The 44,481-nt window shown below is 71.3% G+C and carries 41 protein-coding genes; 12 read left to right on the top strand and 29 right to left on the bottom strand.

Going from position 1 to position 44,481, the window contains the following annotated elements; genetic code table 11:
- A partial coding sequence (locus WD341_RS14610) for a FecR domain-containing protein (RefSeq protein WP_368426206.1) occupies positions 1-1,180 on the bottom strand: 1,180 nt, incomplete at its 3' end.
- Between the two features lie 282 nt (positions 1,181-1,462).
- Here WD341_RS14610 and WD341_RS14605 point away from each other — a divergent pair.
- Positions 1,463-3,136, top strand: coding sequence for a ShlB/FhaC/HecB family hemolysin secretion/activation protein (locus tag WD341_RS14605; RefSeq protein ID WP_368426205.1), 1,674 nt, complete (start codon positions 1,463-1,465; stop codon positions 3,134-3,136).
- 207 nt (positions 3,137-3,343) lie between these two features.
- On the opposite strand, the gene WD341_RS14600 is transcribed toward WD341_RS14605, so the two are convergent.
- Positions 3,344-3,808, bottom strand: coding sequence for a helix-turn-helix domain-containing protein (locus WD341_RS14600; protein WP_368426204.1), 465 nt, complete (start codon positions 3,806-3,808; stop codon positions 3,344-3,346).
- A gap of 203 nt (positions 3,809-4,011) precedes the next feature.
- Between WD341_RS14600 and WD341_RS14595 the strand changes: the two genes are divergently transcribed.
- Together WD341_RS14595 and WD341_RS14590 are read left to right on the top strand one after the other, a co-directional pair.
- Complete coding sequence (locus WD341_RS14595; protein ID WP_368426203.1) at positions 4,012-4,290, top strand: hypothetical protein; 279 nt, start codon at positions 4,012-4,014, stop codon at positions 4,288-4,290.
- Between the two features lie 160 nt (positions 4,291-4,450).
- The gene (locus tag WD341_RS14590; RefSeq protein ID WP_368426202.1) at positions 4,451-5,179 is read left to right on the top strand and encodes a hypothetical protein; all 729 of its coding nucleotides are present in this window, start codon (positions 4,451-4,453) and stop codon (positions 5,177-5,179) included.
- Here the strand turns inward: WD341_RS14590 and WD341_RS14585 are convergent.
- The 4 genes from WD341_RS14585 to WD341_RS14570 form a co-directional block, all read right to left on the bottom strand.
- A complete protein-coding gene (locus WD341_RS14585; RefSeq protein WP_368426201.1) occupies positions 5,151-5,825 on the bottom strand; it encodes a hypothetical protein in 675 nt (224 codons plus the stop codon). The genes WD341_RS14590 and WD341_RS14585 overlap by 29 nt on opposite strands.
- 22 nt (positions 5,826-5,847) lie before the next feature.
- Positions 5,848-6,225 (bottom strand): helix-turn-helix domain-containing protein, encoded by a 378-nt coding sequence (locus WD341_RS14580; RefSeq protein WP_368426200.1) that lies wholly within the window; start codon positions 6,223-6,225, stop codon positions 5,848-5,850.
- A 134-nt stretch (positions 6,226-6,359) separates the two neighbouring features.
- Positions 6,360-10,910 carry a translocation/assembly module TamB domain-containing protein gene (locus tag WD341_RS14575; protein ID WP_368426199.1) on the bottom strand — a complete coding sequence of 1,517 codons (4,551 nt, stop codon included), beginning with the start codon at positions 10,908-10,910 and terminating at the stop codon, positions 6,360-6,362.
- Complete coding sequence (locus tag WD341_RS14570) at positions 10,910-12,766, bottom strand: autotransporter assembly complex family protein (protein ID WP_368426198.1); 1,857 nt, start codon at positions 12,764-12,766, stop codon at positions 10,910-10,912. Before WD341_RS14570 ends, WD341_RS14575 begins: the two co-directional genes overlap by 1 nt.
- Positions 12,767-13,049: 283 nt before the next feature.
- Here WD341_RS14570 and cysS point away from each other — a divergent pair, with 283 nt between their 5' ends.
- Complete coding sequence (cysS, locus tag WD341_RS14565; RefSeq protein ID WP_368426197.1) at positions 13,050-14,591, top strand: cysteine--tRNA ligase; 1,542 nt, start codon at positions 13,050-13,052, stop codon at positions 14,589-14,591.
- Between the two features lie 14 nt (positions 14,592-14,605).
- Here the strand turns inward: cysS and WD341_RS14560 are convergent, their stop codons facing one another.
- The 3 genes from WD341_RS14560 to WD341_RS14550 are packed head-to-tail and all read right to left on the bottom strand — an operon-like array spanning position 14,606 to position 17,701.
- Positions 14,606-15,850 (bottom strand): threonine synthase, encoded by a 1,245-nt coding sequence (locus WD341_RS14560; RefSeq protein WP_368426196.1) that lies wholly within the window; start codon positions 15,848-15,850, stop codon positions 14,606-14,608.
- A 58-nt stretch (positions 15,851-15,908) separates the two neighbouring features.
- A complete protein-coding gene (locus WD341_RS14555; RefSeq protein WP_368426195.1) occupies positions 15,909-16,547 on the bottom strand; it encodes a DUF1045 domain-containing protein in 639 nt (212 codons plus the stop codon).
- Positions 16,544-17,701 carry an alpha-D-ribose 1-methylphosphonate 5-triphosphate diphosphatase gene (locus WD341_RS14550; protein ID WP_368426252.1) on the bottom strand — a complete coding sequence of 386 codons (1,158 nt, stop codon included), beginning with the start codon at positions 17,699-17,701 and terminating at the stop codon, positions 16,544-16,546. Before WD341_RS14550 ends, WD341_RS14555 begins: the two co-directional genes overlap by 4 nt.
- 143 nt (positions 17,702-17,844) lie before the next feature.
- Here WD341_RS14550 and phnF point away from each other — a divergent pair, with 143 nt between their 5' ends.
- Positions 17,845-18,582: a phosphonate metabolism transcriptional regulator PhnF gene (phnF, locus tag WD341_RS14545; RefSeq protein WP_368426194.1), complete on the top strand. Its 738-nt coding sequence runs from the start codon at positions 17,845-17,847 to the stop codon at positions 18,580-18,582.
- A 209-nt stretch (positions 18,583-18,791) separates the two neighbouring features.
- On the opposite strand, the gene WD341_RS14540 is transcribed toward phnF, so the two are convergent.
- Together WD341_RS14540 and WD341_RS14535 are read right to left on the bottom strand one after the other, a co-directional pair.
- Positions 18,792-18,953: a hypothetical protein gene (locus WD341_RS14540; RefSeq protein WP_368426193.1), complete on the bottom strand. Its 162-nt coding sequence runs from the start codon at positions 18,951-18,953 to the stop codon at positions 18,792-18,794.
- Positions 18,954-19,185: 232 nt separating this feature from the next.
- A complete protein-coding gene (locus tag WD341_RS14535) occupies positions 19,186-20,292 on the bottom strand; it encodes a trimethyllysine dioxygenase (RefSeq protein ID WP_368426192.1) in 1,107 nt (368 codons plus the stop codon).
- Positions 20,293-20,428: 136 nt separating this feature from the next.
- On the opposite strand from WD341_RS14535, the gene WD341_RS14530 reads away from it, so the two are divergent.
- Positions 20,429-21,160, top strand: a complete 732-nt coding sequence (locus tag WD341_RS14530; protein ID WP_368426191.1) for a DUF6134 family protein — start codon at positions 20,429-20,431, stop codon at positions 21,158-21,160.
- Between the two features lie 41 nt (positions 21,161-21,201).
- Here WD341_RS14530 and ligD read toward each other — a convergent pair whose 3' ends face one another.
- The 10 genes from ligD to WD341_RS14480 form a co-directional block, all read right to left on the bottom strand.
- Positions 21,202-23,847, bottom strand: a complete 2,646-nt coding sequence (ligD, locus tag WD341_RS14525) for a DNA ligase D (RefSeq protein ID WP_368426190.1) — start codon at positions 23,845-23,847, stop codon at positions 21,202-21,204.
- A 3-nt stretch (positions 23,848-23,850) separates the two neighbouring features.
- Positions 23,851-24,693: a Ku protein gene (locus WD341_RS14520; protein WP_368426189.1), complete on the bottom strand. Its 843-nt coding sequence runs from the start codon at positions 24,691-24,693 to the stop codon at positions 23,851-23,853.
- A 75-nt stretch (positions 24,694-24,768) separates the two neighbouring features.
- Positions 24,769-25,572 carry a DUF1194 domain-containing protein gene (locus WD341_RS14515; protein WP_368426188.1) on the bottom strand — a complete coding sequence of 268 codons (804 nt, stop codon included), beginning with the start codon at positions 25,570-25,572 and terminating at the stop codon, positions 24,769-24,771.
- Between the two features lie 113 nt (positions 25,573-25,685).
- The gene (locus WD341_RS14510; RefSeq protein WP_368426251.1) at positions 25,686-27,404 is read right to left on the bottom strand and encodes a POTRA domain-containing protein; all 1,719 of its coding nucleotides are present in this window, start codon (positions 27,402-27,404) and stop codon (positions 25,686-25,688) included.
- A gap of 154 nt (positions 27,405-27,558) precedes the next feature.
- Entirely contained in the window at positions 27,559-28,695 is a 1,137-nt protein-coding gene (gene pqqE, locus WD341_RS14505; protein WP_368426187.1) for a pyrroloquinoline quinone biosynthesis protein PqqE, read from the bottom strand.
- Positions 28,692-28,946: a pyrroloquinoline quinone biosynthesis peptide chaperone PqqD gene (gene pqqD, locus WD341_RS14500; protein ID WP_368426186.1), complete on the bottom strand. Its 255-nt coding sequence runs from the start codon at positions 28,944-28,946 to the stop codon at positions 28,692-28,694. Before pqqD ends, pqqE begins: the two co-directional genes overlap by 4 nt.
- A gap of 76 nt (positions 28,947-29,022) precedes the next feature.
- Positions 29,023-29,814 carry a pyrroloquinoline-quinone synthase PqqC gene (gene pqqC / locus WD341_RS14495; protein ID WP_368426185.1) on the bottom strand — a complete coding sequence of 264 codons (792 nt, stop codon included), beginning with the start codon at positions 29,812-29,814 and terminating at the stop codon, positions 29,023-29,025.
- Entirely contained in the window at positions 29,811-30,749 is a 939-nt protein-coding gene (pqqB, locus tag WD341_RS14490; RefSeq protein WP_368426184.1) for a pyrroloquinoline quinone biosynthesis protein PqqB, read from the bottom strand. The genes pqqC and pqqB overlap by 4 nt, the downstream gene beginning before the upstream one ends.
- 200 nt (positions 30,750-30,949) lie before the next feature.
- The gene (gene pqqA, locus WD341_RS14485) at positions 30,950-31,027 is read right to left on the bottom strand and encodes a pyrroloquinoline quinone precursor peptide PqqA (protein WP_368426250.1); all 78 of its coding nucleotides are present in this window, start codon (positions 31,025-31,027) and stop codon (positions 30,950-30,952) included.
- A 75-nt stretch (positions 31,028-31,102) separates the two neighbouring features.
- Positions 31,103-31,594: a hypothetical protein gene (locus tag WD341_RS14480; protein WP_368426183.1), complete on the bottom strand. Its 492-nt coding sequence runs from the start codon at positions 31,592-31,594 to the stop codon at positions 31,103-31,105.
- Between the two features lie 122 nt (positions 31,595-31,716).
- Here WD341_RS14480 and WD341_RS14475 point away from each other — a divergent pair, with 122 nt between their 5' ends.
- Positions 31,717-32,097: a hypothetical protein gene (locus tag WD341_RS14475; RefSeq protein ID WP_368426182.1), complete on the top strand. Its 381-nt coding sequence runs from the start codon at positions 31,717-31,719 to the stop codon at positions 32,095-32,097.
- A 6-nt stretch (positions 32,098-32,103) separates the two neighbouring features.
- Here WD341_RS14475 and WD341_RS14470 read toward each other — a convergent pair whose 3' ends face one another.
- Complete coding sequence (locus WD341_RS14470) at positions 32,104-32,913, bottom strand: quinoprotein dehydrogenase-associated SoxYZ-like carrier (protein WP_368426181.1); 810 nt, start codon at positions 32,911-32,913, stop codon at positions 32,104-32,106.
- A 120-nt stretch (positions 32,914-33,033) separates the two neighbouring features.
- Entirely contained in the window at positions 33,034-33,942 is a 909-nt protein-coding gene (locus WD341_RS14465) for a quinoprotein relay system zinc metallohydrolase 2 (protein ID WP_368426180.1), read from the bottom strand.
- Positions 33,943-34,426: 484 nt separating this feature from the next.
- Here WD341_RS14465 and xoxF5 point away from each other — a divergent pair, with 484 nt between their 5' ends.
- The 4 genes from xoxF5 (at position 34,427) to WD341_RS14445 (ending at position 38,412) form a co-directional block, all read left to right on the top strand.
- Complete coding sequence (gene xoxF5, locus WD341_RS14460) at positions 34,427-36,217, top strand: lanthanide-dependent methanol dehydrogenase XoxF5 (protein WP_368426179.1); 1,791 nt, start codon at positions 34,427-34,429, stop codon at positions 36,215-36,217.
- Positions 36,218-36,486: 269 nt separating this feature from the next.
- Entirely contained in the window at positions 36,487-36,972 is a 486-nt protein-coding gene (locus tag WD341_RS14455; RefSeq protein ID WP_368426178.1) for a c-type cytochrome, methanol metabolism-related, read from the top strand.
- On the top strand, positions 36,950-37,834 hold the full coding sequence (locus WD341_RS14450; protein WP_368426177.1) for a substrate-binding domain-containing protein: 885 nt from the start codon (positions 36,950-36,952) through the stop codon (positions 37,832-37,834). The genes WD341_RS14455 and WD341_RS14450 overlap by 23 nt, the downstream gene beginning before the upstream one ends.
- Before the next feature lie 50 nt (positions 37,835-37,884).
- A complete protein-coding gene (locus WD341_RS14445; protein ID WP_368426176.1) occupies positions 37,885-38,412 on the top strand; it encodes a PQQ-dependent catabolism-associated CXXCW motif protein in 528 nt (175 codons plus the stop codon).
- 37 nt (positions 38,413-38,449) lie between these two features.
- On the opposite strand, the gene WD341_RS14440 is transcribed toward WD341_RS14445, so the two are convergent.
- The 6 genes from WD341_RS14440 to WD341_RS14415 form a co-directional block, all read right to left on the bottom strand.
- Positions 38,450-39,070 (bottom strand): hypothetical protein, encoded by a 621-nt coding sequence (locus WD341_RS14440; RefSeq protein WP_368426175.1) that lies wholly within the window; start codon positions 39,068-39,070, stop codon positions 38,450-38,452.
- A gap of 16 nt (positions 39,071-39,086) precedes the next feature.
- Entirely contained in the window at positions 39,087-39,923 is an 837-nt protein-coding gene (locus WD341_RS14435; protein ID WP_368426174.1) for an ABC transporter permease, read from the bottom strand.
- A complete protein-coding gene (locus tag WD341_RS14430) occupies positions 39,920-40,690 on the bottom strand; it encodes an ABC transporter ATP-binding protein (protein WP_368426173.1) in 771 nt (256 codons plus the stop codon). The genes WD341_RS14435 and WD341_RS14430 overlap by 4 nt, the downstream gene beginning before the upstream one ends.
- A 49-nt stretch (positions 40,691-40,739) precedes the next feature.
- Positions 40,740-41,723, bottom strand: a complete 984-nt coding sequence (locus tag WD341_RS14425; protein ID WP_368426172.1) for a YVTN family beta-propeller repeat protein — start codon at positions 41,721-41,723, stop codon at positions 40,740-40,742.
- A 72-nt stretch (positions 41,724-41,795) separates the two neighbouring features.
- The gene (locus WD341_RS14420) at positions 41,796-43,064 is read right to left on the bottom strand and encodes an ABC transporter substrate-binding protein (RefSeq protein WP_368426171.1); all 1,269 of its coding nucleotides are present in this window, start codon (positions 43,062-43,064) and stop codon (positions 41,796-41,798) included.
- Between the two features lie 100 nt (positions 43,065-43,164).
- Positions 43,165-43,569 carry a four-helix bundle copper-binding protein gene (locus WD341_RS14415; RefSeq protein ID WP_368426170.1) on the bottom strand — a complete coding sequence of 135 codons (405 nt, stop codon included), beginning with the start codon at positions 43,567-43,569 and terminating at the stop codon, positions 43,165-43,167.
- Between the two features lie 190 nt (positions 43,570-43,759).
- Here WD341_RS14415 and WD341_RS14410 point away from each other — a divergent pair.
- A partial coding sequence (locus tag WD341_RS14410; RefSeq protein WP_368426169.1) for an SDR family NAD(P)-dependent oxidoreductase occupies positions 43,760-44,481 on the top strand: 722 nt, incomplete at its 3' end.

Below are 44,481 nucleotides of genomic sequence, written 5' to 3'. Positions count from 1 at the left end.
TGCCGGCGTTGCCGTTGTTGCCGGCGTTGCCGTTGTTGCCGGCGTTGCCGTTGTTGCCGGCGTTGCCGTTGTTCCCGGCGTTGCCGTTGTTCCCGGCGTTGCCGTTGTTCCCGGCGTTGCCGTTGTTCCCCTTGAACGAGGCCGGAGCCAGGCCCGCGGCGGCGGCGCTTTTCTGTGCCGGAGACGCGAAGCTCGGCGCGCCCGCACCGCCGGAACGGCCCGCAGTGCCGGACTGGCCGGGAGCCTCGCCGGACTGGCCGGCGCCGGCGCCGCGGCCGATCGCGCCGAAGGCGTTCGCGTTGCCGCCGTTGGCGGCCGCGTTGCCGAGGCCAGGCGACGTTTCCAGCCGCACCAGGCCGTTGCTCGCGACGGAGATCTCGATCTGGGAGACCACCGGCGTGTCGATCGCCGGGGTGCTTCCCAGGGGATCGCCGGCCGGCGTCGCGGGACCTGCAGCCGGCGAGGATGCGGTTCCTGCGGGTGCGGGGCCGGACCCCTCGGGATCGGACTCGGGGGTGCCCGCTTCCTGCTGTTCGGTTTCGCTCGCCGGTGCGGAGCCGGTGCCGTCGTCGACCGACAGAGTACCGGCGCCGTCGCCGCTGACCCGCGCGGTCTGGCCCGGACGGACCAGCGTCGAGCGGTTGCTGCCGACGGCGTCGACCTGGACCGCGCCCTCGACGACGTGGACGCTCGCGCCGAGCGCGTCGACGCGGACCGTGAAGGTCGTGCCCTTGACCACGGCCGCCAGGAAGGGGGTCTCGACCTCGAAGTAGGGAAGCTCGCGCTTCTCGACCTTGAACAGTAGCGTCCCGAGCTGCTGCAGGATGCGTATGCCCAGGCCGTCGCCACCATCGCTCGGCAGGCTCATTTGGCTGTTCGGCGCCACGATCACCGTCTGGCTGCCGCGCACCAGGACGACGCGCCCGCTCGGCCCGGTGATCAGGCTGTCACCGCCCGAGACCCTGTCGATGGTGGTCAGGGCGACCGGCTGGGCGCCGGGCCTGACGATCTCGACGGCCCCGGCCTGCGTGGCGATCGACCAGCCTTCCTCGGCGCGTGCCGCGCCGCTGTCGAAGGCCAGCGTCAGGCAGAAGAGGATGGCGAGCCATGACAGGAAGACCCGAGCCTTCAGGGGGGCGGCATCGAGGTTCTTAATGGAGCGAGTGAAAAGCATTTTCATTCCTTCGGCTTCCTTAGCTGGTCTGCCGGGGCATTTACTTAACGCCGACTTGCGAACTGGCGGTAGTCTAGGCCACTATTAGGTATCAGAAAAGATCAATGTAATGTTAACGGTTTGATTATCCTTAAATTGTAGATACCTCGGAGGGGCGCAGAATCCTCGGCGCCTCCACTGAGAAACCACTGTTCCAGCGGGTAAATGACTTAGATGCGTCCCTCGATCAACGCAACAATGGAGGTACTCGCGCAAACATTGCGCGCCGCACGCGTATGCGGAATCATCGTGTCTGCCCTGCTGCTCGGCGCCCAAGGCGCTGGGGCGCAGCTCGACCAGTCCGAAACTTCGACGATCCGCAAGCGTCAACCCCGGGAGGAGGCGCCGGCAGGGGTGCCGGGCGGGAGCGGGGAGGTGCCGCCGACCGGCCTGCCTGCCGCCACGCCGCCCGACGAGGCGGACGAAGGAACGGGCGAAGGGGCGGCAGCGATCGTCCTTTCGGCCGTCGCGATCCAGGGGGCGACGGCCTTCGCCCCGGAGCGGCTGAACGAGCTCTATGCCGACGATTTGGCGCGTCCCCTGGCGCTGTCGGACCTCCAGTCCCTCGCCGACCGCATCACCGCCTTCTACCGGGAGCAGGGCTACCTGCTGACTCGCGTGCTGGTCCTGCCCCAGGCGCTCGACGCCGGCGTCCTGCGCCTGCGCGTGATCGAGGGCGCGATCGCCCGGGTCGCCTTCGAGGGCGCGGGAAGCGAACGCCTCGACCTGTCGCCCTACGCCGCGCGCATCACGGCGGAACGCCCGCTGACCTTGGCGACGCTGGAGCGCCAGCTGCTGCTGATCCAGGATCTCGACGGCCTGTCGGTCGCCGACAGCCGGGTGCGCCCGCTCGAGAAGGCGACCGGCGACTACGAGCTGATCGTCACGGTCGAACTCGACCGCTTCGACCTGCTGAGCTACTTCGGAAACCGCGGCACCCGATCGATCGGCCCCCTGGAGCTCTGGACCGCGGTCGGCGCCAACAGCCCCGTCGGGACGGGCGAGCGACTGCAGGTCGGCAGCTTCGTCGTGCCGAACCAGCCTCGCGAGCTGCGCTACTACGAGGTGCTCTACCGGCAGCCCATCGGCAGCCAGGGCACCAGGCTGTCCCTCCTCGCCTCGACGAGCAACGCGCGACCCGGGGGCGAATTCGACAGCGACGAGGAGATCGACAGCACGGGCCTGTCGATCGAACTCGAGCATCCGGTGCTGCGCAGCCGGGCCGAGACGCTGCGGGTGGGCCTCAGCCTCGACTATCAGGATTCGCGCCAGGACAGCCTCGGCGTCACCACCATCGAGGATCGTCTGCGGGTGCTGCGGCTGCGGGCCGACTATGTCGCCGACGGCTTCCTCGACGCGACTCACTACGCGGGGCTCGAGCTCAGCCAGGGCCTCGGCATCCTCGGCGCCAGCGAGGCCGGCGCGCCCACGCTGTCGCGCAGCGACGGGCGAAGCGACTTCACCAAGCTGGAGGGCTACGTGAGCCGCAGCCAGGCGATCGGCGACTACATCGGCGCGCAGGTCTCCTTCGCCGGCCAGATCGCCCAGGATCCGCTGCTGTCGAGCGAGGAGTTCGCGCTGGGGGGCGGGCAGTACGGCCGCGCCTACAACTACTACGAGGTGTCCGGGGAGCACGGCTTCGCGGCCGCAGGGGAGCTGCGCTACGGCCAGCTCCTGGAGGATCCCTGGTGGTTCGATTCCTTCCAGCTCTACGGCTTCTACGACTGGGGCATGGTCTGGAACGACAACGTCGGCGGCGAATTCGCCAGCCAGTCTCTCTCCTCGACCGGGGTCGGTCTGCGCCTCGGCCTGCTGGGGCACCTTTCGCTCGACCTGCAGGTGGCGCAGCCCCTGACCCGCGACCCCTTCGAGACCGGCAACAACGCGACCCGCTACTTCTTTTCGCTGACCGGCCGGTTCTGACCGGCGCAGCCGCCCAGAGGGGCTGCCGACGCCAGCGAAGCCGGTGTGCGGGGAGGGGCACCTGGAACCCGCAAGCCGGACCCGGGAGAACGGCCGGGAATCGACAGGGCGCCGCCCGTGCCCGGCGGCGCCCTGCCTGCGAAGCGGTCACTGTCCAAAAAGCCCGTGCAGCGCCCCCCGTAAATCGCGGGAAATCGGGCTGCGGACTCAGGCCGCTTCGGCGTCGTCGCTCTCGTCCAGCGTCGCGTTGGACAGCAGCTCGGCGAACTGCTTGACCAGGGCGCGCTTGCGGGAGGGCAGGCCATGGTAGAGGCGCGCCATGCGGCGCGTGCCGCGGTCCAGGGCCATTGGATCCTGGCCTTCGCCGCTGGCCGTCGGCTGCGGCGCGTCCGGCATCAGGCGGTCCAGGGTGATGCCCAGGGCGCCGGCCATCTGCAGGGCGCGGGACAGGCTGAGGCCGTTGGTCCCGACCTCGTACTTCTGAACCTGCTGGTAGGACAGGCCGAGGCGCTGGGCGAGCTCGGTCTGGCTGAGACCCAGGGACAGGCGCGCCGCGCGCAGCCGCTCGCCGACCGACTCGTTGAAGTTCTTGTCGAGGTCGCGCAGTTCGCGCGATCCGCCGCGTCCGTGGCGGCGTTCCTTGACGGCCATCTTGGCAACCGAGGTGCTCATCTCCTACCCGTCTCCCGCTCAATGTGTTCAACCGACTTCCCGTACTTAAAACCAGTTTTCCGGTTTCCGCAACCGGAAATTTCGTTTTCCCGGTCGGCCGGCGGCAAAATGCGGCCTCCGGTGACGCACGCGATGCGCTAGATGGTTGCGCGAGACGGGCAAAGCCGCTACGGTCACTCATACCCTTGGGAGTAGAGACCCAGATGCTCTTCGTCTGTCGCCGCACCCTCCGTGCCTTTTCGTCCGCTTCCGACGCCGCAGCGTCGGGCAGCGACCCGAATCAGCTGCTCGCAGCGGAGCCGGCAGGGGAGGTCGTCGAGAACGGCCTGCTCTACTTGGCGACCGACGAGAGCGGCGCGGTCCGCGTCACGGCGGACGCCCATACCGTCGTCTCCTGGACGCTCTGCGCCCCCCTGCAGATCGAGATCTGCACGGTCGAGGCCACCCGCGAGGCGCGCGGCCGAATCTTCCGGGTCGCCTGAAGCCGGTACCCGCCCCGACTGTGGGCGGGATCGGACGCTTCGAATCGGCAATTCAACCAAAAATTCTGTCTGCCAGTGTTAATGGTGCGTTAACCCTCTAGGAGTCCAACCACTCCGGGCGTCATGATGCTTCCTCCAGTTATCCCTTGGAGGCTACGTCATGAGTGCGATGAACCTGTTTTCCGCTGCCCGCGACCTTTCGACCGGCCACCGGGTCTTCAGCGAGCTGGTCGATTATTCCGAAGAGTGGGCTGCCCGCAACGGCCTTTCCCTGATCCTGCACGGCGAGCTGTCGGGCCTGCCCGAGGTCAACGCCAGCTACCGCCACCTCGGGTGGTTCGGTCTGATGCCGATGTTCAATCCGGCGCGCTTCGCTGGCGGCGAAGCCTTCTGGATCGAAGGACGCGACAAGGACGGCCGCTGCCTCACCGTGCAGGCGGCTCGCCACTACCACCTGAGCGGCTCGCTCACCGAGACCATCGAGAACCTCGACCTCTTCTACAGCCCCCACGAGCGGGCCGGCGCCGGCGAGAGCTGCGTGTGCACGGTTCCCGAGGCGGAGCAGATCACCGGCTCGCTGGTCTACTCGGGAAGCACCTTCGCCCATCCGGATCTGCGAGGCCGCGGCGTCGCGAAGGTCATGCCGCGCCTCTCGCGCGCGCTGGGCTGGCTGCTTTGGCGCCAGCGCACGACCATCTCGATGGTCGATCCCGTGCTGATCGACAAGGGTGTCGTGCAGGCCTACGGCTACCAGAAGGTTGGGCACAAGGTGGTGTGGCGTGGCTCCCCCGACCAGGGCGACATCGACTTGGCCCTTGTCTGGATGGACGAGGAAGAGGCCGTGCGCGACGCGGCCCGCATCATCGAATCGGCAAAAGCCCCGGCCTGACCTCGCTCACCACGAGGAGCGCGGGCTTGCCGTCCGCCAGGGCAGTAGGAAGGAGCAGCCGATCGTAGTTGACGCGCACGCCGGGAGCGCCTGGCTCCAGGGACTCGATGACCGCGTCGACGAAATGTCGACGCGGTTCGTCCCCGCCGATGGCGCCGGCGTAGTGTCTGGCGCACCAAGCACTGTAGGCCTCGTCGTGCTGGCCGTGCGCGTCGTGGCGCTGGCCCAGCGAGCGGCGGACCCAGGCCCGTCCGAAGCGCCGGCAGTGGCCGTCGCCGATGAAGGCGTAATAGAGCCCCTGATCGGCGCCCTGGCGCAGCACGATCGCCCGGTCGAGAAGGCCGATGGTGTCGAGCGCGGCGGCGAAGTCGCCATTGAACTTGTGATCCATGCGCTCCCAGGCCGCGACGACGTCGGGAGCGCGGCCGCCTTCCCGCCGATCCGGCTCAGCCGGGACGGCCGTATAGGCGGAGAGGGGCAGCACGTTCGAGGGGCGGTTACGGTAGTCGGCCAACTCCTGAAGGCGCCGCCGCGCGGAATCCGGATTGCTGTGTAGCTCGTCGAGCTGCCACTTCGGCGCCTTGACGATCAGGCGCAGAGGCTCCTGCCCCAACTCGGGCTCGAGCGTCGGGTCGAAGGAGTCCAAGTCGAGCTGGAGAGTCCGCACGTCAGCGCTCTTCCGTCGGTTCGGCGAGGATCATCGCTATCCGACGGAATTGGTCGATGGTGACGACCTGTTCAATACGTAGCAGCATCTGGCCGGCGCCGACCGAGCGGATCTGGAAGCTCTCCGGCGGCCGGTCGTGAATCGCCTGCCGCTCGCTGGCGACGTCGCGCGGGCCGGTGCCGTAGGCGAGGTAGTCGACGGAGGTGCCCAGCGCCTGCGCGAGCTCCGGCAGGCGGCGCGGGCGCTGCGAGTCGCCCTGCTCGATCGTGTGGACCGTCTGCTGCGACATGCCGACGAGCTTGCCGAGCGCGGCCTGGGTCAGCCCGCGGGTTTGCCGTAGACCGCGAACCCGCTCCGCGAGCGTGTCGCTCTCGGGCACTCCGGACCCCTTCCTCTCGGCGGCGCTCATGGTCGTAAATAAGCTCGTTCACTGTGAATATCGCTATTCCTGTCAGCGTACTACTTTTTTGGTAGGAATAAAACCAGGACGCGCGGCCGGGCGGAAATCGCCTGTCAGTAGTCCCACTTCCACTTGACGCTGGCGTTGCTGCGGCTGTCCGCGCCGACCTCGCTCTCGACCGTGATGTTGGGCGTCAGCTCCCACTCGACGATTGCGGTCGAGCTGCCGGCGCCGGTGCCCTGCTCGGCGCCGATGAAGACGTCCTCCGAGACGTACTTGCCGATTCTCAGGCTGCCGACCTCGTCGCCGGCGTCGCCGGGGGCAAAGCTCAGGACGTCCACGCCCAACGTCCGTCGCGCGATTCCGATCAGGCCCTCGCCGCCGCCGCCCTGGAGAGTCTCCGCCGCCTGCGCGAGCTGCACCGCCTCGCCGGCGCTCAGCTGGCCGCTGGTCTTGCCGAACAGCACCCGGGCGAGGATCTCGTCCTCGGGCAGGGGCGGGCTCGAGGTCAGCTGGAGCTGCGGATCGCTGACCGCGCCGTAGACCACGATGCTGGCGAGCAGGTCGCTGCTCCGGTAGGTCGCGGTCAGGTCGAGCTCGGGGTCGATGGTAGGCCCGCCGAGAAACTGGATCGTCGAATCGGGATTGAGCTCGAACACCCGCCCGGCGAAATCGAAGCTGCCGCGCACCGGGGAGAGGCGGCCCAGGATACGCGGACGCTCCGCGGTGCCGCTGATCTCCAGTGCGCCGCGCCACTCCGAATCGAGGCCGCGCCCGCGGACGAAGACCTGGCCGGGGATGTCGACCTCGACACCGAGCGCCAGCCATTCCAGGCCCTGCACGCTCGGCACCGGCTCTTCGCCCGCCTCCGCCGCCTCCTCCTCCTCGGGCCGCGGCGTCTCGTCGTTGACCTCGACGACCTCCAGCTCGGTGACCGAGGGCGGCAGGGCGTCGATCAGACGGATCTCCGTGGCCCGGGTGCGCAGGCGGCCGGAGAGCCGCGCGCCCTCGGTGGTGCCTTCCAGAGCGAGCTCGGCATCGAGGGCGCCGCTGACGTCGTCGCGCCGCGCGATATGGGCGTTGTCGGCGGTGAAGGTGAGCTCGAACCTCGGCACGCCGCCCGACAGGTCGATGAATCCGCGCCCGGTCATGCTGCCGCCACCGTCGTCGCGCGCCTCGAAGCGCTCCAGCTCGAGCCGCCGTCCGCGCCCGGAGAGCTGCAGCGAGACTGGGTCGAGCTGCATGCCGAGGGTGTAGTTCTGATAGAAGCCCTGCTCGACGGTCACGCTGCCTGTCGCCGTCGGATCGGCGAGGCTGCCGCTGATCCCGAGGTCGATGCGCCCGGCGCCGCCGAACCGCACCGCGTCGATCGGCATCACGCCCATCAGTTGCTCGAGCCGCCCCTCCCAGTTCGCCTGGACCCGGAGCGGCTCGTTCTCCGGCAGGTGCGCCGAGAAGGGCGTCGTCGTGACCAGCAGGGGCACCGTCGCCTCCAGCGTCAGCGGCGTCTGCGCGAAGCCGGAGAGCCGGCCGTCGGCAGTGAGGCGCCCGTCCGCGAGCCGGCCGTCTAGGCGCAGCTCCAGCGGCGGCACCGCGCCCACGGTGTCGGCGCCGAGCCGCAGCGCGCTTGCGACCAGCGTCAGCGAGCCCTCCGGCCGGGGTGGGGCTCCCGAGAGGCGGGCGGTCAGGTCGAGGGTGCCCTGCGGGTCCAGCTCCGGCGCCGCGAGCCGGGCCAGGCGGACCGGCAGGCCGCTCGCCTCCAGCGTCGCCTCGACGGCGCCGGGCCGCAGGTCGACCTCGAGGGCGAGGCGGCCCTCGGCGACGGCCAGCACCAGATCCTGGACCCGCGTCCGGTTGCCCCCGAGCAGAATCTCGGCCGGGCCGGCGAGCGCCAGGGTTTCCTCGCCGAAGCGAACGTCGAGCGCGTCGAGGCGGATCCGGGTCTCCTCCTCGAGCCCGATCTCCGCCGCCGCCGAGGCGGTCAGCGCATGGCGAAGGGCCTCGCCCTCCAGGGAGGCCTCGACCGCCAGGCGCTGCAGGCCGCCCTCGAGGTCGGCCGAGAGCCGGGTCAGCCGGAGGTCCGGCCCCTCAAGTCCCTCGCCGGCAAGGGTCGCCCGCAGGCTCGGGGTGCCGAGTAGGTCGCTGCCCTCGGCCTCAAGGGTCAGGCCGGCCAGGGTGAGCCCCTCCATCGCCAGGGTGCGGGCCCGGGCACTCAGGGCGGCGCCCTGCCGGCCGTCCGCGGCCGAGAGAGTCGCCGAGACCTCGGCCGATCCGGCGATCTCCTGGCCGAGCAGGGCGCGATAGGCCGAGAGATCGGCGACGGCGATCCTCAGTTCGCCCTCGGCCGTGCCCTCGGCGAGCTGCGCTGCCAGGCTGCCGGTGAGGCGGTCGCTGCCGCGCGTCAGCGACAGGTCGTCGAAGATCGCCTGCTCGCCCTCCAGGGCGTAGTCGAAGCCGCCCTGCAGCGCCGCCCCCTCGAGGGTCGCTGCCAGCTCGACCCGTCCGCTCGGCCGGTCGGCTAGGTCGATGGTCGAGCCGTCGATCCGGACGTCTTCGGCGACCCCGCCCTGGTAGGCCAGCCGGTCGGCGCGCAGGGCCCAGACCGCCTGGGGCGCGGCGAGCGGCCCGAACAGCGTGAGGTCGAGGGTCGCCGAGCCGGACAGCGGCAGATCCGCCGTCTGCAGTACGGCCAGGTGGGGCAGCGCCAGCGAGGCAGTGGCATCGAGTGTCCCATCCCCCGGCGCCCCGACCTCGGGCGAGAGCGTCCCCTGCAGGCTGAGACGCAGCGGCTCGACCTCGCCCTCGGCGGTCGCCACGGCGGTGCCGGTGAGGGTCGCGCCCTCGACCGTGATCAGGCCCTCGGCACTGCGCTGCGCCTCGACGACCAGGCTCGGCTGCTCGCCGAGCAGGGCGTCGGCGGCCGGGAGGCCGAGGCGGAGACCGGAAGGCGTGGCGGTGAGCCGGGCGCGGCCGGCGCCGTCGGGCTCCAGGCGACCGTCGAGTGCAAGCGCGAGGCTGCCGCCGAGATCGAGGCCGGCCAGGCCGGAGAAGCGCGCCAGGTCGTCCTGCCGCAGCGTCGCCTCGATCTCCCCGCTGCCGGCGGCCTCGCCCGCCATCTGATAGCGGCCGCTGCCGGCGAGCTCGAGCGGGCCGCTGGCCAACTCCAGGCGCTCGATCCGCAGTGCCTGTCCCGCCGGTGCGAGCAGCAGGCTCAGGGTCGTCGTCGGGTCGAGCGCCAGGAGGAGAGCCGGATCGCCGAAGGGATCCTGCGCGGTGACGTCCAGCCTGGCCGGGTCGCCGCCGGCCAGGGGGTCTTCCAGGTCGAGCTCGCCGCTGTCGAGCTCGAGCGCGACCCGCTCGAAGCCCGCGCCGCCCGCCTCCAGCGCGTCGGCGAGGAACGGCCGCTCGAGGTCGCCCTGGAGCCTGATCCTGGCCTGCCGGTCCCGCTTCTCGGCGCTGACCTCGAAGCGGGCCGCCTCTACCGCGAGCCCGGCGACCAGGTCGGACAGCGGCGCCTGCTCGCGCAGGACCAGGGACAGCTGCGCGTCGGCGCTGTCCTGCGCGAGCGCCGCCTCGGCGGAGCCGGTCACGGCCAGGGCGCCGCTCGACAGCTCGCGAACCTCCAGCCGGGCCGTTTCGGCGCCGGCGTCGTAGTCGAGGGCGAGATCGAAGGCCAGGGCCGGGCTGAGCCAGGGCGCCGCCTCCGCCGGAAAGTCGGGGCCCGGCTCGGCACGGCCGCTCAGCAGGAGCGCGAGCGGCTGCAGCGACTCGATGCCCAGTTGGCCGCGCGCGGCGACCACCGGCGAGGCCTCGGCCCGCCAGTCGCCCCGCCAACCCGGCAGCGGGCCGTCGCCCTCCAGGTCGAAGGCCAGCGCCGGCGCGCCCGGCAGGCCGGAGACGCGGCTGAAGCGGCCACCCTGCGGGGCGGTCGCCTGCAGGGAGACCCTCAGGTTGCGGTCGGACAGACGATAGACGGCCTCGGCCTCGAGCGACCCCTCGCCGCCGCTTTCCGCGATCTGCAGCCGGGATTCGACGCTGCCCTGGCGCTCCGCGGCGAGCGCCGCCGCGATCGAGACGGCCAGGGGTTCGCCGAGCACCGGTGCGCCGAGCGCCAGCTCGCCCACCTCCAGGCGCTCCAGCTCGATTTCCAGGGGCAGGGTCGGTAGCTCGAAACCGGTGTCCGGCGCAGGCTCCTCCGCCGCCCCCTCGGCCGGCAGGCGCGACAGCTCGATCCGCCCGGCCTCGAGGACGGCGACCTCGAGGGTGCCGCCGAGTAGGGCGAGCGGCGACCAGTCGAGCAGGATCCGGTCGGCCTCCAGCCACACGCCCTCGCCGTCGGCGACGCTGAGTCCCTCGACGACCAGCCGGCCCGGCGGCGCACCGCCGATCCGCGCGATGCCGAGCGCCAGGTCCGGGCCGGAGACCTGGGCGACGACGGCGTCGCGCAGCAGGTCGCGCCCGGGCTGGGTCTGCAGGGCCGCCAGCAGCAGGGCCACCAGGCCGAGCGGCACCAGCAGCAGCGCCAAGGCGCCCCACAGCAGCAGGCGCCGGCGGCGCCCCCGGCGAGGCCCGGTAGGGGGGCCCGAGGGGCGCCCGGTGCCGCCCGGGGCCTGCGGCGGCACCGGGCGCTCCTGGGCGCGCAGTGGGTTCTCGGGCCCGGCCATCAGAAGGCCTGCCCGATCGAGAGGTAGAACTGGAAGAAGGAGTCGATGCCCGGTCGCCGGTTGAGCGGGAAGGCGAGGTCGAGCCGCAGCGGTCCGAAGGAGGTATAGTAGCGAAAGCCGATGCCCGCCGCCCACTGCAGCTCCTGGCCGAAGTCGGGCAGGCGCTGGTCGTAGACCTGGCCGCCGTCGATGAAGGGCACGATGCCGTAGTCATCGAGGACCCGGAACCGCAGGTCGAGGCCGACCTCGACGACCGAGAGGCCACCGGTCGGATCGTCATCGGCGTCCAGCGGGCCGACGCTGCGGAACTCGTAGCCGCGCAGGGTCGCTCCGCCCGCATAGAAGCGCTGGGTCGCCGGCACCTCCCGTGTGTCGGCGAAGGCGATCGAGCCGAAGCGGCCCCGCGCCGCGATCACGAAGCGGTCGTCGTCAAAGGGCGCCCAGTAGGTCGAGCCCCTGGCCTCGTTTGCCAGGAAGAAATTGGCGAGGTCCTCGCTGTTCAGCCAGGGAGTGGTGCCGAGCGACAGCTCGAGCCCGCGGGTGGGATTGAGGATGTCGTCGCGCGAATCGTAGCTCAGCGACAGCGGCACGCCGACCAGGGCATAGCGCGAGCTTTTGAAGGCGTCGGTGACATCGGCCAGCTCGAAGGCCAGGCCGGCGCGGCCGCTCCAGCGCTCGGACAGCTTGCGGTCGAGCCCGCCGAAGGCCTCCAGAATCAGGGCGTCGTAGGCGTCGCTTCGCTCGTTGCTCAGGGAGGTCTGGCCGATCAGGGTCTGGTCGAGGGTCAGGTAGTGGGGCTTGCGGAAATCGGCGCTGAGCTCCTGCAGCAGCAGCGAGGTGCTGAACTCCAGCGCCAGGCTCTCGCCTTCGTGGAACAAATTGCGGTGCTCCCAGCCGGCGCTCAGCTGGAAACGGTCTTCGGCGCTGGTGACGCCGGCGCCGAGCGAGACGCTGCGGTGCTTGCGCTCGGCGACGGTCAGCTCGACCGGTGCCTGGGCGCCATCGGCCGGCGGTTCCTCCGGGGGACCCAGCAGGACGGTGTCGAAGAGCCGCGTCTCGATCAGCCGGCGCCGCACCCGTTCCATCTCGCGGGCGTCGTAGACCGTGCCTTCCGGCCATTGGACGACGCGACGCAGGTAGTCTTCCGAGACCTCGGCGAGCCCCTCGATGACCAGTGGGCCGAACGCGATCTCCGGCCCGGTATCGACAACCAGCTGCGCCTCCATGACGTGGCGCTCGTGATCGACCAGGTAGCGCCGCTGCCGGATCTCGGCGTAGGGGTAGCCGTGGCGGCCGAGCCGCCGGGTCAGGCGTCCCTCGGCCTGCTTGATCGGCTCGGCGCGCGCCCGCATGCCGATGTGCAGGTCCAGGTCCTCCGCCGAGTGCGGCGCCTTCGGGCTCGGATCCTCGGGGCGGTAGTCGATGACGTAGGACTCCAGCAGGTACTCCATTCCGGGCGTCACCGTCAGGGTGATCCGAACCGGTCGAACGTCCTGGTTCAGGCGGCTCTCGACGCTGCCGCCGAAGTAGCTCTGGGAGCGCAGCACGGATTCCAGCCGGGCGACGTCGTCGTTGACCCGGCGCCGCAGGGCGGCCTCGGTGTCGGGCGGACGCTCCTGCAGGGCGATCAGCTGGGAGACACTCTCGATCTGCTCCCTCAACTCGTCGGGCAGGTCGCCCTCGATGGTCACCTCGTAGGGCACGGCCGTGTCGCCCGGCGGACGCTCGTCGGCCTCGGGTACGGTCGACTCCGGCGCCTGGCCGGCCTCCTCGGTCGTCTCCTCGGGGTCGGCAGCCTCGTCGGCGCGCGGCGCGGCGAGCGGCAGCGCCAGGATCAGCAGCAGGAGCCACGGCAAGACACGCCGCGCCGCCGGGCGGCCGCGGGTGCGTGCCGGCCAAGGGAGCAGGGGCCTGAAGCGATGGGGAACGCCTGAATGGAGCACTGGTAGGGTCTTCGCGCCGTTCTTGTCTCGTTTCAACCTAGCCCGCGAGAGCGTCGAGATACACCGTTGCACCCAGGCCGCCAGTCTGACCGCCAGTCTCTGCCATCCCAGGGCGGCGCGCCCCGCAGCGCCGTTTGACCTCGGCCGCCGGGAAGCTATGGTGGCGCCCCCGCGCCCCGGATTCCCGACCCGCACCATGTCCGCAAGACCGCTGCAGCTGTTCAACTCCCTCGGCCGCCGGCTCGAGAGCTTCGCGCCCCTCGATCCGCACAACGTGCGCATCTACAGCTGCGGTCCGACCGTCTACCACTTCGCCCATATCGGGAACCTCCGCGCCTACGTCTTCACCGACACCCTGCGTCGGGCCCTGACCTTCAAGGGCTACAACGTCACCCACGTCATAAACATCACAGACGTCGGCCACCTGACCTCGGACGCCGACGAGGGCGACGACAAGATGGATCTCGCGGCGCGGCGCGAGAACAAGACGATCTGGCAGGTCGCGGCCTACTACACCGAGGCCTTCTTCAAGGACCTGGAGCGGCTCCAGATCCTGCAGCCCTCGGTCTGGCCCCGTGCCACCGACCACATCCAGGAGATGATCGACTTCGCGCTTGCTCTCGAGGCCGGCGGCTACACCTACGCGCTCGAGGACGGCCTCTACTTCGACACCGCCCGGGCCACCGACTACGGGCGGCTCGGGCTGCTCGACCTCGCGGGCCAGGAGGCCGGCAAGCGGGTCGCCGGTCCCGGCGGCAAGCGCAACCCCTCCGACTTCGCGATCTGGCGGCGTTCCCCCGGCGATCAGCAGCGCCAGATGGAGTGGCACTCGCCCTGGGGCGTCGGCGCCCCGGGCTGGCACCTCGAATGCTCGGTCATGTCCTTCAAGTACCTCGGCGAGCAGTTCGACATCCATACCGGCGGCATCGACCACCGCCAGGTCCATCACTGCAACGAGATCGCCCAGAACCAGGGCTATACGCGCTCGGAGCGCAGCGGCGCGAACCTGTGGATGCACAACGAGTTCCTGATCGTCCGCGACGCCAAGATGTCGAAGTCGACGGGCGACTTCCTGACGCTTCAGAGCCTGGTCGACCAGGGCCTGCATCCGGCCGCCTACCGCCTGTTCCTGCTGACCGCGAGCTACCGCTCCGAGCTGGAGTTCGACTGGGAGGCGGTCGTCGGCGCGCGCACCCACCTGCGCCGCCTGCTCCGCCGGGTCGGCGAGCTCAGGCAGGCGGTGGACGAGGCGTCGGCGATCGTCGCCCTGGCGAGCGAGCACCGCGCCTCGCGCGGCGGCGCCCTGACCGGCCTGCTGGCGGCGCTGACGGAGGGACTTTCGGAGGCCGAGCGCTCTTGGATCGAGCGCCTCGACGAGGCGGTCTCGAACGACCTCGGCACGCCGGTCGCCCTGACCCTGCTCGGCGAGCTGCTGTTCGACCGGCAGCTGCGCCCGGAGGCGGCGCTGCGGCTGGCCGCGGTCTACGAGCTGGTCCTCGGGCTCGGCCTGCTGATGCTGGCGCCGGAGGATCTGGCGCTCAAGCCGGCCGGGCGGAGCCTCTCCGAGGCCGAGGTCGAGGCGCGCATCGCCGAGCGCCAGGAGGCGCGCAAGGCGAAGGACTTCGCCCGCGCCGACGCGCTGCGCGACGGGCTGCTGGCCGAGGGCGTGGCGCTGCGCGACGAGCCGGGCGGCACCGCCTGGGAATGGCTGCCCCTGCCGGGCGCCGCGGCCGGCTGAGCCGCCGGCCGGGGTCAGGCGTCGGCGTTCGCCAGCCGCCCCCAGTCGATCGGCTGGGTGCGGTCGAGGCTGCGGGTCACCGCCGGCAGCGGATACTTCAGCCCCGTGGCGCAGTTGAACAGCACGACCTCGGCGTCGCGCGCGATCCAGCCGCGCTCGACGGCGTCGCGCCAGGCGGCGAAGGTCGCGGCGCCTTCCGGGCAGAGCAGCAGGCCCTCGCGCGCCGCGACCTCGTCGCGCGCCGCCATGATCCGCTCGTCGTCGACCGCCAGAGCGAAGCCGCCCGATTCGCGGACCGCGCGCAGGATCAGGAAGTCGCCGATCGCGACCGGGACCCGAATGCCCGCGGCGACGGTATGGGCGTCCGGCCACAGCGGCGCGTGCTCCTCGCCGGCTTCCCAGGCCTTGACGATGGGCGCGCAGCCGCTGGCCTGGACGGCGACCATCTTCGGGCGCTCGGCGCCGATCCAGCCGAGCCGCTCCAGCTCGTCGAAGGCTTTCCACATGCCGATCAGCCCGGTGCCGCCGCCGGTCGGGTAGAAGATCGCCTCGGGCAGGCGCCAGCCGAGCTGCTCGGCGAGCTCCAGGCCCATGGTCTTCTTGCCCTCGATCCGGTACGGCTCCTTCAGGGTCGAGACGTCGAACCAGCCGCGCGCCGCCTTGCCCTCGCCGACCAGCTTGCCGCAGTCGTTGATCAGGCCGTTGACGCGGATCACCGTGGCACCCTGGACCTCGATCTCCGAGAGGTTGATCTCCGGCGTGTCGGCCGGGCAGAGCACGGTCGCGCTCAGGCCGGCGCGGCTGGCGTAGGCCGCGAGGGCGGCGCCGGCGTTGCCGTTGGAGGGCATCGCCAGGTCGGCGATGCCGAGCTCCTTGGCCATGGAGACCGCGAGCGCCAGGCCGCGCGCCTTGAAGGAGCCGGTCGGCAGGCGGCCCTCGTCCTTGACCAGCAGCCGGCCGGCCGGCGTGCCCTCGGCCTCGGCGATCCGGTCGAGGGCGATCAGCGGCGTCTCGACCTCGCCCAGGCTCACGCGGTTCTCGGGCCGGGCGACGGGCAGGAACTCGGCGTAGCGCCAGAAACCGCCGTCGCGCCGGGCGGCCAGCGCCTCCTTGCCGACGGCGCGGCCGAGCGCCTCCAGGTCGTAGCGCACCAGCAGCGGCTTGCCGGCCTCCGACAGGTTGTGGACCTGCCCGGCCGGGTAGGACTTGCCGGTGGCGGAGCATTCGAGATGGGAGACGAAGCTGCGGTGCTTGGACAAGGGGGCGGTCTTCCAGACTGGGGCAAGGGCGGCGATCATAGCGCGTCTGCGCCGCCGGTCAGCCCCCGCTCAAGGCGATCCGCCGGCGGACCTCGAAGGGGGCTCCGGCGGCCGGCTGCACCGACAGGCTGAGCGCGTCCAGGAGCACCGGCCCGGCCAGCGCCGGCGCCGCCAGCGGGGCGAGCCTCGACTTCGCCGCAGCAGCCTCGGCGGGGTCGAGCCGGCGGCTCAGCGTCATGTGGAAGAGGAAGTCGTCCGCCACATAGGGATAGCCCCAGCGCAGCAGATGCCGCTCCTGGCGCGCCGACAGGCCGGCGGCCCGCCGCCTTGCCCGCTCCGCCTCGCCCGCCGGGGCGCGGAAGCCGTCGAAGGCGGCGACGCAGTCGGCCGCAAGGCGCTCCAGCTCGGCACTCTGGCGTGCGGGCACCAGGGCGAGGAAGCCCTCGAGCTCGGCGAGCAGCAGCCGCCCGATCCCAACCGGCGGGCGCGCCGCGCAGAAGTCGTCGAGGGCGGCGAGCAGCGCACCCTCCTCCCGCCCCGCAGCGAGCCGGAAGGGCGCCTTCAGGGTCGCATGGAAGCCGTAGAGGCTGGGCCGCGCGGTAATGTCTGTTACGGCCGGATCGGTGAACCAGCAGGCGCCGAGGTCGGCCAGCGGGCTGCCCCCCGGCGGCGTGAAGTAGAGCGCGTAGCGCCTCATAGCACTCGCCGGCCCCTGCGCCAGGCCTTGCGCACGATGGGGAGCTCGCCGGCGAGGCCGACCTGGATCAGGTCCGCCGCGAGCCCGGGCGCGATGCGGCCGCGATCCGCGAGGCCGAGGAGGGCGGCGGGCGTGGCGCTGCCGGTCGCGACGGCGCGCGACAGGTCCCAGCCGGGCAGCGCCGCCAGCAGGAACAGCGCCTGCAGCAGGCTGGCCGGCACGTAGTCGCTGGCGAAGACGTCGAGCAGCCCCGCCTCGGCCAGCGCCAGCGCCCCGACGTTGCCGTAGCTGGAGCCGCCGCGCACCGCGTTCGGCGCGCCGGCCACGACCCCGAGGCCGCGCGCGCGCGCCGCGCCGGCGGCCGCCAGGCTGGTCGGGAACTCGCTGATGGTCAGGCCCAGGGCCACGGCCTCCTCGACATGCTCCGGCGTCGCGTCGTCGTGGCTGGCCAGGACCAGCCCGCGCGCCTGCGCCAGGGCCGAGATCGCGGCCCGCGCAGCCGGCGCGCGGCCTCCGGCGAAGGCGATCCGCTCCTCGATGTAGGCCTCCAGCCGCTCGCCCTCGAGGCCCTTCCGGCTCGAGAGGTAGGCACGCACGGCGGCGAGGTCGGCGAACTGCCGCTGGCCGGGCGTGTGGTCCATCAGCGAGACGAGGCACAGGTCGGGCTGGTCGGCCAGGCGCTCGAAATCCTCGACGACGCCCGCGGCGACGACCTCGCAGCGCAGGTGCAGCAGGTGGTCGGCGCGCAGGCTGTCGAGGCGCCGGGCCTCCGCGGTCGCCCGCAGCACGCGCTCGACCGTCGCTAGGCTGCCCGGCAGCTGCGGGTCCTCGCCGATGCGCAGCGAGTCGAGCACCGTGGTGACGCCGGCGGCGACCAGCTCCGCATCGTGGGCGAGCAGGCCGGGCAACGTCGGCCAGTCGATTCCCGGCCGCGGGTTCAGGTGGCTCTCGAGGTTGTCGGTGTGCAGCTCGACCAGCCCGGGCAGCAGCCAGTCGCCGCCCAGGTCCTCGCCGACCGTCCCGGCGCCCTCGTCCAGCGCCGCGATGCGGCCGCCGCGGCAGAGCAGGGACCCGAGAAGGACGCGGTCCGCGAGTACGATGCGGGCGTTGCGCAGGGCCAGCGTGTCGCCCGCGATCTCGGCAGGGCGCGGCATCGCCGTCACGGCGCCCTCCCGAAGCCGGCCCCGCGACCCGACCTATACGCCGAAAGGTCCACCCGGCTATACTCGGGGACCGGCCCCGGGGCGCTGCCCTGGCGTCGCCGAAACGGCAACACGACCGGAGCGCACGCCCCAGCATGGCGTCGTCGAGCATGAAGCGCCGCAACGGCCAGGCCCTGTGGCGCCGGATCCAGGAAGTCCTGGCGCAGGAGATCGCGGCCGGCACCTTCGCGCCCGGCGACCGTCTGCCGACCGAGCCGGCGCTGGCGGCACGCTTCGGCGTCAACCGGCACACCCTGCGCCGGGCCATGGCGGCGCTCGCCGAGCAGGGCCTGGTGCGCATCGAGCAGGGCCGCGGCAGCTTCGTCCAGGAGCAGGTGCTCGACTACGCCATCGGCCGCCGCACCCGCTTTTCGACCAACGTGCTGGCCCAGCAGCGCCGGCCCGGCGGCCGCCTCCTGGGCACCGCGGAGCTGCCGGCCGACGGCGCGCTCGCGCGCGAGCTCGCGCTCCTGCCGGGCACACCCTGCCTGCTGATCGAATTGCTGCGCGAGGTCGACGATCGGCCGGTCTCGCTGGGGCGGCACTATTTCCCGGCCGCCCGCTTCCCCGGGCTTGCCGAGGCCTATGCGCGCCTCGGCTCGATCAGCCCCGCCCTGGCCGAGTGCGGCCTCCTCGATTACGAGCGCCGGGTCACCCGGATCACGGCGCGCCTGCCGGAGGCGAGCGAGGCCGGGCTGCTGCGCCAGCCGCGCACCCGTCCGGTCCTGGTCACGGAGGCGGTCAACGTCGATCCCGAGCAACGGCCCGTGGAGTTCGGCGTGACGCTCTTCGCCGCCGACCGCATGCAACTGGTCGTCGAGCAACCGGGCTAGCCTCTGCCGCAGCCCACAGAGGGGCAGACAAGGGTGTAGACGCACGGAAAGCGGGCGGCGCAGTGATGCGCCGCCCGCCTTGTCGTCGCTCGCGGCCCGCCGGGTCAGGGAGAAACGCGCGCCTCCACCGGAGTCGCTCACGCTACCAAACCGACGCGGGTGCCGCGGAAGCCTTCCGGCCGCGCGCTCTGCGCGGCCGACTCCTGGCCTCAGTAGCTGCCGGAGGTGTATTCCTCGCAGAAGTCGGGGACGTAGATCCCGCCGCCGCCGCTGCAGTTGTGATCGGTGATGAAACCGCTCTCGTACTTGGAGCAAGCCGAGAGTACCGCAGCCAGACCCATGGCGGCAATCAGCAGGGTTACCTTGCGCATTCGGAATTCTCCTTACCCAGTCGTCGGGCGCCCCCCGACTTGTTGCGGCACATACCATGCCCTGAATCATCTCGGATCACAAGGCAAGGCCTTGATCTGTTTGCAGCATGGACTGATCGGGCGCACTTGTCGCCCTCGATGACGCGATCGGCCGGCAGGGTGCTGCGAAACTCTGCCATGCTGCGGACGAACGCGCAGCCATGCCGTTGGTTCCGCGCGCGCCGAGGCGTTCTCAGCCGTGCCGCCTCGCAAGCACCCGCCGGCGGCTCTCGACATCCTCGCGATTGAGGTAGCAGCCGCAGAGCGTCCGCCTGCCGACGTAGGCCAGGCGCCCGTGCAGCACGCGCCAGTTGTCGAAGATCAGCACGCGGCCGGGGTCGAGGTGGGTGCGCAGCTGGTATCCGGGATCCTCGAGCCTGCGCCAGAAGGCGCCGAGCGCGCGGTAGAAGGCTGACATCTCCGGTTCCGGCAGCAGGAAGGGCGCCCGATCGTGGTTGTTGAAGCTGACCTGGAGCAGGCGGCCTGCCGCATCGTGGCGCATGACGGGCCGCTCCGCGCGCAGGTGAACGCCCTCCTCCAGGTACTGTCCGGGGACCGCAACCCGGGACAGCACGGCGTAGGCTTCCGGATCCTCCCGCTTCAGGTCGGCGGCGACGCGGAAGCCGTCGATCAGCAGGCTCTCGCCGCCCTCGCCCTCGAACTCCAGGCAGTGGAACAGCTGCAGGCCCGGGGCGTCCTCGACGTAGGTGCCGTCGGTGTGCGGCCCGATCGTGCCGGGCGTGTAGGCGGTGTCGGCGTGGGCCATGTTCGCGGAGAACACCCAGAAGCCGCCGAAGATCGTCTCCCGGACATAGGCGATGCGTCGCGCCAGCCGCTCGGTCGCCTCGGCCGTCGCCGGCACGCCCTCGACGAAGCAGTAGCCGTCGCGCCGGATCGCCTCCAGCCAGGCCGCCAGTCCCTCGTCGCCCGCCATCACGGCCTCGTAGGAAAGGCTCGGCGAATCGGCCGGCCGCTCGTCGCCGCGCCAAAGTGCGAGGTCCGGGGGCGCCGGGTCGTCGAGTGCATCCGCCAGCTGCGACAGAGGGTGCCGGCTCAGGTGACCGTCGCGCCAGCGCACGGAGAAGCCGCCTGGCTCGCTCTCGACCGCTTCCGGGGCGAGCGCCGCGGGCAGCGCGAAGGTGTCGACCAGGCGCTGCGCGGCTTCCGGATGCAGGCACTCCGGGCAGGCGCAGTGGTCGCGCAGCCACAGGAAGGGCAGGCGCAGCCGCCGGCCGTCGTCGAGGCTCGCCACCAGGGCGTCCGATTGGGTTTCGACGGCGGCGAGGCCTCGGCTCGTCATCACAGAACAGTCCTCAGGTCTGGGGCCGGTTCCCGCAGCCCCTTGGAGGTCCGCTGGAACCGGACCGCCGGTCGCGACCTTTCGGTTGGGACGGCCGGCCGCTAAGCTGGGCCGCGATCATGCAACGGAAGACCCGATGACCGTCAACGCCGAAAGCACAGTGACGCGGTTGCGTCGCCCTCGCACCGCCGCCGCTGCCCGTGTCGCCGGCCGGGATGGGGGCCTGCCGCGCCGCGCGCTGCTCGCCTTGGTGCCGGCGCTGCTGCTCGCCGGCCTCGGGCGGGCCCGCGCTGCCGACCAGACGAGCCTTCAGTTCGAGGTATTCCGGGGGCAGGACTCGGTCGGCGACCATAGCATCACCTTCCTGCGCGACGGCGAGCGGCTGCAGGTCGAGACCCGTACCGAGGTCCAGCTCGAGCTGATCGGCGTGCCCGTCTACACCTACACCCACCAGGGCCGCGAAGTCTGGCAGGGCCCCTACCTGCAGTCGCTGGAGACCCAGACCAACGACGACGGCACCAGCCACCGCGTCTCGGGCCGCCGGACCGACCAGGGCTTCTCGGTCGAGGGCAGCGCCGGCAGCTTCGTCGTCTCCGCGGGGGTGATTCCGGGCAGCTACTGGAACTCCGACCTGATCGAGACCAACGCCCTGATCGACGTCGAGACCGGCGAGCTGTTCGAGATCGTCGTCGAGGACCGGGGCTACGACATCGTCAAGGCGGCCGACGAGGAGGTCCGGGCGCGGCGCTTCCGGGTCACCGGCGAGCGCATCGCCCACCTCTGGTACGACGCCTCCGGGCTGATCGTGAAGATGGCTTTCGAGACGCGCGGCGAGTACATCGAGCACCGCCTGCGGCGGATCGTCTGAGGCGGGCCACCGGCGCCGGCGCGGCAAGCTGTCGCGGCGCCTCAGCCTTCCTCGAGATCCAGGCCGATGCGCGCGGCTGCGGCGCGGGTCAGGCGCTGCCGGTCCGGGATCTCCCGCCAGGCCGTGCTGCGGCCCTTGAGGTCGTCCAGCACCTCGCGCAGCGAGAAGGCGTTCGCCTTCCGGATTCCCGAGAGTTCCGACCAGGAGACCGGCACCGCGACCGGCGCGCCCTCGCGGGCGCGCGGCGAGAAGGGCGCGATCGCGGTCGAGCCGCGCTGGTTGCGGAAGTGGTCGATGAAGATGCGCCCGCCGCGCTTGGCCTTGGACATGGTCGCGACGAAGCGGCCCGGATCGAGCTCGCCCATCTTGACCGCGAAAGCCTTGGCGAAGCCGGCGAAGCCGGCCCAGCCCTGCCGGCGCTCCAGCGGCACGACCAGGTGGACGCCCTTGCCGCCGGTCACCAGGGGCGCGCTCTCGAGCCCGGCCTCGCGCAGCACGCCTGCGAGGTCGACGGCCGCCTGCTTGACCGCCGCGAAGTCGACGTCCTCGGCGGGGTCGAGGTCGAAGACCAGGCGGTCCGGCTGCTCGATCCGGTCGCGGCGGCTCGCCCAGACGTGCAGCTCCAGGGCGCCGACCTGCGCGCAGCCGACCAGGGCGGCCGGGCTCTCGACAAGCAGGTACTCCTTCCGGCCGCCCTTCTTCTCGGCCAGCGAGACCTTGCCGATCGCCGCCGGAAGGCTCGGCCCGGCGTGCTTCTGGAAGAAGCACTCCTTGCCGCTGCCCTCGGGGCAGCGGACCAGGCTCACCGGCCGGCCCGCGAGGTGCGGCAGCATTGCCTCCGAGACCGCCTCGAAGTACTCGGCAAGAGCCCGCTTGGTCACCCCCATCGAGGCGAAGAGCACCCGCTCGGGATTGCTGAGAGTAACGCCCGCGATCTCGACCATGCCATCGTCTCCGCTGCGCGCCCCGGCCTTCCCGCCGCGGCCCCTGGCGGTGCCGTTCTTGACATCGCCGCCGGTCACCGCCTCGAGCGGAGCCGCCCGCTCGGCGCCGATATCGGCCGCCTGCTTGTCCTCGCGCAGCCCCTCGAACACGGCATGGCGCACCAGCCCATCGCGGGTCATCTCGGCGTAGCGTACCTCGGCGACGAGGCGGGGCGAGATCCAGCGCGCGCCGCGCCTGGCCTCGGCCGGCACCGCCGCGAAGGGCGAGGTCTTGCGCGCCAGCTTGCCCATCCTGCCCGCCAGGTCATCGAGCAGCGCGTCGTCGAAGCCGGTGCCGACCTTGCCCGCGTAGCGCAGCTCGCCCTGCTCGTGGTAGCCGAGCAGCAGCGAGGAGAAGGGCCGGCCGCGGCCCGAGGGCGACCAGCCGCCGACGACGAATTCCTGGCGCTTGACGCACTTGATCTTTAGCCAGTTGCGGCTGCGCTGCGTGCGATAGGGGGCGTCGGTGCGCTTGGCGATGATGCCCTCGTGGCCCTCGCGACAGGCGACGGCGGCGATGCGCGTGCCCTCGTCCTCCAGGTAGGTGGTGAGGTGGACCGGCTTTCGGACCCCGTCCAGGGCGGCTTCGAGGCGCTCCTTGCGCTCGCGCTGCGGCCGCGCGCGCAGGTCCTCGCCGGCCAGCACGAGGACGTCGAAGACCATGTAGGAGAGCTTCGAGGGCGCCTCCTTGAGCGCCCGCTGCAGGGCGCCGAAGTCGCTGCGGCCCTTGGCGTCGGCGACCACGATCTCACCGTCGAGCAAGGTCCGTTCCAGGCCCAGGCCGGCGAGCGCCTCGGGGATTGGGCCGAAGCGATCGCTCCAGTCGGCGCCCGAGCGGGTGTAGCAGCGCACCGTCGCGCCGTCGCAGGCGGCGAGCATGCGGTAGCCGTCGAACTTCGTCTCGTAGAGCCAGCCCTCGCCGGCCGGTGCCTCCTCGACCAGCGTGGCGAGCTGCGGCGGCACGAAATCGGGCGGCTTGCCGCCCTTGCCCTTCCTGCTCTGGCCCTTGGAGGCCTTGACCACGGAGGTTTTGGCCTTGGAAGCCGTCGGCTTCGCCGCGGCCGGGGCGCGGGCGGGTCGGGCGCTTGCTGCGCTTGCCTCGGGCCGGCGGGCCGGCGCCCCCTCCGCGATCTCGGCCATCGAGCGTCCGGAGGCGACGCTGCTGTCCTCGGCGCCGAGGTCGCGGCCGGGGTCGACCTGCTCGTCGCGCTCCTTGATCAGCAGCCAGTTCTCGCGCGTCTCGCCCTTCTTCGGCCGCATGCGGACAAGTGTGAAGCCGCCCTTCAGCCGCTCGCCGCTGAGCGCCAGCTTCAGCTTGCCCTCGGCGACCCCCTCGGCCGGGTCGCCCTCGACCTCGTAGCTGCCGCGGTCCCAGAGCATCACCGTGCCGCCGCCATACTCGCGCTTGGGGATCGTGCCCTCGAAGTCGGCGTAGTCCATCGGGTGGTCTTCGGTGCGCACCGCCAAGCGCTTGTCCGAGGGGTCCAGGCTCGGTCCCTTGGTCACCGCCCAGCTGACCAGCACACCGTCGATCGACAGGCGGAAGTCGTAGTGCAACCGCGTCGCGGCGTGCTTCTGGACGATGAAGAAGCGCTCGCTGCGCTCTTTCCGCCCCTTGGCCCTCGGGCCCTTGGCTTTGCGGCCGGACGGCTCCGCTGTCTTGGAAAAGTCTCGCTTCTTCCAGTAGGTCTCGAGCCCGCTCAAGGATCAGGCGGCCTTCTTCGAGCGGGGGCGGCGCTTGGCGGCGGCGCCGCCGCTGCTCTTCCCGCCCTTGCCGAGGCTCTGTTTGAGGGCGGCCATCAGGTCCACGACCTCGCCGGTCGGGGCCTCGCCCTCGTCGACTGCGACCGTGGCCTTGCGGCCCTTGGCCTTCTTCTGGACCAGCTCCCGCAGCGCCTCGCTGTAGCTGTCCTGGAAGACCTCCGCCTTGAAGGGCTTGGACTTGCGCTCGATCAGCTCCTGGGCCAGCGCCAGCAGCTCCTTGTCCGGCTTGACGTCGCTGATCTCGGCGAAATAGGGGTCCGACTTGCGCAGTTCGTCGGCGAAGTGCAGCGTCTCCAGAATCAGCCCGCGGCTGCAGGGCTTGAGCGCGCCGATGTACTCGCGCCCGCGCATCACCAGCTGGCCGAGGCCCACCTTCTTGGTCTGGCGGAGGGCGTCGCGCAGCACGCGGAAAGCGTCCTCCGCCAAGTCGTCGTCGGGGGCCACGTAGTAGGGCCGGTCGAAGTAGATGGGATCGATCTCGCAGTTGTCGACGAACTGGACGAGGTCCAGGGTCTTGCGGGCCTCGATCTTGATGTCGTCGATCTCCTCCTGGGTCAGCAGCACGTAGTTGCCCTTGTCGACCTCGTAGCCCTTGACGATCTCGTCCTTGTCGACCGGCCCGATCCCGGGCACGACCTTTTCGTAGCGGACGCGCTTGCCCGAGGGCTCGTGGACCTGATGGAACGACAGCTTCGAGGCCGAGCTGGTCGCGGGATAGAGCTTGACGGCGAAGGAGACGAGCGACAGCCGGATGTGGCCGCTCCACACGGGACGGGACGGCGGCATGAGCGGACTCCAGTTTGTTTGCTGCGAGTCAACGACTCCGCGCAACCCGCGGTTCCGGGGAGCGACCGCAGGCGCTCAGTTGTCCATCCAGCTGCGCCACAGTCGCTCGCCGATCAGGCAGTCGACGGGCGGCCGCTCGGCCTGGGCCGGGCGGACCGCCGCCGGCACCACGGCGGCCGGCGCGCCGGCGATCTCCAGGATCAGCTTGCGGCGGATCGCCGTGCCGAACTCGGAGATGTCGGTGACCGGCACCAGGAAGGCGCCGGGGCCGCCGATCACGCAGTCCTCGTAGTAGAGGTCGAGCAGCTCGATATCGAGGAAGCCGCCGGGCCGGCCGAGCAGCAGCGGCAGGCCGTTGATCGTGATGCCCTGCTCGACCAGCTCGTCGCGCACCACGTCGACCGGGGCGCCCATGTTGTTCGGCCCGTCGCCCGACACGTCGATGACCCGGCGCAGGCCGAACACGCCGCTCTCCTCGAAGCGGCGGGCGGCGAAGGCGAGGCCGCCGGAGATCGAGGTGCGGGTGGCGTCGCGCAGCGGGGCGGCCTCCAGCCGGGCGGCGAAGGCCTCGGCGCTGGCGCGGCCCTCGACCAGGCTCCAGGGCACGATGACCTCCTGCAGTGCCGCCCCGGCCCATTCCAGATAGAGGACCGCGATGCGGCCGTGGCTGCCGCCGGTGATCGCCTCCAGCACCTGGGGATGGCGGAAGGCGGCGACGTAGCCGGCGCGCTGGACCTCCTGTTCGTGGAGGTCCATCGAGCGCGAGACGTCGACCGCCAGCACCAGCTCCAGGTCGACGAAGTCGCGCTCCTGGGCGGCGGCCGTCGCCGGCGGGAGGCACAGCGCAAGAGCTGCCAGGGCGGCGATGGCGGGACGCATGGCGGAACTCCGGCAGCCACTCCCCCGTGCCGACTCCCCGGGTCGTTTCGCGGGGCGGCCGGCTAAAGGATAGGTCGTAGGATCCGCCCCGGCCAGCGGCGAGGGGCGCGCGATCAGAAATCCATGCCGACCCGCAGCCAGAAGCGATAGGGGTTGTCGCCCTCGGGCTCCTGGCCCTTCGCCAGCTCGCCGCCGATCTGGCGACCGGCGGAGACGTGCAGGAAGCCCTGGCCGTGCCAGTCCTGGCGTAGCGACAGCCCGACCGAGCGATGCTCGACGAGGTTGCCGTCGGCGGTCGGCGTCTGGCGCAGCCGGAGCGCGCCCTGGTCGTAGAACATGGCGAGCTGCAGCGCGCCGCCGAAGACCGGCGCGGGCACTGCGTAGCGGAGGTCGCCGTTGATGCGGAAGCCTTCGTCGCCGAAGGCTTCGCCGACCGCGAAGCCGCGCTCCGGCGGCAGGCCGCCGATCGAGAACTGCTGGGAGCCGTCGAGATTCTTGCTGGCGCCCTGGGCCATCAGCGATCCGAACAGCGACCAGGGGCCGCCGATGGTCTGCAGCCGGGCGAGGCTGGCCCGGAACCGGGCGAAGCTGCCGGCGGTGCGGGCGCCCTCGGCGTCGCTGCGGGCATAGGGCAGGTAGCCGTCGAGATCGGTGTGGCCGAGGGTCGCGGAGAGGCTGGCGGCCGTCGTCCCGCCGCCGAGCAGGCTGTCGCGCAGCCGGCCGCGCGCGCCGACCTGGGCGCTGTCTATGCGCCGGTCGGCCGTGGTCGTGCCCTGGGCCTGGTCGAGCTGCTCGAGGTGGCGGAGCCGGGTGCGCAGCGACAGGTCGAAGTTTCCGCCCTGGAGCAGCGGCCGCTCGGCGACGATTTCCAGCAGCGTCGCCTGACCATCGGCGCGTCGGCCGTCGAGGTCGTCGACGCGCTCCTCGTCGAGATAGCTTTCGGCGCCGGCGAGCGTCGAGCCGGCGAGGTCGAGCGGCGCATCGAAACGGCCGGAGAAGAAGGGGGCGCCGGCGCCGTCGGTGACGCCGCGCGCCTGCAGATGGCCGCCGCGTCCGGCCGGATTGGACATCTGGAAGGTGGCGCCGACCTGCCAGCCGCCCTCAGGCAAGCGCGCGAAGAGGTCGCTCTCCGGCCTGAAGCCGAGCACCGACCCTTCCTCGAGCTCGACGACCAGGCGATCTGCGGCCGGCGTCTCGGCGTTGAGGAGGGTGGCGCGGGTGCGGCTGCTCGGCAGGCTCCGGTAGAAGGCGAAGGCGGGCGCCGGCGCGGGTCGACTGACGGCCGGGGCCGGTCCCGCAGCCGGGGCCCAGGCAGCCGAGGGCGTCGGCGCCGGCAGCGCCAAGGTCATGTCGCCCCTCACCGCCTCGGCCAGCATGGCCCGGTCCAGGGTGCCGTCCTCGACGACCAGCCGGACGACGCCCTGCTCGATGCGCTGCGGTGGCAGCGATACCCGCGTCGCCCGGTAGCCGTACTCGCGGTAGTGCCCCAGCACCGCCTCGACCGCCTGGCGTAGCTCCTCGAGAGTGACGTCGCGTCCGGCGAAGGGGGCGAGAACCTCGCTCAGCACCGCATCGGTGAAGCGGACGTTGCCCTCGATCGCGAAGGCGGCGACGCGGATCTGCTGGGCTCCCGCGGGTGCCGGTCCTTCGGCCCCCTCGCGATACCCCCCCTCGCGATACCCCAACCCCGACAGCGCTCCCTGGGCGAGATTCTCCACGAGGGAACGCGGGCGCTCGCGGCCCGGCTTCGGCGGCTCCGCCCAGGCACTGGTCGGCAGGGCGAGCAGCAACAGGCAGGCGAGCGACCGTAGGCTCGCGCGCAGGTACCTCACAGAAGCCAAGACCCCATCCCCGTCCGTCCCGCAAGCCTGAATCAAGCTCTCTTGCAGGGCAACGGAAGCCTGCCCTGCAGGAGCCTTTATCCGGCCACGATGGTTAACGGAGGGTTTTCTTTGGGGACGGGCGGGGCGATTCGCCTACCGAAAGCTACTTTGCCGGCAAGAGCCTGTCGCGCTGGGGCACGTTGGCGAAGCGGCGGTAGACGAAGTCCCGCCGGTCGGCGCCCGAGTCGGCCTCGGCGATCGCGACCAGCGACTCGTGGAAGGGCGACAGCGCGCAGGCCGGGTCGACGGCGCCCGCGGCGCCGGTGATCGCGAATGCCTGGCAGCGGCAGCCGCCCCAGTCGATCTCGCGGCGCTCGCAGCTGCGGCAGGGCTCCGGCATCCAGTCGGTACCGCGGAAGGCGCGGAAGGCCTCGGAGTTGCGCCAGATGTCGGCGAGGCTGCGCTCGGTCACGGAATCGAAGGCGAGGCCGGTGATCGATTCGGCGGCGTGGCAGGGCAGCACCTTGCCGGCCGGCGAGACGTTGAGGAACTGCCGGCCCCAGCCGCCCATGCAGGACTTCGGCCGCTTGGCGTAGTAGTCGGGCACCACGTAGTCGATGACCAGCCGCCCCTTCAGGCGTTCGCGCGCCGCCTCGACCGTGGCGGTCGCCTGCTCCAGCTGCGCGCGCGTCGGCATCAGGGCGGCGCGGTTTCGGAAGGCCCAGCCGTAGTACTGGACGTGGGCGATCTCGGCGCGCTGGGCGTCGAGCTCGACCGCGAGGTCGAGCAACGCGGGCAGGTGGTCGAGGTTCTGCCGGTGGACCACGAGATTGAGCGTCAGCGGCAGGCCGGCCGTACGCACCCAGCCTGCGAAGTGACGCTTCTTCGCCTGCGCGCCGGGATGGCCGCCGATCCGCTCTCCGCCCGCCGCCTCGCTGTCCTGGAACGACAGCTGCACGTGGTCGAGCCCGGCCTCGGCGAGGCGCTGCAGGCCGGCCTCGTCGAGCAGCACCCCGGCGGTGATCAGGTTGCTGTAGAGGCCGACCTCTGCGGCCCTGGCGACGAGCTGCTCCAGGTCCTTGCGCACCGTCGGCTCGCCGCCGGAGAAGTGGATCTGCAGGGCGCCGAGCTCGGCCGCCTCCTCGATGACGCGCAGCCAGCCGGCGGTGTCGAGCTCTCGGCTGGCCTGCTCGAGTTCGAGCGGGTTCGAGCAATAGGGACACTGCAGCGGGCAGCGGTGCGTCAGCTCCGCGAGCAGGGCCATCGGGAAGCCCACCGCCTTGTCGATCTGCTGGCTCATGCCGTCATGACCGCCTTGTCTGTCAGGTCCTGGAGCATCTCGGTCACGTCGCCCAGGACCACCGCGCGCGGCGCCTGGAAGGTCGTGGCCAGATCGTCGACGATGGCGCCGACCGTCGCCTTGCCGTTGCAGCGCCGGATCACCTCCAGGGCAACGGGGTCGGGCACGAACACCCGCTCGGGCGCCTGGACCATCCACTGCTCCCGGGCCTTGTCGAAGCGCAGCTTCACGCCGCGGGGCAACCTCGGCACCGACTCTTCCGATATGGTGACCCGCTCGGCCATGGTCAGCCCCCCGCCCTCTCCGGGCCCGCTACCATTGGCCCCCCTACCATTCCTGCGGCCCCTCTGGCAGGAAGGCGCCGGGCGGCGGCGTCGCGGGCTCGACATAGGCGTGGTGCAGCGCGTCGAGCTGGGCCCAGAGCACGTCGGTCTTGAAGCGCACCGCCGCCAGCACCTGCTCCTGCTGGTCCCGGGTGCGCGCCTCGCGCGTGACGTAGGCCAGGCCGAACTTGACGTCCTCTGGCGCCTCGGTCAGGCGGCGCTTGAAGTAGGCGATCGTCCGCTCGTTGGCGAAGGGGTAGTGCTCGAGCAGGCCGGCGATCCGTTCCTCGTGGATCTTCGGCGCGAACAGCTCGGTCAGGGAGGAGGCGACCGCCTCCAGCAGGCTCTTGTCGCGCACGAAGTGGACGTAGGCGTCGACGGCGAAGCGGGTCGCCGGCAGCAGGCCTTCGGTCGAGACCACGTAGTCCCGCTCCAGCCCGACCGCCTCGGCCAGCACCAGCCAGCGCTCGATGCCGCCCTCGTTGGCCGGCCGGTCGCCCTGGGCCGCGCTTCCGTCATGCTCCTCGATGCGCTTGCGCCACTCGCGGCGCAGCGCCGCGTCCTCGCAGCGCGACAGCAGGGTGGCGTCCTTGATCGGGATTCGGCTCTGGTAGTAGTAGCGGTTCAGCACCCAGGCCTGGACCTGCCCGCGGTTCAGCTGACCGCCGTGCAGCAGGCGGTGGAAGGGATGCAGGCTGTGGTAGCGCTCGCGGCCGATCTGCCGCAGCCGGGCCTCGAGCTCGGCCGGGCTCAGCAGGGGCTGCTCCGACTCGCGCCGGTCGGGACTTGCGCTCAAAGCTCTATCTCCATGCCGTCGCGCGCGATCTCCCAGCCGGCGGCCTCGACCTCGGCGCGTTCCGGGGAATCGAGCAGCAGGACCGGGTTGGTGTTGTTGATGTGAATGAAGACCCGGCGCGCGATCGCGACCTCGGCGAGTCCGGCGATGCTGCCGTCCGGCCCCGCCATCGACAGGTGGCCCATGCGCCGCCCCGTCTTCACCCCGGCGCCCTGGGCCTGCATCTCGTCGTCGCGCCACAGCGTGCCATCGAACAGCAGCAGCGCGGCCCCCTGCAGGCGGCCCTTGAGGTCGTCCGGCAGCGCCGCGCAGCCCGGCAGGTAGAAGAGCGCTCGGCCGTCGTCGCCATCGGCCGCAGCGACCCGCAGGCCGATCGTGTCCTCCGACACCGTGCCGAAGTCGGCGCCCGCGGCTGCGTCCTCCTTATAGAGCGCGACCTTGCCCGGCACCGCGAAGGCCTCGACCGTCAGGCCGAGCGGCTCGCCGTCGCGGGTCAGCGGTTCGAACGGCCGGTCGAGGGCAAGCGGCCGCCGCTCGACGAAGTCGGGATTCAGCACGTTGAAGATCGAGTTCTCGGCGAGCACGGCCAGCACGCGCGGCGTGGCGTAGAGCGAGAAGGCCTGGCTTTCGCGCAGCGTCAGCAGGCCGGCGACGTGATCGACGTCGGCGTTGGTCAGCACGACACTGGCGATCGGCGTGTGTCGAACGCCTTCGGCAGGATGCAGCGGCGGATTGTCGTTGATCTGCTGGCGGATGTCCGGAGACGCGTTGAAAACCACCCACCGCCGGCCGTCGCGGCTGACGGCGATTGAGGACTGGCTGCAGGCCGGCGCGACGGGATCGCCGTCACGGGCGCGTCGAGACGCCGGGCTGTTGCTGTTCCATTGCGGAAAGCCGCCACCAGCCGCCGCCCCGAGCACCAGGACGCGTAGCACGTTGTCACGACTCCGACTGGCCAAGCGGGGCGGCGTCTTGCCGCGGCCGACTCAGGGTAGGGGACAACATCGACCGCAACAGACGCGACAGGCTTCCCGCGGTTGCGGGGGCGGTCCTCGTCACGTACGCCTCGACCGCGAGCCCCCGCTTCCGGTCAAGCCGGAAACGGGGTGCTCGTCGTTCGCCGGTAGCCGCCGGCCTAGAGCTCGGCGCAGGCGTAGCAGTTGATCTCCATACCGACGGAAATCTCGACGATCTTGGGCTTGGTCCAGAGCATTGCGCGTTCCTCCCGCTCGTCAGTGGTGTCCGTGTAACTGAGGATTGTATGACTCCGTTCCCACCGGGACAAGAGTTATCGAGGGCGAATCGCATCCGCCGGACCGGGCAGGCGGGCGGGGAGGGCCTTGGCGCCCTCCTGCGCCGGCGGCTCGTCGCGGCAGAAGCGTCCGAGAGGGACGCGCGGCGCTCGGGCGCGGGCCAGCCCGCCGGCACCCCCGGCCCCCGGTTGGGCGATCAGCCAGCGTCGCTCGACTTCGAAGGCCTCGTGCTCGCGCTTCAGCCAGGTGCGGCAGCTGCGCGGCCCGGCGAGGGCGCCGTTCTCCTGCTGCAGAAAGTGCACCAGCTCGTGCAGCAGGATCGCGCGAGCCTGCAGGTCCTCGAGGGGGTCCAGGCGCTCGTCGAGGTAAATCGTGTGGCCGGGCGGAAACCAGCCGTAGACGGCGCAGGGGCCAGCGCAGGCGCGCAGCGCGAGCTCGCCCTGCGGCAGGAAGGCAATGGCGGGCGGCGCGGCCGGCGCCGTATAGCCCGTCAGGCTCTGGGCCGACAGCAGCAGCGCGGCGACCAATGCCTGTATCGCTCCGGCGTCCATTGATCCCGTCCCGGTCATGGCGTAGGTATCGAGATACTATGCCGCCTGGAGAGTGCGCCAAGCACTTCCAGGCGCAGCCGCTCAGGGAGGCCGAGCCATTGAGCGCAAGACGCAGCGTCCTGCTGGTGGGGCTTGCCCTGGCCGCCGCCGTCCTCAGCGCGGCTTCCGGGGCGTTGCGGCCCGCCGCCGCCCAGGACGGCCTGCGCAACGACTTCCCGACCGTCGCCCGCGCCGACTACGTCTTCGCCTGCATGGCGGCGAACGGCGAGAGCCGGGAGATGCTCCAGCGCTGCTCCTGCAGCGTCGACGTGATCGCCTCGATCCTGCCCTACGACGTCTATGTCGAAGCCGAGACGGTGCTCAGCATGCGCCATCTCGGCGGCGAGAAGACCGCGATGTTCCGCGACACGGTGATCGCCAAGGATCTCGTCGACCGGCTCCGCGGCGCCCAGGCCGAAGCCGAGATCCGATGCTTCTGAAGGCGGCTACGACCCGGCGTCCGGCTCGACGGGCCAGGCGCCCTCGAAGGTCATGTCCTCGGAATCGCGCACCGTGACGGCGACCTGCCTGGCGCCGTCGGGGCGGTAGTAGAAGTGAATCGAGGGATCCTCGCTCAGCGAGATCGCGCCCTCCACCGTCAGCAGCGTCCGGTCCCCGTAGGAGACCTCGATGTCCTCGACGTAGTGCGGCGGCACGAAGTGGCGCGTCAGCTGATCCATCTGCAGGCCCGAGTAGTTCGGGTGGCCGATCAGCAGCTGCAGCCGCCGCAGCCCTTCGGCCTGCCGGTCCCCCTCCTGGCCGGGCAGCTGCTTCAGCTGCAGGCGGCCGAGCCGTGCCAGCGCGGCCTCTGCGTCCTTCAGGGCCGGCGCCGAGCAGCCGCCCGAGGCCTTGACGAAGCTGGAGGCCATGTGGAGCCGGCCGTCGCTGGTCTCCGCGATCGCGCGGACGTGGGTGTAGGTGTCGACGCGCACGCGGGTCGCCAGGGTCGCTCGGCCGAGTCCGGGGGTGAGGTGGAAGACCGCGGCGACGGGCACGGGATTCTCGTCGATCACGAGGGTGACGGTGCGGATGTAGTGCTCCGGCGTCTGCGCGATGCCGGCGACGATGGTGACCGGCACGATGGCGGCGTCCTGGGCGCGGTAGGGCGCTTCCAGAGCGATCACGCCGGGCGTTTCCGAGATCGGCCGGTCGCCGAACAGCAGCGGGCGTAGCTCCGACCAGGCGTCGCCGGCCGCGACCGGTGCGGTGAGCAGGAGCAGAAGTGTCGGCACGAGGCCGGCGAGGGTGCGCAGCATGACCAAGTCTCCCGCACGAAGGCCCTTCGGGGCTGGCAGGGACCCTTTCTGGGGCTGTCAGAACGCGATAATACCATGAAGCGCAGAGCGGCGACACAAGGACAACCGCTCGCCGCCGGCCTACTCCCACTCCAGCTCGGTGAAGGCGGTCACCACGTTGCGCGCGTTGGTCGCCTCGAACAGCAGCCAGGCGCCCGCCTGGTCCCGTCCCGCGGTGGCCAGTGCCTGCTCGATCGTGCCGCCGGCGGCGAGGATTCCGCGCAGCGCGTCGCGCAGCCCGCGCAGGTAGGCCTCCTGGGCGTCGAGCGCCTGCGGCCAGAGCGCGGCCGGTGGGCCGTGGCCGGGGACCACGCGCTCGGCCGGCAGGTCGCGCAGCCGGGCCATAACCTCGAGCCAGCCGTTCAGGCTGCCGTCGATGACCGGCGCCCGTTCCATGAACAGGAGGTCGCCGGTCCAGAGCGTCCCGCCGGCCGGGTCGTGGACCGTCAGGTCGGCGTCGGTGTGGGCGGGCGGCCAGGCGGTCAGGACGAGCCTCCGGCCGCCGAGCTCGAGCGTCAGGCTGTCCGCGACGGTGACGTCGGGCGGGATCGCTGTGCTGCCCTCGGCCGCCGCGCCCAGGGTCTCGCGCAGGCGCTCGAGATAGAAGGCGCCGCGCGCCGCCAGGGCACGCGGCAGGTTGGCGTGGCCGACGAAGCGTGCGCCTTCCGCACGGAAGGCGGCGTTGCCGAGCAGGTGGTCGGGATGGACGTGGGTGTTGACGACCCAGCGCACCGGCCGGTCGGTGACCTGGCGGATCGCGGCCAGCAGCGCCGCACCCACCGCGGCACTGCCGCCGCTGTCGATCACCGCGACCGCCTCCTCGCCGACGACGAAGCCGATGTTGGCGATGTCGCCGGCGTTGCCCGGTGCGGCCTCCTCGTGGCGGCCCTGGTGGACGTAGGTTCCCGGTGCGATCTCAACGACCGGCAGCGGCGCCGGATCGGCGCGCGTGGCGCCCGCCGCGAGCGGCCCGGCGAGCAGCGCCAGCATCAGCGCCGGCGCCGCGTGCGCGCGCCAGCGACCGCGCGGGCGGCGAGCGAAGATTGGCCGGACCCCCTCGGGGCTCCGCTTCGAACTTTTGCAGTGCAAGACGATCTCCAATAATCAGCGGGCGGCAATTCGCTTGTCGAATGCGGGGCTTGGCGCCACCGTCGGTTATCGGCTCAGCGGAAGATTTTGCAATGCAACAAGATCGTCGCAGATCCGCGCAAGGATGTTGCGACGATGAATCATTACTCACAAGCTTATTGCGGTATGCCATTTTAGCGGGTAGCATTCTACCCGATCCGAGCGCGCCTCCGGCCCGCCCCGGAGGTGGCGTGAATACCTGCTGAGAGGGACGTGAATCCTTGGAGCCATTGGGAAGCGTGCCTTCAGTGCGCGCTTGTCGGTCAGGCAGAAAGACTCTTCGCCGCACGGACGATCAAGGATCGCCCGGCCCGGACGATGAAAAGAAAATGAAAGGGAGGGTACGATGAAAGGTGTTCTTGGTGGCATCTTCGCCGCGGCGACGCTGGCCGGCTTGGCCGTCGGCGCGTCGGCGAACGATGAGTTGCTGCAGATGCAGCAGAACCCCAAAGAGTGGGTCATGCCGACCGGCAACTATGCCAACTGGCGCTACAGCGAACTGGACCAGATCAACAAAGGCAACGTCGGCGACCTGCAGGTCGCCTGGACCTTCTCGACCGGCGTGCTGCGCGGCCACGAGGGCGGGCCGCTGATCATCGACGGCCTGATGTACGTCCACACGCCGTTCCCCAACACGGTCTACGCGCTCGACCTGAACGACGAGCAGAAGATCGTCTGGAAGTACGAGCCCAAGCAGGACCCCGACGTCATTCCGGTGATGTGCTGCGACACCGTGAACCGCGGCGTGGCCTACGGCGACGGCAAGATCATCCTGCACCAGGCCGACACCACGGTGGTGGCGCTCGACGCCAAGACCGGCGAGGTCGCCTGGAGCGTCGTCAACGGCGATCCCAAGATCGGCGAGACCGGCACCAACGCCCCGATCGTCATCAAGGACAAGGTGCTGATCGGCATTTCCGGCGGCGAGTTCGGCGTGCGCGGCAGCCTCACGGCCTACGACCTCGCGAGCGGCGAGCGCGTCTGGCGCGCCTACTCCATGGGCCCGGACTCCGACATCCTGATGGATCCCGAGAAGACCACCCACCTGGGCGAGCCGGTCGGCAAGGATTCCGGCCTGAACACCTGGGAAGGCGACCAGTGGAAGATCGGTGGCGGCACGACCTGGGGCTGGTTCTCCTACGACCCGGACCTCGACCTGGTCTACTACGGCACCGGCAACCCCAGCACCTGGAACCCGGCGCAGCGGCCCGGCGACAATCGCTGGTCGATGACCATCATGGCCCGTGATCCCGACGACGGCATGGCGAAGTGGGTCTACCAGATGACCCCGCATGACGAGTGGGACTATGACGGCGTCAACGAGATGATGCTGGTCGACATCGAGATCGACGGCGAGATGCGCAAGGTTCTGGTGCATCCCGACCGCAACGGCTTCACCTACACCATGGACCGCGAGACCGGCGAGCTGCTGGTCGCCGAGAAGTTCGACCCGGTCGTCAACTGGGCGACCCATATCGACATGGAAACCGGCCGTCCGCAGGTCGTCGACCAGTACTCGACCCAGCACAACGGCGAGGACGTCAACACGACCGGCGTCTGCCCGGCAGCCCTCGGGACCAAGGACCAGCAGCCCTCGGCCTTCTCGCCGAAGACCAACCTGTTCTACATCCCGACGAACCACGTCTGCATGGACTACGAGCCGTTCCGCGTCGCCTACACCGCCGGCCAGCCCTACGTCGGCGCGACGCTGTCCATGTATCCGCCGGAGGGCGCGGAGCACATGGGCAACTTCATCGCCTGGGACGCCGCCAAGGGCGAGATCGTCTGGTCGCTGCCCGAGCGCTTCTCGGTCTGGAGCGGCGCGCTGGCGACGGCGGGCGACGTCGTCTTCTACGGCACCCTGGAGGGCTACCTGAAGGCAGTCGACTCGACCACCGGCGAGGAGCTCTACAAGTTCAAGACTCCCTCCGGCATCATCGGCAACGTCACGACCTACGAGCACGACGGCAAGCAGTACATCGCCGTGCTCTCGGGCGTCGGCGGCTGGGCGGGCATCGGCCTTGCGGCCGGCCTGACCGATCCGACCGCCGGCCTCGGCGCGGTGGGCGGCTATGCCGCGCTGTCGGAGTACACGGCGCTCGGCGGCCAGCTGACCGTCTTCGCCGTGCCGAACTGACGCGAGGCTCCCGCGATCTGGCCCGGCCTCGGAACCTTCGGGTTCCGAGGCCGGGCCTTTCGTGTCGCAGCCCCCGGAGCCGGCAGATCACGAAGAGCCGGCAGACCACGAAGAGCCGGCAGACCACGAAGACCCGACGGGCCATGAAGAGCCGGCAGGCCACGAGCGGCCGAGGCGGTGCGGCGGACCGGGCGACGGGCCCGGCGGAGCGCCCCGCCTCCAGTCCCCCGACCTCCAAGGAGCGGAGAGCCATTGTCATGATTCAAGGTGTGTTTCGCAGAGTCCCAGGCCGCGGGGGCGTCGCCCTTCTCTCGGCCGCCGTCGCGCTTTCCGTGCTCTGCCTGGGCGCCGGCCAGCCGCGGGCGCAGGACGAGGACAAGCCCTACGAGGTTCAGGAGGACGGCACCGTCGACTGGTACACCTTCAGCGGCTTCCGCCGCTACCACGCCGAGTGCCACGTCTGCCACGGGCCCGACGGGCTGGGCAGCAGCTTCGCGCCGGCGCTGACGGAAAGCCTGGAGAGGATGGACTACGACCAGTTCCTCGACATCGTCGTCAACGGCCGCCAGAACGTCGGCACCGCGAGCGACAACGTGATGCCGGCCTTCGGCATGAACCGCAACGTCATGTGCTTCATCGACGACCTCTACGCCTACCTGAAGGCCCGCTCCGACGGCGCCGTGCCGCGCGGCCGTCCCAAGCACGAGGCGAAGCCGGAGGAGGCGCGCGAGCGTGACGACGCCTGCATGGGGTGACGCCATGAACCGCTTTCCGAGAAGGGCCGCGCGCGGCGCCGGCGCGCTGCGCTGCCTGCTGATCGGGCTGCTGCTCGGGCTGCTGCCGGGTTCGGGTGCGATGGCGCAGTCGACCTCGGAGGCCGTCGACCAGAGCGCGCTCAGGGTCTGCGCCGATCCCGGCAACCTGCCCTTCTCAGACCGCTCCGGAGCCGGCTTCGAGAACCGCATCGCCGAGCTGCTCGCCGAGGCGCTCGGCGTGCCGCTGCGCTACACTTGGTTCCCGCAGGCCACCGGCTTCGTGCGCAACACCCTGGCGGCGCGGCGCTGCGATCTGGTCACCGGCGTCTCGCTTGGCTTCGAGCTGCTGCAGAACACCAACCCCTACTACCGCTCGGCCTACGTCCTGGTGCAGCGCCGCGACGGCGGGCCGGGCGCCGCGAGCCTCGACGACCCGGCGCTCCGCGACCGCACGATCGGCGTCGTCGCCGGCACGCCCCCGGCCTCGCTGCTGGTCGGGCGCGGGCTGATCGGCAAGGCCCGGCCCTATCCGCTGATGGTCGATGCCCGCTTCGAGCGGCCCGGCGAGAAGATGATCCACGACATCGCGACCGGCGAGATCGACGCCGGCCTGCTGTGGGGCCCGATCGCCGGCTACTACGCCAGCAAGAGCGAGGTGCCGCTGACCCTGCTGCCACTGACCGCCGGACCCGAGGAGCCGGCCATGGCCTACTACATCACCATGGGCGTGCGCTTCGGCGAGCCCGAGTGGAAGCAGCAGGTCAACCGGCTGCTCGACGAGAAGCAGGCAGAGATCCAGGCGATTTTGCAGGACTACGGCGTGCCCCTGCTCGACCGCCAGGGCAAGCCGATCGAGCCGTGAAGGTCCCGCGCGCGCCTCGCGGCCGGGCCGCCGGAGCAGGCGGTCTGCTGTTGCTCGCGCTGTTTCTCGCCCCGCCGGGCGCCGCGGATCCGGCCGTTGCCGAGCCCGCCGGCTACCGGCTGGAGGGCTACCGGGCGCCGGTGCCGGACAACCTCGCCGGGGCGACGGTCGTCGACACCGCCGGCGCGGCGGCGCTGCTCGATGGCGGTGCGGCGCTGCCGGTGGACGTCCTGCCGCGCCCGCCGAAGCCGGAGGGCCTGCGTGCCGGCACCATCTGGCGCCAGCCGCCGCGCGACAACATTCCCGGCAGCCTGTGGCTGCCGAACACCGGCTACGGCGCCCTGTCGGAGTCCATGGCGCGCTATTTCCGCGAGGCGCTGGCGCGGGGCACCGGCGGCGAACGCGACCGCGGCCTGCTGTTCTACTGCCTGAGCGACTGCTGGATGTCCTGGAACGCCGCCAAGCGCGCCCTCGCCCTCGGCTACCGCCGGGTCTTCTGGTATCCCGACGGCACCGACGGCTGGTCCGCCGCCGGCCTGCCGCTGGAGCGCAGCGAGCCGGTGCCGCCGCCGGAGTGAGTCCACCGAGAGCCGGCGCGGCCGCCGACCGGGGCCGCTACGCCAGCCCGCCGGCGATGGTGCGGGCCAGCAGGAACAGGCGCTGCTCCAGGTCGATCGGCTGCTGGCAGAGGTACTTCAGCGACTGCTCGCGCTCCTGGTAGATGCGGATGTCCCAGGCCTGCTGCTGGGCCAGTTCCTCGCGCCTCGCCCCGGCCTCGGCGGGCAGGCCGTCCAGGCGGCTGCCGGTCGCCTCGATGCGCTCGGCGAGCTCGCGCTGCCTGCGGGTGTAGCGCTCGATGCCGGCCATGATCGCGCCGCGCTCACGGTTGACGGTCTGCAGCAGGCCGGCGAAGAGGCGGGTCAGGCGGGCGTTGCGCTCGCCGTCCAGCGTCTGGGTGAAGGCCTCGGCCTTCTCCTGGGCGGTCTCCAGCGGCAGGCTGCGCGCGGCCAGTTCGCCGACCAGGCGCTCGACCTCCTCGTCCTCGCGCCACTCCGAAAGCGCCTGGTCGATGGGCGGTCCGGCCCAGACCACGGCCGCCGAGATCTCCGGCACCTTGCGCTGGATGCAGGGCCAGTCGGCGTCCTGCGGGTCGGCGCCCGGCGCCGCGGCGGGCGCCAGCAGCAGCCATAGGGCGACGGCGCCGGCGAGCCCCGGGACGAGTCTGAAGTCGGTCATCGGCATCTCCTGTTGCTCAGCCGGCCGGGCCGCCCCGCCGGGCGGTCATGCCCCGGGCCGGATCGTATCCGTAGACCGCCAGGGCCATGAAGAGGGCGGCACAGCCGAGCACCACGGCGAGCGCCGTCGGCTCGACCCGCCCGTAGAGCCCGAAGCGGATCAGCTCGACGGCGTGGGTGAAGGGGTTGAGCTGGCAGAGGTGATAGAGCAGCGGGCTGGTCTCGCGGATCCGCCACAGCGGATAGAGCGCCGAGGAGGCGAAAAACAGCGGGAAGATCACGAAGTTCATGATGCCCGCGAAGTTCTCGAGCTGCCGGATGAAGGACGAGAGCAGCAGGCCCAGGGCGCCCAGCATGAGCCCTGAGAGCAGGAGCGCCGGCAGGACGGTCAGGTAGCCCCACAGCGGCGGCCGCACGTCCCACAGCCAGGCGATCGCCAGGAAGGCGGCGACCTGCAGGATCGAGACGGCGACTCCGGCGAGCAGCTTGCAGGTCAGCAGGTACCAGCGCGGCAGCGGGCTGAGCAGCAGCGTCCGCATCGAGCCCATCTCGCGGTCGTAGACCATCGAAAGCGAGGACTGCATGCCGTTGAACAGCTGGATCATACCGACCAGCCCGGGGACGATGTAGACCTCGTAGAGCACGTAGGTGTCGTAGGGCGGCATGATCGAGACGCCGAGCACGGCGCGGAAGCCGGCGGCGAAGATGAACAACCAGACCAGCGGGCGCACCAGGGCGGCGACGAAGCGCTCGCGCTGGTGCAGGAAGCGCAGGGCCTCGCGCCCGACGATGCCCTTGAGGCAACGCAGGTAGTGCGCAGCACTCAGGGCGCCCGGAGCCGGCCGCCCGGTCATCCGGCGGCCGCCGCCGCGGGGGCGCCGCGGGTCAGCGCCGAGAAGAGCGCGCCGATGTCGGCCTGGCCGGACTCGGCCAGCAGAGCGGTCAGCTCGCCGTCGGCCAGGACCCGGCCCTGGTGCAGGATCACCACGCGGTTGCCCGGCACCACCTCGTCGACCAGGTGCGTCGCCCAGAGCAGCGCCAGGCTCTCCTCGGCGACCAGCCGGCGCAGGTGCTCCAGGATCGCCCGGCGGCTGTCGATGTCGAGCCCGACCGTGGCCTCGTCGCAGAGCAGCAGGCGCGGCCGGTGGAGCAGCGCCCTGGCGATCTCGACCCGGCGCAGCTGACCGCCCGACAGCTCGCGGGCCTTGTCGTCGGCGCGCTCGGCGAGGCCGATGCGCGCCAGCTCCGCGCCCAGGCGCTGGCGCGCCAGGCGTTTCGGCAGGCCGTGCAGGGCGGCGTGGTAGAGCAGATTCTGGGCCACGCTCAGGTCGAGGTCGAGGGTGCGCTGCTGGAACACCGCGCCGATCCGGCTCAGGGCCTCGGAGGGATGGCGGCGCAGCTCGCGGCCGAACACGCGGATCGAGCCGCCTTGGTTGGCATAGAGCCGCGTCACCAGCGAGAACAGCGTGGTCTTTCCGGCACCGTTCTGGCCGAGCAGGACCGTGAACTGGCCCGGCCGCAGGGTCAGCGAGACCGAGTCGAGCGCCAAGCGCCGTCCGAAGCGGTGGCTCAGCGCCTCGACCTGCAGCGCCGGCTCGGAGGCGTCGCCGCCCGCAGGCACCGATGGCGCCGTCGCCTCCCTCATCCCCGAGCCCGGCCCTTGCCCCGCCTCACTCGCGCACGGCCACGCCCCAGGGCAGCGCGCCGACGGTCACGGATTTGGTTACCCGCCGCGCCTCGACGTCGATCACCGAGATGTCGTTCGACACGCCGTTGGTCGAGTAGATGAAGCGCTCGTCCGGGCTGAAGGCCAGCTGCCAGACCCGCTGCCCGACCAGCAGGTAGTCCAGGACCTCGAAGGTCCGGGCGTCGATCACCGCGACCCGGTTGGAGGGGCCGAGTGCCACGAAGGCGACGGTCTGGTCGCTCTTCACGCGCACGCCGACCGGCTGCAGCGCCTCCGGCCGGATGCCGGCGACCTCGAAGGTGATCTTGTGGAGGATCTCCTTGCTCTCGGCGTCGATGATCGAGACCGTCCCGCCGATCTCGGCCGAGACCCAGACCTGGCTGCCGTCCTTAGTGAACTCGGCGAAGCGCGGCCGCTGGTCGACCAGCACGTTGTGGGTGATCTCGTAGGTCTCGGTGTCGATGAAGTGCGCCATCGAGGTCGTCTCAGAGGTGTTGACCAGGACCTTGCCGTCGGGGCTGATGCCCATGCCTTCCGGCTCGACGCCGACCGGCACCTCGGCGATCACCTGGCCGCTCTCGACGTCGACCACCGTGACCAGGTTGTCGTCCTCGTTGGCGACGTAGAGCGGGTTGCCTGACGGCGCCAGCACAAAGAGCTCCGGGTCCGGCCCGCTCGGCAGGGTGCGCACGACCTCCAGTGTCTCCAGGTCGAGCACCTCGACGTGGTTGTCGTCGCTGGTGCAGATGTAGAGCTTGCTCTGGTCGTGGCTGAGGGTGATGCCGCGCGGCCGCTGGCCGACCGGCACGGTCGCCGTCACCTCCAGGGTGTCGCCGTCGATGACGGTGATGGAGTTGCCCTTTTCGTTGGAGACGTAGATCGTCGTGGCGCCCGCCGAGGCCGCCGCCAGGGCTAGGCCGAGACCCAGTCCCACGCCCAAGCCGCCGGCCAGAAGTGCTTGCCGCATGGTCCCTTCCTCCCTTCCTCGTGGGGGCATTGGCCGCCCCGTCTTTTCGGTGCCGGCGACGCCGGCTGCCCGTCAGTTCAGCCGGCAGTCCGACTCCGGCTCGTCGTAGCCCAAGCTGTCGAGCGGCGTGCGCTCGTGCAGGTAGCCCTCCTGCGGCGAGACCGAGGCCAGCATGCGCGCCGAGGCCAGCAGCATCGGCTGGCGCAGCTGCTGGTTCCAAGGCCGGAAGGTCAGGCCCTCGCCCTTGAAGGCGCCGAGCCGGAAGGCGTCGCTCAGCAGGTAGCCCTTGACGCTCTCCGCTTCCGCGCCGCTGCCGCGGGTCACGGCCTCGCCGATCGCGCGCACGGCGACCCAGGCGGCGTAGTCGCGCTCGACCATGCCGCGGCCGGCGGCGTTCTCGAAGCGGGTCTGCATCTGGGTGCCGCCCCACTGCTCCTGGCTGCGATGCCAGGCGGTCGGCACCAGCCCCTGGGTGCCGACGACCGGCCGCGGGTCCCAGGTGCGGTAGGGCAGGTACTCGCCGAAGAGGTCGCTCTCGTCGGCGACGACCAGCACGTCGTAGTCGGGGACCTCCTGGGTCAGGGCCGTCATCTGGCGCTGGATCTGGACGTGGCCGGTGTCGGTGCGCCGGGCCATGGGGTCGTAGTCGTAGGGCCGCGTCTCGACGATCCTGGCGCCGAAACGACCGGCGGCGCGGCGCAAGGCCTCCGCGAAGGCGCGGTCGTCGGGCTGCTGGCCCTCGACCAGGAACCAGCGGCTCCAGCGCCTGGCCATCAGGAACTGCGCCAGGGCATCCGCCTTCATCGCCCGGCTCGGGATGACGTGCAACAGGTTCGGACGGCAGTCGGCGATGCGCAGCCCGTCGTCCTCGGCGCGGACGTTGAAGATCAGCGCCTGCTCGGCGCCGGCCAAGTCGGCCACGGCGAGCAGCGGCTCGGCGCCCACGTCGGCGACGAAGTAGCGACGGCCCTCGGCGAGGAGGCGTGCGACCTCGGCGGTCAGGGCCTGCCAGTCCTCGGCGACGACCTCGGTCAGGCTGTAGCTCTGGTTGAGGAAGCGGCCGGTGGTGTTGTTGTCGTCGATGCCGACCTTGGCACCTGCCACGCCCTCGTCGTGCAGGGTCGGCTCGACCAGCGACAGCGGCGGACGCGGCTGCTCCGCCAGGGTCAGGTAGACGATCGGCACCTCGAGCGCGTCGGCAGCTGTCGCCGGCGCGACCGCGCCGGCGACGAGCAGGACGGCCAGGAACCAGCGCAACAGCACCCCGCCCAGGCGGGCAGGGTGGGGCGCGCCCGTCGCGCCTGGCCTCGCCGGGGCCATTGCGCAGAAAGCGAGTTTCATGGCCGCCTCTTGTCACCTTCCCGTGCATCCTGCCAAGGCAGGCCGCCGCGGACAAGGCCGTTCGTACGCCAGTAGCACGCCCGCCCCGGCCGGTGCCGCCCTAGCGGCCGATGGTCGGCAGCGCGTCGGCGCAGGCCGCCTCGCAGGAGCGGCAGGCTTCGGCGCAGATCCGGCAGTGCTCGTGCATGCCGGCGTGGCGCTCGCACTCCTCGGCGCAGGTCCGGCAGGCGCTTCGGCAAACCTCGAGCAGCTCGCGCAGCAGCGCCTCGTTGGAGCCGGTGCGGCGCGAGGCCGCCTCGCCGGTGGCCGTGCAGATCGTGGCGCAGTCCAGGTCGCTGCGGATGCACTGGCGCAGGTCGGCCACGCTCTCTTCCGCCAGGCAGGCGTCGGCGCAACTCGTGCAGGCCTGGGCGCAGCGGTAGGCGCTGACGATGACCGCGACCAGCTGGGGGTTCATGTCGCCGCCCACGTCCGGGTGGCTCTCGATCATCTCCTTGACCAGCATCGCTGCTCTCCTTCTTGCGTTCGGGCTGACCTGCGGAACGGGAGCGGGGACCGTCGGTTCCCCCCGGCCGACGCGCTGTGGCGACGCCCGGCAGAGCCCTTGCCGCCCTCTGCGCTTGTACCTACCGTGCCGCTGCGGTCGCCTGCCGCCGGGCGGCGCGCCCACCCCGGATACAATGGAGGTCAAAGCCATGAGCAAGCGACTCGCCGGCCGCGCGGCCCTGGTCACCGGCGGCGCCGGAGGCATCGGTGCGGCAACCTGCGAGGTGTTCTGCGAGCAGGGCGCGCGCGTCGCCATCGTCGACCTGGCGGCCGAGGCTCTCGAGGCGACGGCCGAGGCCATCCGCAGTCGCTTGCCCGAGGCCGAGATCCTGCCGATCGCCGCCGACGTCTCCAGCGAGCCCGAGGCGATCCGCGCCGTGGCCGAGGCGACCGGGGCCTTCGGCGCCCTCGACGTGCTGGTCAACGTCGCCGGCATCCGCGCCTACGAGCGCATCGCCGAGGCCAAGGCCGAGACCTGGCAACGCGTACTCGAGGTCAACCTGCTGAGCTATGCCTACGTCGCCAAGGCGGCGCTGCCGGCGCTGCGGCAGTCCGGCAAGGCCAGCATCGTCAACATCTCCTCGACCTACGGCGTATCGGGACGAGCCGGCATGGGCCAGTACGATGCGACCAAGGCCGCGATCATCGCGCTCAGCCGGACCCTGGCCTTCGAGGAGGTCGAGCACGGCGTGCGGGTCAATTCCCTCTGCCCCGGCTACACCATGACGCCCTTTCATATCCGGCGCGGCGAGGAGCGCGGCCTGAGCCGCGAACAGACGATGTCGGAGGAGGTGAGCGACTGCCTGATGCGGCGCTGGGCCGACGCGCGGGAGATCGCCCTGCCGATCCTTTGGCTGGCCTCTGACGAGGC

This window comes from Tistlia sp. (genome assembly GCF_040905785.1).
In the GTDB taxonomy this organism is placed as follows: domain Bacteria; phylum Pseudomonadota; class Alphaproteobacteria; order Kiloniellales; family DSM-21159; genus Tistlia.
Note: the sequence above shows the minus strand (reverse complement) of the source record. Positions and strands in the feature narration are given on the sequence as shown.

What these genes read in the sequence shown, in the direction of transcription:
- WD341_RS14600 (WP_368426204.1), bottom strand. Translation starts at nt 3,808, where the DNA reads ATGAGCACCTCGGTTGCCAAGATGGCCGTCAAGGAACGCCGCCACGGA.
- WD341_RS14595 (WP_368426203.1), top strand. Translation starts at nt 4,012, where the DNA reads ATGCTCTTCGTCTGTCGCCGCACCCTCCGTGCCTTTTCGTCCGCTTCC.
- WD341_RS14590 (WP_368426202.1), top strand. Translation starts at nt 4,451, where the DNA reads ATGAGTGCGATGAACCTGTTTTCCGCTGCCCGCGACCTTTCGACCGGC.
- WD341_RS14575 (WP_368426199.1), bottom strand. Translation starts at nt 10,910, where the DNA reads ATGGCCGGGCCCGAGAACCCACTGCGCGCCCAGGAGCGCCCGGTGCCG.
- cysS (WP_368426197.1), top strand. Translation starts at nt 13,050, where the DNA reads ATGTCCGCAAGACCGCTGCAGCTGTTCAACTCCCTCGGCCGCCGGCTC.
- WD341_RS14555 (WP_368426195.1), bottom strand. Translation starts at nt 16,547, where the DNA reads ATGAGGCGCTACGCGCTCTACTTCACGCCGCCGGGGGGCAGCCCGCTG.
- WD341_RS14550 (WP_368426252.1), bottom strand. Translation starts at nt 17,701, where the DNA reads ATGCCGCGCCCTGCCGAGATCGCGGGCGACACGCTGGCCCTGCGCAAC.
- phnF (WP_368426194.1), top strand. Translation starts at nt 17,845, where the DNA reads ATGGCGTCGTCGAGCATGAAGCGCCGCAACGGCCAGGCCCTGTGGCGC.
- WD341_RS14540 (WP_368426193.1), bottom strand. Translation starts at nt 18,953, where the DNA reads ATGCGCAAGGTAACCCTGCTGATTGCCGCCATGGGTCTGGCTGCGGTA.
- WD341_RS14535 (WP_368426192.1), bottom strand. Translation starts at nt 20,292, where the DNA reads ATGACGAGCCGAGGCCTCGCCGCCGTCGAAACCCAATCGGACGCCCTG.
- WD341_RS14530 (WP_368426191.1), top strand. Translation starts at nt 20,429, where the DNA reads ATGACCGTCAACGCCGAAAGCACAGTGACGCGGTTGCGTCGCCCTCGC.
- WD341_RS14520 (WP_368426189.1), bottom strand. Translation starts at nt 24,693, where the DNA reads ATGCCGCCGTCCCGTCCCGTGTGGAGCGGCCACATCCGGCTGTCGCTC.
- WD341_RS14515 (WP_368426188.1), bottom strand. Translation starts at nt 25,572, where the DNA reads ATGCGTCCCGCCATCGCCGCCCTGGCAGCTCTTGCGCTGTGCCTCCCG.
- pqqE (WP_368426187.1), bottom strand. Translation starts at nt 28,695, where the DNA reads ATGAGCCAGCAGATCGACAAGGCGGTGGGCTTCCCGATGGCCCTGCTC.
- pqqA (WP_368426250.1), bottom strand. Translation starts at nt 31,027, where the DNA reads ATGCTCTGGACCAAGCCCAAGATCGTCGAGATTTCCGTCGGTATGGAG.
- WD341_RS14470 (WP_368426181.1), bottom strand. Translation starts at nt 32,913, where the DNA reads ATGCTGCGCACCCTCGCCGGCCTCGTGCCGACACTTCTGCTCCTGCTC.
- WD341_RS14465 (WP_368426180.1), bottom strand. Translation starts at nt 33,942, where the DNA reads ATGCTGGCGCTGCTCGCCGGGCCGCTCGCGGCGGGCGCCACGCGCGCC.
- xoxF5 (WP_368426179.1), top strand. Translation starts at nt 34,427, where the DNA reads ATGAAAGGTGTTCTTGGTGGCATCTTCGCCGCGGCGACGCTGGCCGGC.
- WD341_RS14440 (WP_368426175.1), bottom strand. Translation starts at nt 39,070, where the DNA reads ATGACCGACTTCAGACTCGTCCCGGGGCTCGCCGGCGCCGTCGCCCTA.
- WD341_RS14435 (WP_368426174.1), bottom strand. Translation starts at nt 39,923, where the DNA reads ATGACCGGGCGGCCGGCTCCGGGCGCCCTGAGTGCTGCGCACTACCTG.
- WD341_RS14425 (WP_368426172.1), bottom strand. Translation starts at nt 41,723, where the DNA reads ATGCGGCAAGCACTTCTGGCCGGCGGCTTGGGCGTGGGACTGGGTCTC.
- WD341_RS14420 (WP_368426171.1), bottom strand. Translation starts at nt 43,064, where the DNA reads ATGAAACTCGCTTTCTGCGCAATGGCCCCGGCGAGGCCAGGCGCGACG.
- WD341_RS14415 (WP_368426170.1), bottom strand. Translation starts at nt 43,569, where the DNA reads ATGCTGGTCAAGGAGATGATCGAGAGCCACCCGGACGTGGGCGGCGAC.